Origin of the sequence: Methanogenium cariaci JCM 10550 (assembly GCF_001315945.1) — an archaeon.
GTDB lineage: Archaea > Halobacteriota > Methanomicrobia > Methanomicrobiales > Methanomicrobiaceae > Methanogenium > Methanogenium cariaci.
On record NZ_BBBG01000004.1, the window covers coordinates 53,054 to 110,130 of the forward strand.

69 protein-coding genes and 4 pseudogenes (1 of these 73 cut by a window edge) are annotated in these 57,077 nt (G+C 49.0%); 44 read left to right on the top strand and 29 right to left on the bottom strand.

What is annotated here, in order from left to right; all coding sequences use genetic code 11:
* From JCM10550_RS05035 to JCM10550_RS05070, 11 genes are all read right to left on the bottom strand, one after another.
* On the bottom strand, positions 1–143 hold the 5' portion of the coding sequence (locus tag JCM10550_RS05035) for an ABC transporter permease (protein ID WP_245618756.1). Its footprint begins 454 nt before the window's first position; the window shows 143 of its 597 coding nt (coding positions 1–143); it begins with the start codon at positions 141–143; its stop codon lies beyond the left edge, outside the window.
* Positions 144–385: 242 nt separating this feature from the next.
* On the bottom strand, positions 386–733 hold the full coding sequence (locus JCM10550_RS22020; protein WP_245618757.1) for an ABC transporter permease: 348 nt from the start codon (positions 731–733) through the stop codon (positions 386–388).
* Positions 724–1,074, bottom strand: a complete 351-nt coding sequence (locus tag JCM10550_RS22025) for a hypothetical protein (protein ID WP_245618758.1) — start codon at positions 1,072–1,074, stop codon at positions 724–726. Before JCM10550_RS22025 ends, JCM10550_RS22020 begins: the two co-directional genes overlap by 10 nt.
* 16 nt (positions 1,075–1,090) lie before the next feature.
* Entirely contained in the window at positions 1,091–1,381 is a 291-nt protein-coding gene (locus JCM10550_RS22030; protein WP_245618759.1) for a hypothetical protein, read from the bottom strand.
* Positions 1,378–2,181: a methyltransferase gene (locus tag JCM10550_RS05045; RefSeq protein ID WP_062397434.1), complete on the bottom strand. Its 804-nt coding sequence runs from the start codon at positions 2,179–2,181 to the stop codon at positions 1,378–1,380. The genes JCM10550_RS22030 and JCM10550_RS05045 overlap by 4 nt, the downstream gene beginning before the upstream one ends.
* 60 nt (positions 2,182–2,241) lie before the next feature.
* Entirely contained in the window at positions 2,242–2,421 is a 180-nt protein-coding gene (locus JCM10550_RS05050) for a hypothetical protein (protein ID WP_062397436.1), read from the bottom strand.
* A gap of 1 nt (position 2,422) precedes the next feature.
* Complete coding sequence (locus tag JCM10550_RS20425) at positions 2,423–2,653, bottom strand: hypothetical protein (protein ID WP_218185129.1); 231 nt, start codon at positions 2,651–2,653, stop codon at positions 2,423–2,425.
* 29 nt (positions 2,654–2,682) lie between these two features.
* Positions 2,683–3,192: a P-loop NTPase gene (locus JCM10550_RS05055; RefSeq protein WP_218185130.1), complete on the bottom strand. Its 510-nt coding sequence runs from the start codon at positions 3,190–3,192 to the stop codon at positions 2,683–2,685.
* A gap of 15 nt (positions 3,193–3,207) precedes the next feature.
* Positions 3,208–3,861 (bottom strand): ABC transporter substrate-binding protein, encoded by a 654-nt coding sequence (locus tag JCM10550_RS05060; protein WP_062397438.1) that lies wholly within the window; start codon positions 3,859–3,861, stop codon positions 3,208–3,210.
* A complete protein-coding gene (locus tag JCM10550_RS05065) occupies positions 3,861–4,943 on the bottom strand; it encodes an ABC transporter substrate-binding protein (protein WP_172673772.1) in 1,083 nt (360 codons plus the stop codon). The genes JCM10550_RS05060 and JCM10550_RS05065 overlap by 1 nt, the downstream gene beginning before the upstream one ends.
* 42 nt (positions 4,944–4,985) lie before the next feature.
* Positions 4,986–5,981 (bottom strand): PGF-pre-PGF domain-containing protein, encoded by a 996-nt coding sequence (locus tag JCM10550_RS05070; RefSeq protein WP_062397443.1) that lies wholly within the window; start codon positions 5,979–5,981, stop codon positions 4,986–4,988.
* On the opposite strand from JCM10550_RS05070, the gene JCM10550_RS18190 reads away from it, so the two are divergent.
* Entirely contained in the window at positions 5,980–6,147 is a 168-nt protein-coding gene (locus JCM10550_RS18190; protein WP_157199943.1) for a hypothetical protein, read from the top strand. The genes JCM10550_RS05070 and JCM10550_RS18190 overlap by 2 nt on opposite strands.
* 570 nt (positions 6,148–6,717) lie before the next feature.
* On the opposite strand, the gene JCM10550_RS24410 is transcribed toward JCM10550_RS18190, so the two are convergent.
* From JCM10550_RS24410 to JCM10550_RS05090, 5 genes are all read right to left on the bottom strand, one after another.
* Positions 6,718–7,344: an NCS2 family permease gene (locus JCM10550_RS24410; RefSeq protein ID WP_218185131.1), complete on the bottom strand. Its 627-nt coding sequence runs from the start codon at positions 7,342–7,344 to the stop codon at positions 6,718–6,720.
* Positions 7,284–8,039 (bottom strand): NCS2 family permease, encoded by a 756-nt coding sequence (locus JCM10550_RS24415; protein WP_218185132.1) that lies wholly within the window; start codon positions 8,037–8,039, stop codon positions 7,284–7,286. The genes JCM10550_RS24410 and JCM10550_RS24415 overlap by 61 nt, the downstream gene beginning before the upstream one ends.
* A gap of 335 nt (positions 8,040–8,374) precedes the next feature.
* Positions 8,375–9,190 carry a hypothetical protein gene (locus tag JCM10550_RS05080; RefSeq protein ID WP_062397444.1) on the bottom strand — a complete coding sequence of 272 codons (816 nt, stop codon included), beginning with the start codon at positions 9,188–9,190 and terminating at the stop codon, positions 8,375–8,377.
* A 129-nt stretch (positions 9,191–9,319) separates the two neighbouring features.
* A complete protein-coding gene (locus tag JCM10550_RS05085; protein ID WP_062397446.1) occupies positions 9,320–9,940 on the bottom strand; it encodes a transcriptional regulator in 621 nt (206 codons plus the stop codon).
* Between the two features lie 259 nt (positions 9,941–10,199).
* Positions 10,200–10,589, bottom strand: a complete 390-nt coding sequence (locus JCM10550_RS05090; RefSeq protein WP_245618760.1) for a peptidase — start codon at positions 10,587–10,589, stop codon at positions 10,200–10,202.
* Positions 10,590–11,109: 520 nt separating this feature from the next.
* Here JCM10550_RS05090 and JCM10550_RS18195 point away from each other — a divergent pair.
* The 11 genes and pseudogenes from JCM10550_RS18195 to JCM10550_RS16900 all read left to right on the top strand — a co-directional run bounded on the left by JCM10550_RS18195 (position 11,110) and on the right by JCM10550_RS16900 (position 19,584).
* A complete protein-coding gene (locus tag JCM10550_RS18195) occupies positions 11,110–11,553 on the top strand; it encodes a hypothetical protein (RefSeq protein ID WP_157199944.1) in 444 nt (147 codons plus the stop codon).
* Positions 11,554–11,677: 124 nt separating this feature from the next.
* Positions 11,678–11,863 carry a hypothetical protein gene (locus JCM10550_RS05100; protein ID WP_218185133.1) on the top strand — a complete coding sequence of 62 codons (186 nt, stop codon included), beginning with the start codon at positions 11,678–11,680 and terminating at the stop codon, positions 11,861–11,863.
* 40 nt (positions 11,864–11,903) lie between these two features.
* Positions 11,904–12,074, top strand: coding sequence for a hypothetical protein (locus tag JCM10550_RS05105; RefSeq protein WP_157199945.1), 171 nt, complete (start codon positions 11,904–11,906; stop codon positions 12,072–12,074).
* A 31-nt stretch (positions 12,075–12,105) separates the two neighbouring features.
* Complete coding sequence (locus JCM10550_RS18200; RefSeq protein ID WP_157199946.1) at positions 12,106–12,315, top strand: hypothetical protein; 210 nt, start codon at positions 12,106–12,108, stop codon at positions 12,313–12,315.
* 699 nt (positions 12,316–13,014) lie between these two features.
* Positions 13,015–13,410 (top strand): hypothetical protein, encoded by a 396-nt coding sequence (locus JCM10550_RS05110; protein ID WP_062397454.1) that lies wholly within the window; start codon positions 13,015–13,017, stop codon positions 13,408–13,410.
* 472 nt (positions 13,411–13,882) lie between these two features.
* Positions 13,883–14,650 carry a hypothetical protein gene (locus JCM10550_RS16885; RefSeq protein WP_245618761.1) on the top strand — a complete coding sequence of 256 codons (768 nt, stop codon included), beginning with the start codon at positions 13,883–13,885 and terminating at the stop codon, positions 14,648–14,650.
* Between the two features lie 784 nt (positions 14,651–15,434).
* Positions 15,435–15,839, top strand: a complete 405-nt coding sequence (locus JCM10550_RS22040) for a hypothetical protein (protein WP_245618762.1) — start codon at positions 15,435–15,437, stop codon at positions 15,837–15,839.
* The gene (locus JCM10550_RS22045) at positions 15,836–16,312 is read left to right on the top strand and encodes a hypothetical protein (RefSeq protein ID WP_062397464.1); all 477 of its coding nucleotides are present in this window, start codon (positions 15,836–15,838) and stop codon (positions 16,310–16,312) included. Before JCM10550_RS22040 ends, JCM10550_RS22045 begins: the two co-directional genes overlap by 4 nt.
* 296 nt (positions 16,313–16,608) lie before the next feature.
* Positions 16,609–17,551, top strand: a pseudogene (locus JCM10550_RS05140) (ABC transporter ATP-binding protein).
* Positions 17,552–17,554: 3 nt separating this feature from the next.
* On the top strand, positions 17,555–18,133 hold the full coding sequence (locus tag JCM10550_RS22050) for an ABC transporter permease (RefSeq protein WP_062397467.1): 579 nt from the start codon (positions 17,555–17,557) through the stop codon (positions 18,131–18,133).
* A gap of 550 nt (positions 18,134–18,683) precedes the next feature.
* Positions 18,684–19,584, top strand: a pseudogene (locus tag JCM10550_RS16900) (ABC transporter permease subunit).
* A 234-nt stretch (positions 19,585–19,818) separates the two neighbouring features.
* Here JCM10550_RS16900 and JCM10550_RS05170 read toward each other — a convergent pair.
* Positions 19,819–20,625, bottom strand: coding sequence for a hypothetical protein (locus tag JCM10550_RS05170; protein WP_245618763.1), 807 nt, complete (start codon positions 20,623–20,625; stop codon positions 19,819–19,821).
* Between the two features lie 635 nt (positions 20,626–21,260).
* Between JCM10550_RS05170 and JCM10550_RS05175 the strand changes: the two genes are divergently transcribed.
* The 4 genes from JCM10550_RS05175 (at position 21,261) to JCM10550_RS05190 (ending at position 25,674) form a co-directional block, all read left to right on the top strand.
* Positions 21,261–22,559 (top strand): PKD domain-containing protein, encoded by a 1,299-nt coding sequence (locus JCM10550_RS05175; RefSeq protein ID WP_062397478.1) that lies wholly within the window; start codon positions 21,261–21,263, stop codon positions 22,557–22,559.
* A gap of 145 nt (positions 22,560–22,704) precedes the next feature.
* Positions 22,705–23,385, top strand: coding sequence for an LVIVD repeat-containing protein (locus JCM10550_RS05180; protein WP_218185134.1), 681 nt, complete (start codon positions 22,705–22,707; stop codon positions 23,383–23,385).
* Positions 23,333–24,085: an LVIVD repeat-containing protein gene (locus tag JCM10550_RS05185; RefSeq protein ID WP_062397482.1), complete on the top strand. Its 753-nt coding sequence runs from the start codon at positions 23,333–23,335 to the stop codon at positions 24,083–24,085. The genes JCM10550_RS05180 and JCM10550_RS05185 overlap by 53 nt, the downstream gene beginning before the upstream one ends.
* Positions 23,986–25,674: a PGF-pre-PGF domain-containing protein gene (locus JCM10550_RS05190; protein ID WP_157199947.1), complete on the top strand. Its 1,689-nt coding sequence runs from the start codon at positions 23,986–23,988 to the stop codon at positions 25,672–25,674. The genes JCM10550_RS05185 and JCM10550_RS05190 overlap by 100 nt, the downstream gene beginning before the upstream one ends.
* Positions 25,675–25,852: 178 nt before the next feature.
* On the opposite strand, the gene JCM10550_RS05195 is transcribed toward JCM10550_RS05190, so the two are convergent.
* Positions 25,853–26,455, bottom strand: a complete 603-nt coding sequence (locus JCM10550_RS05195; protein ID WP_245618783.1) for an META domain-containing protein — start codon at positions 26,453–26,455, stop codon at positions 25,853–25,855.
* Positions 26,456–26,475: 20 nt separating this feature from the next.
* Complete coding sequence (locus JCM10550_RS05200) at positions 26,476–27,033, bottom strand: META domain-containing protein (RefSeq protein WP_062397488.1); 558 nt, start codon at positions 27,031–27,033, stop codon at positions 26,476–26,478.
* 810 nt (positions 27,034–27,843) lie between these two features.
* Here JCM10550_RS05200 and JCM10550_RS22055 point away from each other — a divergent pair.
* From JCM10550_RS22055 to JCM10550_RS22080, 11 genes and pseudogenes are all read left to right on the top strand, one after another.
* Positions 27,844–28,071 (top strand): helix-hairpin-helix domain-containing protein, encoded by a 228-nt coding sequence (locus JCM10550_RS22055; RefSeq protein ID WP_245618764.1) that lies wholly within the window; start codon positions 27,844–27,846, stop codon positions 28,069–28,071.
* Entirely contained in the window at positions 28,035–28,538 is a 504-nt protein-coding gene (locus JCM10550_RS22060; RefSeq protein ID WP_245618765.1) for a hypothetical protein, read from the top strand. Before JCM10550_RS22055 ends, JCM10550_RS22060 begins: the two co-directional genes overlap by 37 nt.
* Positions 28,538–28,828, top strand: coding sequence for a hypothetical protein (locus tag JCM10550_RS22065; RefSeq protein WP_245618766.1), 291 nt, complete (start codon positions 28,538–28,540; stop codon positions 28,826–28,828). Before JCM10550_RS22060 ends, JCM10550_RS22065 begins: the two co-directional genes overlap by 1 nt.
* The gene (locus JCM10550_RS22070) at positions 28,746–29,627 is read left to right on the top strand and encodes a PHP domain-containing protein (RefSeq protein WP_245618767.1); all 882 of its coding nucleotides are present in this window, start codon (positions 28,746–28,748) and stop codon (positions 29,625–29,627) included. The genes JCM10550_RS22065 and JCM10550_RS22070 overlap by 83 nt, the downstream gene beginning before the upstream one ends.
* 475 nt (positions 29,628–30,102) lie before the next feature.
* The gene (locus JCM10550_RS20440) at positions 30,103–30,630 is read left to right on the top strand and encodes a hypothetical protein (protein WP_245618768.1); all 528 of its coding nucleotides are present in this window, start codon (positions 30,103–30,105) and stop codon (positions 30,628–30,630) included.
* Complete coding sequence (locus tag JCM10550_RS20445) at positions 30,530–33,019, top strand: acyl-CoA dehydratase activase (protein ID WP_218185136.1); 2,490 nt, start codon at positions 30,530–30,532, stop codon at positions 33,017–33,019. The genes JCM10550_RS20440 and JCM10550_RS20445 overlap by 101 nt, the downstream gene beginning before the upstream one ends.
* A 90-nt stretch (positions 33,020–33,109) precedes the next feature.
* The gene (locus JCM10550_RS20450; RefSeq protein WP_218185137.1) at positions 33,110–34,075 is read left to right on the top strand and encodes a hypothetical protein; all 966 of its coding nucleotides are present in this window, start codon (positions 33,110–33,112) and stop codon (positions 34,073–34,075) included.
* Between the two features lie 280 nt (positions 34,076–34,355).
* Entirely contained in the window at positions 34,356–34,778 is a 423-nt protein-coding gene (locus JCM10550_RS05215; protein WP_245618769.1) for a PadR family transcriptional regulator, read from the top strand.
* Positions 34,779–34,880: 102 nt separating this feature from the next.
* Positions 34,881–35,468, top strand: a complete 588-nt coding sequence (locus JCM10550_RS05220) for an SAM-dependent methyltransferase (RefSeq protein ID WP_062397490.1) — start codon at positions 34,881–34,883, stop codon at positions 35,466–35,468.
* Positions 35,469–35,680: 212 nt separating this feature from the next.
* A pseudogene (locus JCM10550_RS22075) lies at positions 35,681–35,815 on the top strand (FmdE family protein); the annotation flags it as partial.
* Between the two features lie 46 nt (positions 35,816–35,861).
* Positions 35,862–36,275, top strand: a complete 414-nt coding sequence (locus JCM10550_RS22080; protein WP_245618789.1) for a hypothetical protein — start codon at positions 35,862–35,864, stop codon at positions 36,273–36,275.
* 198 nt (positions 36,276–36,473) lie between these two features.
* Here the strand turns inward: JCM10550_RS22080 and JCM10550_RS22085 are convergent, their stop codons facing one another.
* On the bottom strand, positions 36,474–36,731 hold the full coding sequence (locus JCM10550_RS22085; RefSeq protein ID WP_062397492.1) for a hypothetical protein: 258 nt from the start codon (positions 36,729–36,731) through the stop codon (positions 36,474–36,476).
* A 199-nt stretch (positions 36,732–36,930) separates the two neighbouring features.
* Between JCM10550_RS22085 and JCM10550_RS22090 the strand changes: the two genes are divergently transcribed.
* Both JCM10550_RS22090 and JCM10550_RS22095 read left to right on the top strand, forming a co-directional pair.
* Complete coding sequence (locus JCM10550_RS22090) at positions 36,931–37,410, top strand: hypothetical protein (protein ID WP_245618770.1); 480 nt, start codon at positions 36,931–36,933, stop codon at positions 37,408–37,410.
* A gap of 189 nt (positions 37,411–37,599) precedes the next feature.
* Positions 37,600–38,157 (top strand): hypothetical protein, encoded by a 558-nt coding sequence (locus tag JCM10550_RS22095; RefSeq protein ID WP_281175274.1) that lies wholly within the window; start codon positions 37,600–37,602, stop codon positions 38,155–38,157.
* 786 nt (positions 38,158–38,943) lie between these two features.
* On the opposite strand, the gene JCM10550_RS05240 is transcribed toward JCM10550_RS22095, so the two are convergent.
* The 5 genes from JCM10550_RS05240 to JCM10550_RS05255 form a co-directional block, all read right to left on the bottom strand.
* The gene (locus JCM10550_RS05240; RefSeq protein WP_062397494.1) at positions 38,944–39,570 is read right to left on the bottom strand and encodes a hypothetical protein; all 627 of its coding nucleotides are present in this window, start codon (positions 39,568–39,570) and stop codon (positions 38,944–38,946) included.
* 275 nt (positions 39,571–39,845) lie between these two features.
* Positions 39,846–40,778: a HAMP domain-containing sensor histidine kinase gene (locus JCM10550_RS05245; protein WP_062397496.1), complete on the bottom strand. Its 933-nt coding sequence runs from the start codon at positions 40,776–40,778 to the stop codon at positions 39,846–39,848.
* Between the two features lie 163 nt (positions 40,779–40,941).
* Complete coding sequence (locus JCM10550_RS22100; RefSeq protein ID WP_245618784.1) at positions 40,942–41,373, bottom strand: hypothetical protein; 432 nt, start codon at positions 41,371–41,373, stop codon at positions 40,942–40,944.
* Positions 41,374–41,398: 25 nt separating this feature from the next.
* Positions 41,399–41,848, bottom strand: a complete 450-nt coding sequence (locus JCM10550_RS22105; protein WP_245618772.1) for a hypothetical protein — start codon at positions 41,846–41,848, stop codon at positions 41,399–41,401.
* A gap of 76 nt (positions 41,849–41,924) precedes the next feature.
* Positions 41,925–42,326 carry an STAS/SEC14 domain-containing protein gene (locus JCM10550_RS05255; RefSeq protein ID WP_062397498.1) on the bottom strand — a complete coding sequence of 134 codons (402 nt, stop codon included), beginning with the start codon at positions 42,324–42,326 and terminating at the stop codon, positions 41,925–41,927.
* Between the two features lie 384 nt (positions 42,327–42,710).
* Here JCM10550_RS05255 and JCM10550_RS05260 point away from each other — a divergent pair, with 384 nt between their 5' ends.
* Genes JCM10550_RS05260 through JCM10550_RS05270 form a run of 3 tightly spaced genes read left to right on the top strand, consistent with a single transcriptional unit; the run spans position 42,711 to position 45,866 of the window.
* Positions 42,711–43,832, top strand: a complete 1,122-nt coding sequence (locus JCM10550_RS05260; protein ID WP_062397500.1) for a PAS domain-containing protein — start codon at positions 42,711–42,713, stop codon at positions 43,830–43,832.
* On the top strand, positions 43,772–45,472 hold the full coding sequence (locus JCM10550_RS05265; protein ID WP_062397502.1) for a histidine kinase dimerization/phosphoacceptor domain -containing protein: 1,701 nt from the start codon (positions 43,772–43,774) through the stop codon (positions 45,470–45,472). The genes JCM10550_RS05260 and JCM10550_RS05265 overlap by 61 nt, the downstream gene beginning before the upstream one ends.
* Before the next feature lie 4 nt (positions 45,473–45,476).
* A complete protein-coding gene (locus tag JCM10550_RS05270; RefSeq protein ID WP_062397504.1) occupies positions 45,477–45,866 on the top strand; it encodes a response regulator in 390 nt (129 codons plus the stop codon).
* Positions 45,867–46,010: 144 nt separating this feature from the next.
* Here JCM10550_RS05270 and JCM10550_RS05275 read toward each other — a convergent pair whose 3' ends face one another.
* The gene (locus JCM10550_RS05275) at positions 46,011–46,373 is read right to left on the bottom strand and encodes a helix-turn-helix domain-containing protein (protein WP_062397506.1); all 363 of its coding nucleotides are present in this window, start codon (positions 46,371–46,373) and stop codon (positions 46,011–46,013) included.
* An 86-nt stretch (positions 46,374–46,459) separates the two neighbouring features.
* Between JCM10550_RS05275 and JCM10550_RS24420 the strand changes: the two genes are divergently transcribed.
* The 8 genes from JCM10550_RS24420 (at position 46,460) to JCM10550_RS24435 (ending at position 51,757) form a co-directional block, all read left to right on the top strand.
* A complete protein-coding gene (locus JCM10550_RS24420; RefSeq protein ID WP_281175264.1) occupies positions 46,460–47,047 on the top strand; it encodes a hypothetical protein in 588 nt (195 codons plus the stop codon).
* A gap of 2 nt (positions 47,048–47,049) precedes the next feature.
* Positions 47,050–47,970, top strand: a complete 921-nt coding sequence (hcp, locus tag JCM10550_RS24425; RefSeq protein ID WP_281175265.1) for a hydroxylamine reductase — start codon at positions 47,050–47,052, stop codon at positions 47,968–47,970.
* Between the two features lie 47 nt (positions 47,971–48,017).
* Positions 48,018–48,095, top strand: a complete 78-nt coding sequence (locus JCM10550_RS24430; protein ID WP_281175275.1) for a hypothetical protein — start codon at positions 48,018–48,020, stop codon at positions 48,093–48,095.
* A 392-nt stretch (positions 48,096–48,487) separates the two neighbouring features.
* Positions 48,488–48,982 carry a hypothetical protein gene (locus tag JCM10550_RS19525; RefSeq protein ID WP_062397508.1) on the top strand — a complete coding sequence of 165 codons (495 nt, stop codon included), beginning with the start codon at positions 48,488–48,490 and terminating at the stop codon, positions 48,980–48,982.
* A complete protein-coding gene (locus JCM10550_RS05290; RefSeq protein ID WP_172673773.1) occupies positions 48,921–49,553 on the top strand; it encodes a right-handed parallel beta-helix repeat-containing protein in 633 nt (210 codons plus the stop codon). Before JCM10550_RS19525 ends, JCM10550_RS05290 begins: the two co-directional genes overlap by 62 nt.
* 37 nt (positions 49,554–49,590) lie before the next feature.
* Complete coding sequence (locus JCM10550_RS16910) at positions 49,591–49,962, top strand: right-handed parallel beta-helix repeat-containing protein (protein WP_083475313.1); 372 nt, start codon at positions 49,591–49,593, stop codon at positions 49,960–49,962.
* Positions 49,959–51,605 (top strand): NosD domain-containing protein, encoded by a 1,647-nt coding sequence (locus JCM10550_RS20455; protein WP_245618786.1) that lies wholly within the window; start codon positions 49,959–49,961, stop codon positions 51,603–51,605. Before JCM10550_RS16910 ends, JCM10550_RS20455 begins: the two co-directional genes overlap by 4 nt.
* A gap of 26 nt (positions 51,606–51,631) precedes the next feature.
* Positions 51,632–51,757, top strand: coding sequence for a hypothetical protein (locus JCM10550_RS24435; RefSeq protein ID WP_281175266.1), 126 nt, complete (start codon positions 51,632–51,634; stop codon positions 51,755–51,757).
* Positions 51,758–51,954: 197 nt separating this feature from the next.
* Here the strand turns inward: JCM10550_RS24435 and JCM10550_RS05305 are convergent, their stop codons facing one another.
* The gene (locus JCM10550_RS05305; protein ID WP_172673774.1) at positions 51,955–52,710 is read right to left on the bottom strand and encodes a winged helix-turn-helix domain-containing protein; all 756 of its coding nucleotides are present in this window, start codon (positions 52,708–52,710) and stop codon (positions 51,955–51,957) included.
* Positions 52,711–52,829: 119 nt separating this feature from the next.
* Here JCM10550_RS05305 and JCM10550_RS05310 point away from each other — a divergent pair.
* The 4 genes and pseudogenes from JCM10550_RS05310 (at position 52,830) to JCM10550_RS05325 (ending at position 55,219) form a co-directional block, all read left to right on the top strand.
* Positions 52,830–53,241 (top strand): annotated as a pseudogene (locus JCM10550_RS05310) (pyridoxamine 5'-phosphate oxidase family protein).
* Positions 53,242–53,443: 202 nt separating this feature from the next.
* Positions 53,444–54,040: a cache domain-containing protein gene (locus JCM10550_RS05315; protein WP_062397517.1), complete on the top strand. Its 597-nt coding sequence runs from the start codon at positions 53,444–53,446 to the stop codon at positions 54,038–54,040.
* The gene (locus JCM10550_RS05320; RefSeq protein ID WP_062397519.1) at positions 53,979–54,761 is read left to right on the top strand and encodes a cache domain-containing protein; all 783 of its coding nucleotides are present in this window, start codon (positions 53,979–53,981) and stop codon (positions 54,759–54,761) included. The genes JCM10550_RS05315 and JCM10550_RS05320 overlap by 62 nt, the downstream gene beginning before the upstream one ends.
* The gene (locus JCM10550_RS05325; RefSeq protein ID WP_062397521.1) at positions 54,758–55,219 is read left to right on the top strand and encodes a hypothetical protein; all 462 of its coding nucleotides are present in this window, start codon (positions 54,758–54,760) and stop codon (positions 55,217–55,219) included. Before JCM10550_RS05320 ends, JCM10550_RS05325 begins: the two co-directional genes overlap by 4 nt.
* A gap of 13 nt (positions 55,220–55,232) precedes the next feature.
* Here the strand turns inward: JCM10550_RS05325 and JCM10550_RS05330 are convergent, their stop codons facing one another.
* On the bottom strand, positions 55,233–55,700 hold the full coding sequence (locus tag JCM10550_RS05330) for a hypothetical protein (protein ID WP_062397523.1): 468 nt from the start codon (positions 55,698–55,700) through the stop codon (positions 55,233–55,235).
* A gap of 636 nt (positions 55,701–56,336) precedes the next feature.
* Complete coding sequence (locus JCM10550_RS05335) at positions 56,337–56,765, bottom strand: hypothetical protein (protein WP_062397525.1); 429 nt, start codon at positions 56,763–56,765, stop codon at positions 56,337–56,339.
* Between the last annotated feature and the right edge of the window lie 312 nt (positions 56,766–57,077).

Here is a 57,077-nt window from a genome sequence, read left to right on the forward strand (position 1 = left end):
CCCGGCATAATGAGAATGGAGAGAACGAGCAGGAGGGGGGGAAAAGTTGGGATGGTCATGACAATATCCACCAGCCGTGAGATCACCTCATCAGTCTTTCCGCCATAGTAACCGGCGACCATGCCAATTGCCGTCCCGGTCATGACAGCTATCAGGCCCCCCCCAAAAATCCGATAACGAGCGTCGCACGGGTGCCATAGAGCAGTCGTGAGAAGATATCCTGACCCATATCATTGGTGCCGAGCAGGTGATCGGCAGAAGGCTCCATGAAGGGAAGACCACTGAACGCGTCAGGGGGGGCATAGGGGGGGCAATAACCGGTGCAAAAAGCGCAGCCAGTAGTGCCGTGAGAATGATCGCCATTCCTGTGTGAAAATAGATTTTTCTATCCATCTGATCCCACCCGAACACGCGGATCTGCAACACTGTAGAGCAGATCTGCCACAAGATTCGCAACGATCACCACCAAAGTATCCATCAGGAAGATACCTTCCAGAAGGGGAAGATCCCGTGCTGCGAGTGCATCAAAGGTCAAGAGGCCCAGTCCCGGCCAGGAGAAGATCGTCTCAATGAAGATACTTCCGGTGATCATAGCAGCACACTGGAGGCTTACAAGGGTGATCATGGGCAGCATCGCATTTTTCAGGGCATGGTGCTTCAGGATATCCTTCTCCCGCACACCCTTTGCCCGTGCTGTCAGGATGTAGCCCTCCCCCCCGAGGGTCATGAGCATCGAGTTTCGCATGAAATAGTAGGTGCCGGCACCGAGGAGAGGGTTAGGACAATGATGGGCAAAAGGGCATGATGGAGAACATCAACCGGGCTGATTCCCGTAAAGAGGGCATCAAGACTCACAAACCCTCCCAGAGGAAACAGTCCCAGAGAATAACTGAAGATCAGAATCGCCATGATCGCCCACCAGTATGAGGGGATGGCACCGATAAAGACCATCCCGTTGAGGAGAGAGATATCAGTCTTTGAGCCGTTTTTCCAGCCGGAGTATGCACCGATAGCAATACCCACAAGAGCGGAGATGACTGTTGCAGGAAGAAGAATTACCAGTGTCCAGACCAATTTCTCGGCAATGATATCAAAGACCGGGGGTGGAGTACTGGAAGGAATAACCCCCCCAGTTTCCCTGCATAATGTTGGTGATATACAGGACATACTGATCAAAAAGAGACCGGTCAAGACCAAAACTGTGTCTGAACGTCTCAGATAACTCCGGATCGAGATCTGATAGGTAGGGCATGAGAGACTGGATGTAGTCACCCGGCATCAGGTGGATCACCCCCCCAAAGGTGATGGTCGCACTCGCCAGAAAGACGAGAAAACAGTAACCAATTCGCTTAAAAAAGTAAAGGTTGGTGATTTTTTTCATGATTTTACCGGTTTTCGGGCGGTGACGATACGCATCGGCATCGACAGGCCCGGTATGGTAATCACCTGTTCTCCCCCCCTGAGTCCGGCTTCTTCAAAGAGTGTGAAGAGCTCGGCATTTGTCTTCATGTTCATGTGTCCGTCCCCGGTGAGGGACTCCTTCAGATCCCATATCAGAGATGAGAGTGGCTGTGTCCTGTCGTCATCCAGGGTAAAGGTCTGGGTAACAAAGAGACCTCCCTCATTCAAACATCCGAAAACTTTTTTATAAAATTTTATGGCTTCTTCGGGGTTGCCTCCGAATGAACAGGCTTCAAAGGCAATGTCATAGCCGGTTCCCGGATCATCCGTCAGATAGTCGCCGGTGATTGTCGTTACCCGATCCTCTATACCATAGTCCCGGATGAAATCTTCGGTCACTTCGGTGATTCCCGGCTGATCAAAAATCTTCACTTCAAGATCCGGATTTTCCTGCGCCATCCCGATTCCGAAGAGGCCATGTCCGCCGCCGAAATCGATCAGGTGTCTGGCGGCTGGAAACTCCGGCAGTGCACAGACCGTCTGTAGGGTGGACTGGAGTCTGCCAAGCAGACAGCCACGGGCGATCCACTCAATGCTTGCACGGTCGTAGTCATGTTTGTGTGTCCCGGTCTTCTTTCCCGACCCGTTTTTCAGAAGGTTTGGCAGATCCATCCATTGATCTCTTGATTCCCGGGTAAAGGTAAGGTAACGGGCATAATAGGGCTCCCCCTCGACAAGGAAGGGTTTGAGCGTGGGTTTTACGACATACGCATCCCCCATGCTTATCGAGAAGATCCATTGCCGCAAGGACGTCAAGGAGTTTTGCCGTCACCCAGGGAATCATGGAGAGTGCTTCTGCGACCGTATCTGCGGTCTGTTCTTCTGCAAGCTGATTGAAGACCCCCCCATCTCGTGGGCCGTCATAAATATCTGGCTGGTCTCGAATCCAGTGCAGATGTCCCGAAGAAAACTGCTGCAGTCTTCAATAGGGGGTTCGTGTGTTGCCAGTCGTTTTGTCATCTCAGTTTCCCCCCCCGTTGGTCTGTTCAATGAAGTCTGCGATCTCGCTGATCTCCTGTAGATCAGTCTTCATCTCGCTGCCTGCAAGACAGGCGGCGGCGACATCAGTATTCCTGTGGATACGTCCGACAACAGGGGGGGATGAGGCGAATGCATCAGAGAGAATGGTTTCATTCTCGTTGTCTACTTTGTTCAGGATGAAATGGACGGGTTTGTTGATGTTCTCTCCCATCACCAATCTGTGAGCAGAGCAATACTGATTCATATGAAGGCTCGACGACCGCATGATCTGGTCACATCCCTCTTCAATACCGCGACCAAAGTGTTCGATTCCGGCTTCGGTGTCGATAAATATATAATCGGCATCCGTGTCGTGATACGGCTGATGAGGTTTTTCGAGAGCGCTCCCAGCGGGCAGGCGCACCCTTCGCCGAATGTGTGTATCTTGCCGATGGCAATCAGGCCAAGGCCATCCTGTTTTGAAAGATACTGCTCAGGCACATCAGCAAGGCTCCAGTCATCCTCAAAGAGGGAGAGGGGTTCACCTTTCGGCATCTTCTCCATCATCTGCTGGACAAAGGCCTGTTTTCCTCCGATATATTCCATGAAGTCGTCCGGTGCCTCCAGTCCAAGCTGACGGTGGAGTCCCTGGTTTGATTCATCAGTGTCGATCACCAGCACGCTGTGTCCGCGTGCGGTCATTGTCTTTGCAAGGAGAGCGGTGATGGTGCTCTTCCCGCTCCCTCCCTTTCCACAAATTATGGTTTTCATGTTATGTCTCCTGTATTATTCTTCGCTGACCGGCGAGACCGGCTTGATATTTGAAAGCTGTTTGATGTCCACAACGTTCCAGTACATCGGATTCACCGATTCCCATCCGGTAAACCGGTCCGAACGATATGCGACAATCGAGTCGATGCTGCATATCGGGACACATGGGACATCTTCAGCAAGGATCTCCTGCATCCGATAACCTGTATCCCGGCGTTCATCGTCATCTGCGGTAGACCGCAGCTCTGAGATTAACTGGTCGTATTGAGGATTACTATAATCGTACCAATTTGGCTTTCCGAAGAACTCATTTGAACCAAAGTGGGTGAGATCCTCTGGGTCGTCGTGCATCAGATAGGGCATGCCAGAGAAGAACATCGGGTAGTTATGCACCTCTTTTTGCCACTGGTTCGGATCGATCTGTTTGATTTCCAGATTGATACCGAGGTTCTTCCAGTCATTTTTCAGCACCTCGGCGATCTTTGCATTATACCCGGAACTCCAGAGAAGCAGAGTGAGGTGGAGGTCAGTTCCGTCCGGCCCTTCGAGAATGTCATCGTTGTCGATATCATCGAAACCGGCCGCACGCAGCATTGTGGCGGCCTTTTCCATGTCATAATCATAGGGCTGAATATCCGGATTGACATAGCCATGAGCCACACTTGGCATTAGGAACGTGGTCTCTGCGGGTGAGGCGTAGCCCCCCCGAAGACAAGGCTGACGATGGTATCCCGGTCGACGGCATGACGCATTGCCTGTCTGAATCCGGTGATGTTTGCCGGGTAGGTCTGGGTATTGTAACTGAGCTCGATACCTCTGGTATCCGGAATGGAGTAGACGGCAATATTCTCCCGACCGGACAGGGATTCTGCAGTGGCAGCCGTAAGATCGCCGACCACATCAACCTCTCCTGACTTCAGGGCGAGGATCTTTGAATCCATATTCTTGATAACGGTCAGCACCACTTTGTCCACATAGGGGGGGACATTGCCATGATAGTCCTGATTGGCCTCCATGAGGAGTGACTGGTCAGATACCCGGTTCTCGTAGGCGAATGGCCCGCATCCGATTAAATCCGGATCCTGCCAATGGTTGGGGGGGTCGGCCACATTCTGCCAGATATGCTTCGGGATGACACAGACACCCGGACAGTGGGAGATCGCGTCCTTAAACATCAGGTAGGGCTCTTTCAGATGATATTCCACCGTATGCTCGTCAGGACATTCGACATGGTCAACAGACCGGAGCACGGATGATATCCATAACCCATTGGACTTGATGTAGTCATGAGTGAACTGTACATCCTCTGAAGTGACGGGCACACCATCGTGCCAGGTGGCGTCTTCCGGCAGGGTAAATGTCCAGACAGTGGCATCGGCTGAGACATCCCAGTCTTCTGCCAGCCAGTTGTCATACACGCCATCGTAGCTGTTGCGTGTGATCAGACCTTCATACATTAGGGAGGCGGTGGGCGCACCACCCTTGTTGAGGATATTGCCCTGCAACAGGTTGCCCGGCGATGAGACCGGGATGATGACTGTCCCATAGGGAATATGCATGCAGTTATGGGCTGCAAGAGAGAGTTCGCCCAGATCAAGACAGTCACTCTCTGAACCGAGGTATTTCACCTCCATGTAGGGAATGATCGCATCTGTCAGCTCATCATCCGATACAACATCATCCCCATCCAGATCACCGGGAATACCTGCTGCCGAAACAACAGGGGGGGCGAAGATTACACTGACAAGCAATACCCAGGATATAATTGAAATAAACCTATTTTTCATGTTCATTCACTCCTTATTTTTTTCGTCATGGTTTTCCCGCGGGGTATGGCGCAGATATCCTCCGATACCGCAGACGACACCAGCGATGAGAACTACCAGTATTGACCCATTCCCGGATGCCGTTTCATTCGGCATTTCGGTGTTTAAACCCGGTCTTGGCTGATTATCCGGTGTTGCCACGGTAACCGATACTTTTGACTCTGTCTCTCTGGAGATGGTGACTGACGGGGGGGTCGCCTCTTCGACAGGTGCTTTGCCGGTGATCACAAACGTCGAAAAACCGGGAGTATCGGCAGTATACGTGCACACACTCCCGTTCATGCCGCACTGGTCTGTGGGGAGACTGGTCCAGGAGGTGTTGTAGCGCATCAATACAACCGATGAAGGATCTATCCGGTTGTTATCCATCCAGGATGAAGGCACGCCAAAGTTGACTTCAGCTCCGGTAACATTCTCCCTGTCAGCACCAGAGCACGTAATGTCAAGGTATGTGTAAACAATCCCTGCAGGGGGGGTAGGGATGCTGGAAGGTGGATTGGCCTGAACAACACTGATATTAACGTCTGCAAGGGTGCCGTTCCCTGAGAGAGAGATTCCGGTCACGGTTCTGTCGCTCCGGGTAAAAGACCGGCTGTCTGATGCATTGAGTGAAAAGAAAAGACTCGTGCTGGTGGTCGATGCACCAGATTCCTGAGACATCATTGCTAAATCAGTATGATCATCATCTCCGCCGTCATTCGATCCACCGTTATCTGATCCACCAACATACACCAGGGTATCCGGGATGGTTCCCTTGGTGCGGTTAAGAACGTCCTCCCATATTCCGGAAAATGTCCCTCCCTTTTGGCCTGCATTCACACAGTAGACAATCTCGGAGTCTCTCAGCACGGAGAAGGTGATATTCTCCCCCCCGTCGACCAGATATTGGTCGTCAGGGTAATCGGTTCCGGCAAAGCTCCATCCCTGGGGAATGGTTTCAACGATTCCCCCCCCGGCTTCCATGCCTGAAAAAGAGAGGACTACTTCGATCTCATTCCCTGCAATGGCATGGGTTTCCGAAACATCCCGGATAATACTGAAATTATCCGCACTCGCAGGAAATATGATTATTCCTGAAATTAAGACAATTGAAATAGCAAGTATACTTAAAAACCCCCATCATGTGTGAAATGATGTGGATTTTTTATACATTTTAACATACTTTCCTGTTTAAAAGTATGAATGGAAATATATTCCGATTATACCAATATTTGTTGCGCTTCTCTTCATTTAGCTCCATATTGAGATTCCCTCAGTATATCTCATGAAAAACAACCGAAAATGATGAGGCCAGACAAGAAGTCTGTGTGCTACAAAGGTAATTTTTCCAACCAGTCATATTGTGAAAACAGATGGTCGTGGGGGGGGATGTGGGGGGGATGACCCTCTGTTCCGGTGAATCGGGGGGGGCAGAATGGACGTATTTTCTGATCATTTTTATTGTCGGAAAAATGTGGGTTTAATGCCTGTTATTTGCTAAAATAACGATTTATTGCAGATTAATGTGGGGGGGTCGCTATTGGTCGGCATTTTGAAAGGATGTATGGGGGGGTGTCTTCGGTTGAGAAAGGGCCGCTCCGGGCTTCTGTGTGGGTTGGTTTTTTGAGGTGTTGGCCCATTTTTGGGGGGGTTATTTAACTGTTGCCTAATCCGATGATGGGATGTTTCCGGGCCGAAAAAGAGCCGATCCCGGAAAAAATCAGTAGGGATAGAACACAAAAAAGAGCAGGCAGAGAATGAACAGTGCCCAGCCTGCGGGATGCACCGCTTTTGCCTGTCCGGTCACCGCCTTAAAGACAGGGAAGAGCACAAATCCCGCACAGAGACCGACACCCAGATTTCCGGTAAAGATCATCATCACGATGACGGCGAATGCGGGAATGAGTTCGGTGTAGTCCTGATAGTCAATCTTTGCAAGGGGGGGACTTAGCATAAGCATCCCGACGACGATGAGTGCGGGCCCGGTTGCAGCGGTGGGGGGGATGGCGGCAAAGAGCGGAGAGAAGAAGAGGCCGAGTGAGAAGAGCACAGCCACGGTCAGCGCCACCAGACCGGTGCGCCCTCCGGCAGCAGTCCCCGCACCGGATTCCAGGAATACGCCCGCGGTTGTCGTCCCGAAGAGGGCGCCTGCGATGGTGGCAAGCGAATCTGCGGCAAAGGTCTTTTCAATCTCCGGCAGATCGCCGTTACCATCGGTCAGTTTCGCCTGGGTTGCGATGCCAAGGGCCCCGCTCATCGTAAAGAAGAGATCCATCGTAAACATCGTCAACAGCACCGAGACCATGCCCCATGAGAGGGCGCCCGCAATGTCCAGCTGCAGGAGCACCGGTGTGGGATTTGGGGGGGGAGCGAGACGATGGCATCCGGTAGCGGTGCAATCCCGGTGAAAAATGCGGCTGCGGCGGTGGCAAGAATCCCTATCAGGACAGCCCCCCGCACATTGCGTACCATGAGAAGACAGGTCAGAAGGAAACCACAGAGAGCGAGAAGAACGACCGGGGGGGACGTGAGGTTTCCTGCCTGCAGGAGGCTGCCTCCCTCCCCCCCGGCAACGACAATACCCGATGTGGTAAGCCCGATGAAACAGATGAACAGCCCGACGCCCACCACAAAACTGTATTTCAGGTTCTTTGGCACGGCATGGGCAAGGATGGTGCGGCCCCCGGTGATGGTCAGAAGAAAGAGGAGGACACCGGAAAGAAAGACCGCGCCCAGTGCGGTCTGCCAGGAGTAGCCGAGCACTCCCACTACGGTATAGGCGACGAAGGTGTTTGTTCCCATATAGGGTGCCACTGCAAACGGGCGGTTGGCATAGAGGCCCATGAGTGCAGACCCGAACACCGCTGAAAGAATGGTCGCGACCATCGCAGGGCCATAGGGCATGCCCGCGGCCTGGAGGATTGCAGGGTTGACGACGATGATGTATGCCATCGTCATAAACGTCGCGGCCCCCCCGGCCAGCACTTCGGTGCGGAAATTGGTGCCGTAGTGATCAAATCGGAAATATTCTGCTATGCCCATGTCAGTCTCCTGTTTCCTGAGTGTCTGTCTGAATCAGGGGGATAACTATTCCGATCTTGTTGACTAAACGCAATTTTTCTTGATCTTTTCGCAAGCGAAACCATTCCTGTCATCAGGCAAAATAATACGCATTCGGGAGATTTTTCTTGGTCAAAAAAGGAAACCATCGGCCCAGAGTGGGAATCCATCTCCTCAGGCTGCAGGCCCGCAGTCCGGTGGGGGAGGTATCCGTGGGGGTGAGGAGGGATCTGTACGCGGAAAAACAGAACGGCTCCGGGGGGGATCAGTAGACACCGTCACCGGTTGTCAGAACACCTTTCACCCAGTATGTTCCTTCAGCCTCCCCCCCGTGAATGCATGGGACACTCTTTCCCGGTATGCATTTGACTGCCAGCCCCCCCTATCCACCACTGGTTTATTCCCTCAAATTCTGAAGAGATGGCAAGGACGTTGTCATCATCGGCAGTGTATGAGAGAATGAACGGCACCTCAATGAAAGATCCGAAAGCGCCTTCGCTCAGATAGTAGCCATCAGTCATCCCCCCGTCTGAACGGCTGAAATTTTCCCGAATCCGGTAGGGCATGAAGAGCGGTTCCTTTCCGAACGGCATCCGGGTGTTAATCTCATGCCCGACATCATTTTCCTGCATATGCATCCCCCCCATTGCAATCAGCACAGGCGTCTCTTCGGAATAGCTGTCGGAATAGATGCGGGTTGGCCGGGGGGGAAGTTCGGACTCGTTTTGCCCCCCCGGCATAATCGCAATCGGTTCAATACGGTTCTTGTATCGGGGAGTGATCCGGTCGGCCGATATATTCAGCATGGGGGGGATGCCGTTTACCTGCTCTATTTTCGCAGAGAGATTCCGGGCCTGGTCAGCGTTTTTGAAACTGACACGGGACATATCGATCACGGTCTTGTTTTGTTTGGAATCGGGATCATAATACGAAGGAACGGGAATCAGGAGGGTTACGTTCTCAATCGATTCTGATGTGGAAAGACTCAGGCTATAGATATACATCGATTGTGCACTTTCCGATGCGGTGAAACGAAAAAATCCGATGATGATTGCAGAGAACATGACCAGCACGATAATCAGAACAACGAGTGCAAGATTTATTTTTCCCGCATCATCCGGAAGTATTCTCATAATTTGTTTCCTTGGCAGAGTGCTGTGATATTCATTTGGATCTGGTATTTTTATTGCAGGGATCTTCGGAGCAGCTGCACCGTATGCTCCGACAGATTCTCATTAAAAATCTGATCCGGTCAATACCCGTTAGAATGAGGCAATTTTTTCATTCTCTATTTCTCTGTTTTGCTCCTGAGAAATATCTTTGCTGAAATAATACTGAATTGCATCAACGTATTCCTTTGATATTTCATAAAATGTGTACCAACCATCTTTTTTCGCATTCAGAATCCCGATGCCTTTTAAATAATTCAGTTTTTCACTGACGGATGACTTTGATAAGTCTAAACGATCAGCAATTTCTTTATTGGTGACAATGGACTTTGTGCAGGTTTCAAAAAGAATATGTTTCAGGGATTCATTATCCATGACAGAATGAATTGTTATTTCTTCCGAGGAATATGTGGAATTGTTTGCGAAATAATGGACCTTGCCTTTATTCTTTATTGAATTCACCCGCCCTTCCTGCTCCAGATTTTTCATGTGATATTCAAATGTCCCCCCCTTTAACAAACCCGATTTCCTCTGAATTTCCCTGAAATACATCCCGGGATTTGTTTCAATCAGATGGTATATTGCCTCTTTTTTTGCATTGTTACGGGATCTTGATTGTTTTATTTTTACATACCCAATGTATACTGATGATTTAAATATGATAATTGATTCAAGATTTAAAACCGCCATCTGCGGAAATATTGTCAGAAGCATTGCAAACCATATCGGAATCGGTTGTGCTTCATGGCCGATTTTACCATCAATTGCTGTACCGGGAGGTTTGTTCAGATTTTTGATGGTGTTATGGTATATTCAGTCGCATCCGCTATTGCGACAAAAAAAAGCAAAAAAATAATGATAATTACCGGCAGTTTCAAGATCAGATCCCTCTAATATTTTTCAACAGTAAATTGGTATGACCTGGATGAGGCAACCTGCTCTCCGTAAACATCAAAAGACCATGCGCCGGATTCTACATACCTCCACCGGGGGGGGTGATATCGATATGAATCTTGCCATCGGTCTGTCCATCACTGTTGTCGTAGAGAGTTCCGATATTCGTCCCTGAAGGAGTATATATGGTTAGTGACAATGAATCCGATGCTGAATCCCAGTTAAGATAAACTTCAAGTGTTTCGATGCCACTTCCAACATATACTGAATGCCGGTTTGTTTCACCCTGACTGATGGTGTCCATCAGTTTTGTTGCGATGTTCGGCTCTTTGTAGATGGATGGGCTGATGGAATAAGCGGCATCCTCTTTGTATGCGACATTCTCTTTTGCTGAAACGGTTGGAACGAAGATAACTGCGATCAGCAAAATCGCAGTGATGGTTAATAATCCTACTCCTGATTTTGTCATCAATCTAAACTGGATAGCCATCCGGTATAACAGTTATGGGACAAACTCCGAACTGATCCGGATCAGGTCTGGAAAAATACTCAAATTTCTGTGAAAGGTAGATATAATTTCTTATTATCTGATCCCCCCCGGAATTAATCGCAATCTTTGATGGAATTACCTTATTTTCGGGAATTCTCCAATATTTTCGAGGAGATGCATTGCATCAGAATTATGCCAGTGTACCAGGAGCGCACACCCTTTTTATGAATTTTGATGATGACGTTCCCCCCCAAATAATCCGGACCGGAAATGACTGTTTTTTTAAAATAACGCTGTATCTACATATTTATTCTTGCCGAAAATATTCCGGGATTTTTAAGTACATATAGTCTATGGGACAAACACCGAACCAGTTCGGTGTTTGTCTTAGAAACCATAAATATGATTTATTTAAAGCAGTATACGTGGGGGGGACAGTTGAGGGCATTCCTTTTCTCACTGTCCGAAAGAAAAATTCATTTGCGGGGGGGGCATTTCATTGGGGGGGGAAGTTCGCTTGCAGGTTATTTTTCTTTCGGCCTGTTTTAGGCCCCATATTGAAAGGGCCTCTATGCACCATTCCCGCATGAAAATATTTTCAGAACGAATCCGTGCTGTCTCCGGAGACACTCCTCCGGATTCAGATCGCCCTTTTGAAAAAACAAAACAACTCAGGAGAGGTAACGAAAAAATGAAAAAAATCAATGGTAAAAAGATTGGCATTTTGCTTGCGTTCATGCTTGTGGCAGGAGCAGTTCTTGCCATGCCGGTTAGTGCGGCAGAAGCACAAACGGCTATCACCGAAACACAACAGTCGGTTTCCCTGTCGGTGGATGAATCCACACCCTGGGACTCAAAGGAAGCGGCAACAATTGAGAATAAAATCAGTCGTATATTGGCGCAGCCCCCTGAATCTGCGATTATCCTATCCTACGACCTATAATCTTCAATACATCAGAACCGACACACTTCAGACACCCGGTGATGAATATTCATCGGCATCCGGTTCATACAAATTGTATAAAGTCAGTCTGACTGATCCAAATTACGACTATTACATTCTCTGGATGAAAGCAACCGGACTGAATAATAACGACGGTCTTATTCCCTCCTATCTTCGGGAAGTAAAACCCGGCATTACCCTTAAAAGGTACAGTGACAGAATTACTGACTGGGAACCCTTCTCGGATACGACGACGAGTTCACCGGTGACCATTACCATCAACCTTGAAGTCAGTCATGGGGGGAGGTAGTGCGGGAGTTTCTGAGCAGTTTGATTTACAGCAGGGTCATGTGGGACCTGATGAATTGAATACCAATGCCTATGGTTACTTCAAACCCCCCCACTGGAATGGAAACTATCAGGGATCACAGGGTCTTATCGGAGGAGCGGAGTTCAGAGTGCCGAAAGGATCAGGCTACAGCTATGATCTCAGCTTACGTGTTACCGGAGCGGGTTATTAACCCGGTCTACCATTTTTTGGAATGATTAAGTATGAAGGATGAAACAACGGATGAAATTCTGAGAGCGGTATCGATACCGGTAATAGCGATTGCTTTTTTACCCCCCCTGTGGCTGGTTATTTCCTCAGTTAAAATCTGGATTGAACCTGACCCAAGGCTTTTAATCGGAGCAGTGTATGCCTCGGTTGTGACACTGTCATTTGTTTATTTTGGTCTGAAATTGCGCAAAATCAACGGGTAATTATGTGCTTGTCACACTAAAACCATAACCGGACAAACCGGTTTTTCCATCACCATCGGAATGGTATTTTATCAACGGGCCCGGGGCATTCACAATCAAAAGAGTCAGAAAACCATCCGGGATTTCGTATTGTTTTGGCACAGATTGTTCTGTTGCAACATACCCGGATTTATCCGTAATTTATGTGTCCATCACAGGATGAGTGCGAAAAAGTATTGCTACATATTTCCCGACACCAGCGCACACAATGATCATTCATTTTTCAATCAGTGTTTGAATGGATATACGCAGCTTTTTTTAAAGAATATCAACAGAATGAGGTATTTGATATTGCCAACCGGATATCTCAGTTCTGTCCACCTTTTTAGAAGGATATAGTTTATGGGACAAAGACCGAACGGATTGAAATCAGTTCGGCGTTTGTCTTAGAAGGCATAAATAGAACCTTTTTTATGTTTATCTGGGGGGCAGTGGAGAGGTTACTCTTACCCACTGTCTGGGGGAACATCCGCCTGTCTTCATCACAGGTAGAGGATTGAATTTCTCCCGGCCTTCGGGCCCCCCCATTGAAGGGGGTTTCTCTTTAGCATCCCTGCATGAATCTGTGCAGCCCGCATACACACCAATCCGGATCTTACCCTCCTCTTCAAAAACCAAACAAAAAACCAAACAAAAAACCGAACACAAAGGTGAAGAAAAATGAAGACTTTCGATTTAAAGAAAACAGGCATTCTGCTTGTCATCATGCTCGTTGCAGGTGTTGTCCTTGTCGGACCTGTTAGTGCGGCTGATGAACTGAGCCCGGTATATACCACATACTTTAAGCTAACCGCTGGTGGAAATAATTCTGATCACAGTTTCTTTGGATATGCAAAAACATTAGATGGTCAACCAGCAGATAACATCCAACTCGCTGCTGTAGCGTATGATAATTATGGTCATTTCATGAATATGGTAAGCGAAAATACACAAGATCTAAAGTATGCACTTGCATCCGGTTATGCCAGTGGGGCTATTGACCATGTGAAATCATCGTTTGATTCAGTCAGTCCAAACGATCAATTTTATTATGCAGTTTACTATCCGTATCCGTAAACGCGGGTTTGAGATGAAATGATTGCAGATCCCTTCACAGGATCATTTTTTTATGAATTTTGAATGAATTAATTTCTAATGACTATCATGTGAGGAATACTATGTCAGGGAAAAAAAGAATTCTAACGGGAACTGTTTTGTCATGTATCATATGTGTCATCCTGATTTCAGGTTGCACTACACTTAATGCCGGGAATATTGGGAACGCTCCTGTCGCAACACCAACCGTAGCAGCCGAAACTCCGGGGGCAACACCCCCCCAAACAACGCAATCAGAGAATGCCCAATCTGTGTTCTCATGGTCCGATATCTATCCGGCATATGATGAACAGACCAAACAGAGACTGATTGAAGAGGCAAAGGATGAAATCGTACGAATATATCCCGATGTAGACCGGTCAACACTTGACGGATACTGGATGGATCATGATCCGGTAGCGTATGGCCCCCCCCGCGGATCATATTTGCAAATGTGGATGATACTTCTGAAAAGTATATGGAGTTACAGAAATTACGGTCGAGAGGGATTGCAGCGAATATACGTCATAATTACGTAATGATTAAAGTCGATCCGGTATCAGGAAACATTGTACGTTATGGCAGCAGGGGGGGTCACTCCGGGCCTTTAGAGGATGAGACCAGAATCGTTTCATTTGAAGAATGCGAAGATAAATGTCTGGAATTTGTACGAACAGTAAAAGGAAATGATTTCGTTGAAGGAAAGGAAAATGATTTTTCAATTTATAAAATATACTCTGATAAAAATATGAAAGATGGCCTTGTGTATATAATTCCGTTCAACACCTATAATGGTGTCCAGTACATGTATGACCAAATATACATGCACTATGATCTGGTTCTTGACCGGGTCATCAGATATCGGGATGATTTAAAAGACCCCGAACTGATGAAAAAACTCACCACCCTCTCACCTGAACCAACGATTTCAAAAAGAAAAGCGAAACAGATTCTGGAAGCAAAACTGAAAGAAAGCTACCCTGATGAAGATCTAAATATACAGTATCGTGTATTAAACGATTTTGAGAACAATGTTCTTTGGTATGATCCAGTGGAATTGGTTTATTCTCAGCAACCCGAGCCAATCAGACTCATCTGGTACATAACGTTCAATGACGAAGAGATGCGCAATAAAGATTCCCGAAATAGAGCAACTGCTATTATTGATGCCCATACCAGGGAAATTATTAATCTTAGGTACAGGGATATCGACATTTCCTGAAGAGAAACGGTAACCCTAACCAATCTTTTTTCGTGCATGTCATTTTATTCGAATTGTAATCAGCCTGAACATCCTAAGGTTATTACTTTTGGGGGGGCTATAACTCACAGGGTGAGCCGTTCTGATTGACAATAAAAATCTAAATCAGTTCGGCATTTGTCTTAGAAGACATAAGTATGACGTTTCCCAATTCTTTATCGGAGAGACAGCGGGGAACATGCATCCCTCACTGTCGGAAAGCAAAATTCATTTGCAGGAGAAGACCCTTTTCACCTTCAGTGTATTTTCCTTTCCCGCCTGTTCAGGCTCCGTGCTGAAGGGGTTTTTATGCACCATTCCTGCATGAAAACACACACCAAATCATGTGCAACCTGCATACACCAATCCTGATAAAACCCCCCCTTCAAAACGACTGAACAAACAACGGTGACGAACACATGAAGAAATTCTGTTCGTGACCGATTGAAAATGTATGTAATTTTATCCGGTGAGGAATACCATGTCAGGGAAAAAAAGAATTCTAACGGGAACTGTTTTGTCATGTATCATATGTGTCATCCTGATTTCAGGTTGCACTACGCTTAATGTCGGGAATATTGGGAATGCTCCTGTTCCAACAGCAACCGTAGTAGCTGAAACTCCGGGGGCAACACCGCAACCAACCCAATCAGAGAATACCGATCCGGTGTTCTCATGGTCCGATATCTATCCGGCATATGATGAACAGACCAAACAGAGACTGATTGAAGAGGCAAAGGATGAAATCGTACGAATATATCCCGATGTGGACCGGGCAACACTTGACGAATATTGGGTGGATCATGATTCTGGTCGCGGGATGAATATTGTTCCAACAGCGTATGGGCCCCCCCCGCGGATCATATTTGCAAATGTGGATGATACCTCTGAAAAGTATATGGAGCTACAGAAATTACGGTCGAGAGGGATTGCAGCGAATATACGCCATAATTACGTAATGATTAAAGTTGATCCGGTATCCGGAAATATCGTATCCTATGGTAGCAGGGGGGGTCACTCCGGGCCTCTAGAGGATGAGACCAGAATCGTTTCATTTGAAGAATGCGAAGATAAATGTCTGGAATTTGTACGAACGGTAAAAGGAAATGATTTCGTTGAAGAAAAAAAGGCGATTTTTATATTTATAACTTATACTCTGATAAAAATATGAAAAATGGCCTTGCGTATACAACCCTGTTCAACACCTACAATGGTGTCCAGTACTTAAACGACTATATATACATGCACTATGACTTGGTACTTGACAGGGTCGTCAGATATCGGAACGAGTTAAAAGACCCTGAACTGATGAAAAAACTCACCACCCTCTCACCTGAACCAACGATTTCAAAAAGAAAAGCAAAACAGATTCTGGAAGAAAATCTGAGCGAAAGTTACCCTGATGAAGATCTACAGATACAGTATCGTATTTTAAACGGCCATGAAAATGATCTTAACTGGTATGATCCGGTGGAATTGGTTTATTCTCAGCAACCCGAGCCGATCAGACTCATCTGGTACATATCATTCAATGACGAAGAGATGCGCAATAAAGATTCCCGATTAACAACTACTGCGATTATTGATGCCCATACCGGGGGGGAAATTATAAATCTTAGGTACAGGGATATCGACATTTCCTAAGGGAAACGGTAACCCCCCCAACCAATCTTTTTTCGTGCCGATGCTGAAGAAATACGGAAACACGTTCATATTTTTTGATGGTCTGTCTGCCATTTTATTCGAATAGCATTGAGCCTGAACATCCTGAGGAAGTGATCTTTTGCGGTTATGATCCACAAAAAGAACTGATCCAATTGACACAGAATCAAAATCAGTTCGGTGTTTGTCCCATAAACCCCCCCATATGAATGGAGGAACAATAAAAAATACGGGATTTTTGCAGATAAACTTTGCAGAATCAATACGCGGGGGGACACATGATAATTACAGACCACCTCACCAAACAATACAACGGAAAAAATGCTGTTGACAACCTCAATTTAGAAGTGGGAGACGGGGGGGAGGTATTCGGTTTTTTAGGTCCAAACGGAGCCGGTAAAAGTACAACCATTCTCATGCTCACCGGAATGATCGAACCAACATCGGGGGGGAGCTGCACCATCAACGGGGGGGTGAATGTGGCATTAGACCCTCTGAAAGGCAAGGAGATTCTTGCTACCTGCCTGAAGATGTCGGATTTTACAAAAATCTCACCGGGTGGGAAAATCTTGACTACCTCGGAAAATTCTATCCCCTGAGCAGCAGCGAGAGGGAAGAAAGAATTGAAACCCTCCTGAAAAGCGTCAGGCTCCAGGATGTCCCCCCCCAGAAAGTCGGCGAGTATTCACGGGGGGGATGAACCAGCGACTCGGCCTTGCTCTCGCTCTTTTAAACGACCCGGAAGTAATCATCCTTGACGAACCCACCGCAAATCTTGATCCCGAAGGTGTCCTCAGGTACCGGGAAATTATAAACCAGCTGGCAAAAGAAGAAAAAACTGTCCTCATCTGTTCTCATATTCTGTCAGAAGTAAAGGCGGTCTGCACAACACTCGGAATTATTTCACAGGGGGGGAGACTCGTTGCACGGGGGGGATCTGTCGGAGAGGTAGAGGATGAACTGATTTTGCAGAGCAACACCCCGCAAAAGATAGTCATCCGATCGATAAACCCGGATGTGTATGATTTTATTGAATCCATATCAAACCCCGATATCCTGGAAGTAAACCGGCTCAGAAACGGCGTTGAGATTCAGGTAAAAAGAGACATCAGAGAAGAACTTGCAGAAAAACTCAAAGGAAACTGCTCCGGCATCACAGAGATGTACCTTGATCGGCCAAGTCTTGAAGATCTCTTCCTGAAGGTCTACCGGAGGGAATAGAAATTGAACCTGAACCGCCTGATAACAATATCTAAAAAGGAGTTCTCGGATCATATCACCAGCAGACGATTTCTCCTGATCCTTTTCATAATCTGTCTGGTGCTTGGGGGGGTTGCAGCCGCAAACGGTGTAACGAACTATTATGACGCACTTGATAAATATAAAAACGGAAATGAGGGGGGGTATTTATTTACCCCCTCTATCCTTTTGGCATTCAGTCAGATAACCAACTCAATTGGCCTTTACGGGCTGGGTGCGGTGATAGGAATCGCACTCGGATTCGATCTGGTTTCAGGGGGGGAACGGGAAGGACGTTCGTTAAAGACCATACTCTCGCAGCCAGTATATCGCGATGAAGTAATAAACGGCAAGGCGATCGGCGGCATCATCAGCCTTACCCTGATCACTCTCACAGGATTTCTGACCGTAGTTGCTGTATTCCTAATTATCGGGATCGTTCCTTCCGTTGATGAGTTTTTCCTGATAGGTGTTATCTGGCTGATTACCCTGTTATTTATAATATCAGCCTTCTCTCTGGCGCTGATGTCTTCTGTTCTTGCAAAAACAAGCAGCGGCGCCTGATTCTGTCTCTTATTATTCTGTTCACGCTGGTCTACATCATCCCTGTCGGCGGAGGGGGGGAATTCGGTACATCCGTCCTGCTCGGGCCGGAACCGTCGGAGAATGAGTATGGTTCCGGGTCGCAATCTCAGATGGAATCATTTGAGAATCTTCAGTATGAATACCATCTGAAAGAATCTGCAATACGGGATCTTTTCAGTATGGTTTCAATACAACGGGTATATAATGAAATTACCAACCCGATAACGATGCCCTCCAAGTATGTCATAAACCGGATTGGATTCGAAGAATTTACCACCAATCCGGACATTGCAGAAAATGTGGAAAAACCGTCGTTATGGGAAATTCTGGGGGGACAAATGGATAAAAATTATCGTCTTCATCATGTGGCCGGTTCTGTTTTTCGGGATTGCATATGTGCAGTTTATGCGGGCGGATTTACGATGATTTTGGGGGGTGCGGTATGAATGTGAAACGGATCACTCAAATTGGGTATAAGGAATTTCAGGACCATCTGACAAACCGGCGTTTTTTAGCCCTTCTGTTCCTGATGCTGACAATCACCGGAGTATATGTCTTTAAAGATATTGGCTCCTATTTTGAGGGCCTGGAAAGATACAGCGACCCTCTTGGATATTCAATATTCGGCATTCCAAAGGCGATGAATATCTTCGGCGGTATTGTCTCAGGGATTGCAGGCGGTTCCGTGTTCGGATCAATCATTGCGATTGCACTGGGTTTTGATCTGATCACAAAAGAGCGGGAGACCGGTTCAATCAAAGCGCTGCTCTCGGTTCCGCTGTACCGGGACGAGGTCATCAATGGCAAGGCACTGGGGGGGAATCATTGCAATTGTATTTGCCGTAACCGTTGTTTTCGTAGCCACGCTCGGCATTATGCTGGTATACAGCATCGTTCCCGGACTGGATGAACTGGGGTTCATATTTGTATTCTGGCTGGTGACTATTCTGTATCTCTCAGGAATCTTTGTGATGTCCGTTATGGTTTCATCCTTTGCAAAGACCAGCGGGATGTCATTCATATATTCATTGCTGCTGTTTCTGCTTCTGACCGGTGTCATTTATTCAACCGGTAATTTTGCTGTTGATGTGGTTATGGGCCCCAAACCATCGATGAATTCTGATACTATGGAGGTCGATGAATATTACGAGCAGTCCAGTGCCTACTATCAAAAACAGATGGAACTTACCCATCTGGTGTATTATGTCTCTATGGACACCAATTATCGAAAAGTTGGCATCGCCCTCACCGAACCCGAACGTCACCTCATCGATCAGTCAGGTAACCAGAACAATCCGGACTGTCCCGAACCGAAACTCTTTGATCTGCTGGGCGGATTATGGGGGGGATACATTCTTTTCCTGATAGTATACCCGGTGATCTTCTTCGGCATTGCCTATGTCAGGTTTATGAGGATGGATTTGCGGTGAAGAGATACGGAAATGCGTTCCCGGTCAGGATTACGATGACCATCGGATGCGCAGTGAAGTGTTTTGAATAAACGGCCCGTGAATAAATCACGGTGTCCGGGCCGGATGCACGGATTGCCCAAGGCATATAAAAGAGGAGGGACGCAATGGCCCGGCAAAATCCCGTTTTTATGAGAGGGAGATCAGTAGACACCCTCACCCGTTACCAAAACACCTTTCACCCAGTATGTCCCGTCAGCCTCCCCCCCGGTGAATACATGGGACACTCTCTCCCGGTATACATTCCACTGCCAGCCAAGTACCCACCACTGGTTTGACCCCCTCAAATTCAGAGGAGATAGTAAGGACATTGTCATCACCGGCAGTGTATGAGAGAATGAACGGCACCTCAATGAAAGAACCGGAAGCGCCTTCGCTCAGATAGTAGCCATCAGTTATCCCCCCCTCAGAACTACTAAAATTTTCCAGAATCCGGTAGGGCATGAAGAGCGGCTCTTTTCCAACGGGTGCTTTGGTATCTATCTCATGCCCGACATCAGATTCATACATATGAAGTTCCATTGCCACAAGGACAGGCGTATCTTCTGAATACCGGTTGGAATAGACGTGGGTCGGGTGGGGTAGTTCGGACTCGTTTTGGCCCGGCATAATCGCAATCGGTTCAATATAATTTTTGTATATGGGCTCGATTCGGTCAGCCGATATATTCAGCATGGGAACACCGTTTACCTGCTCTGTTTTCACAGAGATGTTTCCATCCCGGTCAAAATTATTGAAACTGACCTGGGACATATTGATGACCGTCTCATTCTGTCCGGTATTCGCATTGTAATACGAAGGAACAGGAATCAGAAGAGTGACATTATCAATCGGCCCGGATGTGGAAAGAGCCAGGCTGTAGTCATAAACCGTTTGTTTGTCTTCAGCAGCGGAGATACCCATATATCCTATGATGGCTGCAAAGAAGAGGATAACAATTACAATCAGAACAAATACCGCAATGATTATTTTCCCCCCCGCTATATTCAGAAGATCCACCATAATCAGTAATCTTACCTGAGGGGAGGATAATTATTTTCATATCTTATTTCAGACCAGGAATTTTTCGAACCTGTTGCACAGCATGTCCCGATGCTTCAGAATTGCGGAAACTACGAAAAAACACGCCTGCTGTCCGTATTTTGTTAAATGTGTTCTCCATACGCTTGTTCGTTGATAATGTGCGTACTGATTTTCATGCTTTGTTTCGTCACGTACACACGATGGAGCGATTTCAGGATCACTCCTTTCAGAATTTGTCACACGCGAGGATTTTTCATAGTCAATTTTCAGGCACTTTACGGAAATGATTGGTTTCCTGAAACATAAGTTGGTAACAGTAAATAAATACAAGATTCGATTTAATTCGGATAAAAGGACAGGAAAACGCCCCCTACTCCAATAAAAAATTATATCTCACCGTATTTTCAAATTGTTACAGATTCTGGAAAAAATATCCTGAAAGGTATGGGATTTAATATGTCAAAGACGGAAATTATTGTTTTATTGCTCATATCGGTGATATTCGGGGGGGTTTAATACTCCCGGTAGCCGGATATGAGACTCACCCTGATGCAGGGAGTAATACTGAAGAATTCATTGAATCCAACATTACCGGGGGGGATGGCACAGCAGATATGTCACCAGTGAATGAGCCGGAAGTCCCCCCCGATGCTGGTGCAGTGGAGAATGCAACGCTTCCGGTTCATGCAAATACGACCATTTCTTCAATTATTGATCTGGCCGAACCTGAGGCAACCTTCAATATAACAGGCAGAATCGTAGATGCAACGACCGGAAACGCATTGGAAGGTGCGTTCATTTCTGTCGGAGGAAAAAGTGCCAATTCCGACATCAACGGTGAATTCGCTATCACCGACGTCCCCGTCGGAGGGTTGTCGGTGGAATTCAGTGCATCACCGTTACGTGGGGGGGATACGCCACTGAATGTCAGTTTTTACGATCTGTCTTCTGCCAGTTCACAGGAACTCTTCGTGACCCTGGATGGATACATTGATCTCGCCTACGAGATTGAGTGCTCAGAAGGAAGCACCGTCAATGTGCATCCGGTCCTTATGCCCGCAGGAGAAGACTATGAATTTACGGCCGTTTTAACATGGGGGGGAGAAAATCCGGATGACCTTGACAGCTGGCTGTTGACACCTGAAATTGAGGGTTTGACATACAAGGTGTACTACGGAAACAAGGGTTCCCTTACCGAAGTTCCCTATGCGCAGCTTGATGTTGATGACACATCATCGTTCGGCCCGGAAACGATGACGATCAGCCAGAGCTATCCGGGTACGTACCGGTATACGATCCACTGGTTCAGTGGTTCTGGAACGTGGACAACTGCCGGCGCAACTGTCACTGTCTACCAGCGTTCAGACTGGACAGGGGGGGATATGGTTTGCGCAGGCACCTATTATGCACCTCAGTCTTATCTCGGCGATGAATCATACTGGGAAGTGCTCGAATATGACGGAACATCAAAGGTGGTAACGCCGATCAACAGGATTACATCCGTTAGGCCGACAGTCAGCAGTTCTGCAAATGCCATGGCTATATCAGATGCCGTGAATACGGTCAAGGCAGACTCTGTCGGTGATGCCGGAACCACTGAATGTGCGATTGAAGGTATTACAATTGATGGTATTCAAACAGATTCAAGTGCGATAACATCATGGGAATGGGATTTCGGTGACAATACACCAGTATCATACGAGCAAAATCCCGTCCATACATATTCAGAAGTGGGGGGGATATACGACGTCACATTATCCATATCAGACGGTGAATCAGTCTCCGCCTTAACTCAATTCGCATATATCGCCGTCACAGCATCCCCCCCGGTTATCACCTCAGTCACCCCCCCGTCATCCGGGGGGGAGAACACCGGGGACGGTTGCAACCGAAATCGTTGGCAGCTATTTTGATCCCTGGGCAACTGTCACGCTGGTACGCGGCGACGGCACAGAGATACCCGGAACAGATGTCGTTGTCGATGATTTTGTTGATGATTATGGAACTCACATCAGCTGTACTTTCGATCTCACGGACGCCCGTGGAGGCGACATGACCGTGGTCGTTACAAACCCGGACGGAAAAACGGGTTGGAGTGTGGACGGATTTACCATTATCGACATAATCCCACCTGAATTGTTATCCATCACCTCCATCTCACCGGATGGTGAGTATGGTATCGGCTCAACCATTGATATCCGTGCCACATATTCCGAAGAACTCAAATCCGGAAGCAGCGTGACACTTTCCCTGAACACCGATGCAGAAGTTACTCTTGACACACTCTCATTTTCTGAGATAAACCCAGTTTCTGTCGCTCGTATTTCCGGTGATACTCTCAGGAGTCCGGCGGGCGTCTTTGTCAGTGGAGATTATGCGTATGTTGCATCCTATAATGGAAATTCCCTGACAATCATTGACATTTCCCGCCCGGAAAACCCGGTGGTAGCAGGTTCCCTTTCAAACGAGAGACTATATGGCGCTTTTGGTGTATATGTCAGCGGGAACTATGCATATGTAACCAGTTCAAATGGCAATTATCTTGAGATAATCGATGTCTCCAGTCCCGCCAGTCCCGCTGAAGTCGGTTCTTTCTCAAATGATCATTTAAGGGGTGCAGCGGGAATTTTTGTCAGTGGCGATTATGCGTATGTGACATCCATGAATGGGAATACCCTCGAGATAATTGACATATCAGACCCGGCAAACCCCCGCGGAAGCAGGGTTTATTTCAAATAACAATTTACAGACAGCATATGACATCTTTGTCGATGGCGATTATGCATATGTCCCCTCCTACAATTCCGGTCTGCTTGAGATCATAGATATATCCCTCCCGGAAAATCCGGTGGGAGCAGGGAATTATTCAAATGACAATTTAAGAGGTGCATCGGGCGTATTCGCCAGGGGGGGTGATTATGCGTATGTGACATCCATGGAAACCGGCACGCTTGCGATCATCAATATCTCAGATCCTGTAAATCCGGTAGAGACAGGTTCCCTTTCAAACGAGAATATGGGTGGTGCATTTGGCGTTTCCGTAACCGGTGATTATGCCTGTGTTGCCTGTATGAATTCCAATACCCTTGCCGTCATTGACATATCCGACCCGGAGAATCCGGTGGAAGCGGCTTCTATTTTCGGTGAACAGATTAATGGACCCATTGGAGTGTCCGTTTCCGGCAAATACGCATATGTCACCGGTATGGGCAGCAATAATCTCGAGATCATCGAGTTGGGAGTTTACGAAGAATTGTCCGGCTCCTATGTTGTTGAACCCGGTCTTAGTACTCCGCTGCTCAATGCCGGGGCCATAGTGTCTCAGCATGCAGAAGACCTTTGGGGGAACATCAACTCCCTCACAACCCTTCCCCCCCTATCAATATTGCCGATGGCAGTGAGATTGCCGTTGACGGAGGGTTTGCACACCCTGTGTTAATTCCCCCCCCTCAGCTTACCCCCCCGGCAAATCAGGACATCATGTTCATCGCCGGATGGGAGGGACACCCCGATTTCCTCTCACTTGACTTCGGCGACGGCACCGCTCCCTATACCTCTTCAACATTTGGAGACGTCACTTCCGTGAATATTAACCACACCTACGTTACGCCCGATACCGAATATACCGCCGTGCTTACGTTATCACGGGATGATGTGGGAGAACAGAGCGTATCAACAATAATATCCGTCATCCAGCAGGTGCCGGAAAAAATTGCTGATGAAACAGCAACACTGGAAATACCCGGCACGGTTATCACTGAGAACGGAGGCAGTCAGCAGATTCTCGTGAATGAGTCCCGTGTGAGAGATGCCGGTGGTGATGCCGGCACGCCGGACAATGTTCTTACCGTTATAAAATCCGACCGGACAATCCTGAGAATCAACACCGAAAGCGCCCCCCCGGTATACCAAAACGGGAATTATACGGGCAATGTAACAGGTGTCACCATGATCCCGCCTGCGGTCAATGCGACCATTGGCGGCGATATCGGTAGAGCAGCAGTTGATTTTTCCGTCACCATGGGTGACTACCAGAGTGAGGCCAGAATCGAGACCAGCATCGGTAAAGAAGTGGCTGATGACGCCCGCAATGCCTTCACCCTTGCATGCCCTGAAATAGAAGAAATTGCCTACACCGTATACTTTACCAAATCCGGATTTACGAATTATTCATCCATTCAGGAAGCCACAATCAATTTCTCAGCGAAGACGTCGTGGGTGAATTCAATCGGCGGTAATGACTGTGTACGAATCGTACGCTGGCTGGATGACGGCACAAGCGTTTCGTATACGCCGAAATTTGTAGGTTTTTCTGGTGAAAATTCAGTATTCCAGGTAACCACCGATGGATTTTCCGTGTATGGTGTGGTTTCCGTGCCACCGGCAGCATCTCCGTCCGGATCTTCCGGGAGCGGCGGCAGTAAAGCCAATGCCGGCGTTGGCCTGATACTCGATCTGAACGCAGGAGAGAAAGCATCCGTCAGTCTGGACAATACCGCCATCACCGATGTGACCGTCTGGCCGGTAAAAGGAATTTCTGAATGTATGGTGACCGTTGAGAAGAAATTGAGTATTCCACAGGATATGGAGCCCAATGCGTCTGTCTATGAATATGACTTCTCAAAATTCTACAAGGCGGAAGTTACTGCTCTCTCAAAGATTGTTTACACATTCAGCATGCCAAAACAATGGCTTACCGCGAACCATACTCTGCCCGGAATGCTGTTTTATGATGAGGAGTCCGGAGAGTGGAACATACTGGCAGTAAATGTGACCGGCGAAACGGATGAATACGTTGTTGCAGAGGCAGAAGCACCGGGATTCGGTTTGCTTGCGATTGTCGGATCAGACACTTCCGGCACAACGGATATCCCCCCCTCGGTAACGGAAGAGATCACACCAATCGTAACCCCCCCGGCACCGGAAGAACCAGGAAGTGAGCCTACACCACAGCCGACACCGGCACCATTCCTGATCGTCATTCCGGCGGTATGCATGGGACTTGCTCTTTATCTGAAGAGACTGTGATTCCGGCAGAAAATCTCTGTTCCTTCTTTTTTTGCATCGTATCGCAAATTCCGGCAGATCCGGTCTTTCGGAATGCCATACAAAAAGAGATCTGCGCATTGCAGATGATCCGGTTGTCACAGGATCACGTTTCTGTCTAAAAAAGTATGTGAGGTGAAAAGAGGTGTGTGTCTGTTTCTTACTCTGCTGCGGTGAATGTCAATATGATCTTCTCTGACGAGTCCTGCACAGTTAAGGTGTCCCCCTCAATCTGGTAACCTGCTGCCGTGTTCAGGAGCTTCAGGTAAGTGCTTTCCTGTGCCATGGTTCCTTCGGGTTCATCGCAGAACATCTTTGTTGCACCAATCATGCCGAAGATGAGTGCATTGCCATCGGTTTCGTAGGAGGCGAAGTAATTGTTACACCCGGCAGATCCTGCGATACCGCCTTCTTCATCGAATGTCAGGGTGATTTCTGTTCCTGCGATGACGGAGACAATTGCTTCATTGCCGTTGTTGTATGAGGTGAGCTCCCATGTGGTTCCGGTCAGGGGCTCGGGTGCCGGGGGCACGGCCATTTTAAAGACCAGCAGAACCGTTCCGTCTGCATCAAAGAGTTTCAGATCATCTCCAACACCACTAAACGTTGCAGTCTCATTGAGCAGTTTCAGATAGATTCCCTCCTGTATCATTGCCTCTTCGGGCCCTGCCATCATGGTGCTTCCGGCCACGCCGAATGTGAGTGCATCGCCATCGGCTTCGTAGGATGCGAAGTATCGGTTAACACCGGCAGAACCTGCGATACGACCTTCTTCATCGAATGTCAGGGTGATTTGGTTCCTGCGATGACGGAGACAATTGCTTCATTGCCGTTGTTGTATGAGGTAAGCACCCATTCGCTGCCCTTCAGGGATTCCGCGGTGACCGGCGGAATCTTTTCAAAGACAAGCAGGACTTTCCCGTCTGAATCGTAGAGTTTCAGTTCATCTCCAACACCACTAAATGTTGCAGTTTCGTTGAGCAGTTTCAGGTATGTGCCCTCCTGTGTCATCAGGTCTTCAGGCCCTGCCATCATGGTGCTTCCGGCTACGCCGAATGTGAGTGCATCGCCATTGGCTTCGTAGGATGCGAAGTATCGGTTTATCCCGGCAGTGCCTGCGATACGGCCTTCATCATCGAATATCAGGGTAATCTTTGAACCTTCGATGACAGAGACCATTCCGTCAGTACCGTTGTCATAGGATGTCAGCTGCCAGTTCGTTCCGTTTAGGATCGGTGCCCGGTCTGTTTTGTTATCTGTTCCATTAATGGCGTCCCCCCCATCCGTGTCGGGGGGATGCGGAAAGGCACCCGGCAGAGAATAGGCAGATTCCCAGCACAAGGGCTGTTCCCATCAGGAATGACCTGCCTGTTTTTCGGTTGTTCTTCTTTACCATACACTATCATTGTCAAACAGAATAGATAAACAAACCTTTGACTTCGAATAAATTGGTAGTCATAAATTGGTTATTTTTTAAAAATATATCCATATTGGCCTTTTTTAATTTGTCCCGAACGCTGCCGGGGCCATTGGACCCCCCCTTCCTGTCGTAACAGAGGATAAGAGGGAAAACATCAAAGTTCACATGAACGATCCCGTATAGCAAAGAGCAGAAGTTCTGTGTGAGCTGAGTGCATAAAACCGTCTGGACATCCCCCCCGTATAAGAATAGACACGATGCATATAGTAATTTATGACGGAAAGGTACCCTGCAAAATGGCAAATAAATACTGATACGCATAGCTTTGTGCAGCTATTCCACAGAATAAATACCACCATGATCCATGAAAGAACAGTGCAGGGATTCATAAATCCAGAACATGATCCATACACTCCGACATCAGTCATAATCCACCTGAATACCTGATCTTCAATAACTGCTGTTGTCTCCTATATTGACACCGCAGGAATGGGTATGTCATGGAGAAGATCTCTTTTTTGTGCCTGAATTCTCTCCTCCCCCCCTTCACATGGTTCTTCACCTGACGATAGTGGTATCACAGCCCACCGTGAATCATCGACATAGCGACATGATTCTGCGATGCTCCCGTTTCTTTAATATATTCAAACGCACTAATGGTGCTGTCCCTCCCTTCCGGCATCACGGAGAATGCTTCAGATGCCGGGCACCCGGAGAGAAAAGAGAGTAAAATGATAACCCGACAGAAGGTGACAAACGCAGACATTGCTGCCATCCTGTATGAGATCTCTGATATATTCAAACTGAAGGGAACGTCGTTTAGATCACAAGCCTATTACCGGGCGGCCCGGAACATCGAGACACTTGATGAGGACATCACTGATATCCATGGCCGGGGGGCGAACTCGAGAGAATTCCCGGCGTGGGAATTTCCATCGCAGAAAAGATACGGACCATAATCGAACAGGGCACACTTCCCTATCTGGACACATTACGCAGAGAACTTCCCAAGGGATTCTACGAGCTGAGAGAGATCGAGGGGGGGATTGGCCCGAAAAAAGCTCTCGTCCTCAACAAAGAACTGGGCATTACCGGAATCGTTGACCTTGAGGCCGCCATAAAGGTAAAAAAGGTACGTAATCTGAAGGGATTCGGGGGGGAACAATCAGAGAAGAATATTCTGGAAAACCTACAGATACAAAAGGAGTGGCATTCACGCTTTCTCCTGGGATTCATTCTCCATGAAGCGGAGGAAATCGAGCAGAAGCTCAGGGCCCACCCGGCAGTTTTGAAGGCCTGTCTGGCGGGCTCCGTCCGGCGGCGAAAAGAGACGATCGGGGGGGATCTGGATATCCTTGTTTCAACCAACAACCCAAAGACAGTATCTGAATATTTCTGCTCCCTCCTGAAGTACAACGGGTGTTGATGAAGGGGGGGCCAAAACGGTCTACGATTGTGATCCAAAAGAACCTTCATGTGGATTTGCGGGTGATACCGCAGGACCAGTTCGGCGCTGCCCTCCAGTATTTCACCGGTTCAAAAGCCCACAACATCCACCTGCGCCAGCGTGCTATAAAACAGGGTTGTAAGCTGAATGAATATGGTCTCTTTGCACGGGATGGGGGGGAGATCATTGCCCGGAAGCGGGAGGAAGATATCTACGGGGGCCCTTGGCCTCGCCTTTATCCCTCCCGAACTCAGGGAAAACAGCGGTGAAATTGAGGCCGCGGAAAAAGGCCGCCTCCCTCATCTTATTGGCTACGGTGATCTGAAAGGCGACCTGCATGTGCACACCCGCTGGAGCGACGGCGCCCACACCATCCGCGAGATGGCAGAGGCGGCACGGGAGCAGAAATACGAATACATCGCCATCTGTGACCATTCCGCAGGACTCGCCATTGCCCATGGCATGACAGACGATAAAATACACAAACAGGCAAAAGAGGTTGCCGAACTGAACCTGGAGATGGATGGCATCACCATACTGCACGGCATTGAGGCGAATATTGACCGGGACGGCAATCTGGATGTCAGAAAGGATGTCCTTGCGGGTCTTGACTTTGTCGTAGCAGGTGTTCACTCCGGATTCCGGCAGCCGGAAAAAAAGATGACCGAACGGTTGCTCACGGCTATCCACCACGATCATCTGGATATGGTCAGCCACCCCCCCACCGGCCGTCTCCTCCAAAGACGGGAGCCATACCAGTTCAATATGGACAGTATCTTTGAAGCAGCGGCCGCGGCACACGTGCTGATGGAAATAAACGCGTTCCCCCCCACCCGGCTTGACCTCTCCGACATACACTCCCGCCGGGCACGGACATATGGTGTTGTGATGGGTATTGGGACTGATGCCCCCCCCACAAAACCGAACATCTCCAATATCTTGATCTGGGCGTCGCGGTGGCCCGCCGGGGATGGCTGGAGACGGGAGATGTGCTCAATACCCGGACGCTTGCGGGGGGGGTTAGGGCGTGGCTGGAACGGTGAGAGCAGTCTGAAAAGTGTGGGATAAGCGGGAGTATTCTGTTTGGACAGTACTTGCAGATAGAACACCCACTCACCAACCGCAAAATCGAAAATGCGTATAAACCTCATCAAATCTGATGCAGTGTCCAAAATAATCCATATCATTCAACCGGACAGCAGAATATGGACTGTTTTTGGCTTTTTTGAGAAAACCAAAATTTATTCGGGTGAAGTATTTGCAAACCGACAAACATAGGTTTTCCAATGGTATAGATTCAAACCGTTGAAATCATACCGTCCATTCAGCCAACCCTCCCTCATGGACAGATGGCTGAAAAATTGGTGAAACAATGGAAGATATAAAACCCATAACAGAATCGGACAAACCGATACAGAATACCCCTTCGTCTAAAATACTACGCGAATCTTTCCGAAAACGATCTACATACAGTCTGGGGGGGATAGATCTCGGATATTCATCGGTTAACGTCTCTTTGATCAATGAAACCGGTCGGATTGCGTTGAGCAAATATGTCCTGCATAAAGGAAATATCCAGGAAACACTGGCAAAGATTCTTGCAGATATATCCATTGCATACAACACGGATACCATCACCACTGGTGCTGTTACCGGCAGTGAACACCGACTAATAACCTCGCACGGATGTATTGAACAGGTAAACGATGTCCCTGCACTGGTCGAGGGAGGCCAGGCAATACAGACGGATCTCTCTTCAATCATTGAAATAGGCGGAGAGTCAGCCAAATACATTACCGGGTTTACCAATACCGACCGTTCGGGAATCAGGATATCAATGAATTCCAACTGCTCAGCAGGAACGGGGTCATTTCTGGAAGAACAGGTATCCCGGCTCAACCTGACTATTGAAGACTATGCCTCCTATGCCGCACGGGCAACATCGATTCCACGAATTGCCGGAAGATGCAGTGTTTGCAAAAACGGACATCATTCACCACCAGCAGGACGGCGTGCCTGTCGAAGACATTCTGCAGGGACTGGCATACGCTTTGATACGCAATTACCGTAGTGCAGTGATAAAAAAACTCCCGCTTGAACGACCCATCCTCCTTGCCGGAGGTGTCGGGAAAAACACGGAGATCGCACGAATCATTGAAGACGTTCTTGAACTCGGGCCGGGCGAACTGGTTGTCCCGGAATACTGCGGTAACGTCAGCGCCACCGGTGCGGCACTCATAGCACAACGCGACAATATGCAGATCAGCTTTGATACGGTCCGAATTAATTCAGGAAAGCCAGCCGTCCCGTACGGCACTGAAAACGGAGATGTGCCGCTTGCCGCTCTCATGCCCTTTGGGAGCGGGGACAGTGAAGGAAAACATTCCTGCAGTCCTTTCCGCCCCCCCACAAGTACAGCCACGGAATGTTATCTTGGTGTTGATATCGGTTCAACCAGTACAAACCTCGTCCTGATGAACAAAGAATCCGAAATCATCTCCTATCGCTACTTAAAGACACTGGGTGATCCCGTCGCAGCAGTGCAAAAAGGGCTAAAGGATCTTCAGGCCGAGGTTGGAGACATGGTGACCATCATCGGGGGGGCAGGGACAACCGGTTCCGGCAGATACCTGATAGGCAAAATGATTGGGGGGGCCGATGTTATCAAAGACGAAATTACTGCACAGGCAACGGCTGCAGCGGCCATTGACAATACCGTGGATACTATATTTGAAATCGGAGGTCAGGACTCAAAATATATCAGCATGCACAACGGTGTCGTAACCGACTTTCAGATGAACAAAATCTGTGCGGCGGGTACAGGTTCCTTCATTGAAGAACAATTAAAAAAGTTCAATATCCCCCCCATCACTGAATTTGGTGACATCGCAATTGCCAGCCAGAATCCGGTCAATCTTGGAGAGAGATGTACGGTCTTCATCGAGACAAGCATCGCCACGCACCTTGCCCGGGGAACGCAGATTGATGATATTGCATCAGGGCTCTGCTACTCTATTGTCAAAAACTATCTGAACAGGGTCGTCGCTCAAAAGCCAATCGGAGAGAAGATCTTTCTTCAGGGAGGAATTGCACATAATCAGGGAGTGGTCAATGCGTTCCGTTCTCTCACCGGAAAAGAAGTGACCGTCCCTCCGTTTTTCAGTGTCACCGGTGCATATGGGGGGGCAGCGATTCTGGCCAGTGAGGAGATGGGAGAGAATAAAACACAGTTCCGGGGGGGATTTGAACCCGGCCTCTCGATTCTTTCTGTTCAGGATACGGAAGACGAGAGTGCAAAAACAACGCAGGAATCACCATTCAATACCAGTGTCAATGAGATCATATTTGAAGGATATGACGGTTCGGTTGATGCATCTAAAAAGACCGTTGGCATCCCCCCCCGGGCACTCTTCACCTATGGTATGTACCCGATGTTCAATGCTTTTTTCAGGGATCTCGGGTTCAATGTGATAATGTCCAAACCTTCCAGTGAGGAGACCATCCGCCTTGGACAGGAATATTCACTTGATGAAACCTGCTATCCGGTGAAACTGATTAACGGTCACGTGGCGGAACTTGTCGAAAAAAAGGTGGACTACATATTCTTCCCCCCCGACCTCTACACGGTTCCCCCCCATCCCGGTTCCCATACCCGACAGGACTATGGATGTCCGTATATGCAGCTTGCCTTTAAGATGGTTAACCGGGCAATGGAGCTTGACAAAAAAGGGATCGTGCTGCTCGCACCCACAATAGGATTCAGCCTTGGAGAAGAGTTTACGATGAACAGCTTCATGGAACTGGGCAGGAAGCTGGGAAAGGGTGCTGAAGAGACGAAGCAGGCGCTTCAGAAAGGGATGGGCGCATATATCGCGTTTGAAGAGCGAATTCAGGCATCCGGAAAGGAGATTATGCAGAATATTTCCCCAGATGAGAAGGTCTTTGTCCTCATTTCAAAGACATATGGTGTTGCAGATCCCGTGCTGAACCTGGGCATTCCTGATCGACTCGCTGATATTGGCTATAAGACAATCCCCTTCTATAATCTGCCGGAATCGGATATCTCACAGGAGCACCCGAATATATACTGGCCGTTCGGCCAGCATATTCTTGAAGCGGCCCAGATAGTCAAAGAACACCCGAACCTCTATGCCATATTTCTGACACATCATGGATGCGGGCCCGATACCGTTTTTTCACATTATTTCAGGGAGATCATGGACAAAAAACCCTACCTGAATATTGAGGTCGATGAACACTCATCCGGTGTCGGTGTGCTTACCCGGCTCGAGGCATTTGTGAACAGTCTCAGGGCAGTCCCCACGGTAGAAGCGGAGAATATGGCAAACTATCCACAACAGGTGGTCCATACGCCTGTAAAGATCTCCACCACCCTGAACGGACTTCCTGAGGGCACAACACTCTATCTGCCAAACATCTCCCCCCCTATGCAGACATAATGAGTACATATCTGAAACAGGCAGGAATCGATGCAAAACCACTTCCCCCAGAGCAATTCCGCCTCGGTGGATGCAGGAAGGAGATATACAGTGACAAACGAGTATTTCTCCATGACCACACTGGCAGGGGGGGATGTTGCTCGCCTTACCAGGTCTCCCGAGATTCAGAAGAACAAAGCAGCACTCTTTATTCCCCCCCAGTATGAAGGGGGGGCAGAAGTAGACGGGCAGTACAGCCGGTTTATCCGAACGATTCTCGATGAAGAGAATAACAGAGAAATTGCCATGGTATCGCCCTACCTGGAGGACATCCTTGCCGGTGACGGTGAATTATGTGAAAATATCTTTTACACTATGCTTGCAGGAGATATTGTTCGGGCTGCACCACCCAATACCAGAATAATGTACCAGGATCTGATCAACGAATGGATTCGCACATCCGACCCTGATATCAAATATCTTGAAGATCTTGCAGATACAGTCAGGTTGGCACAAACCACACGGACCTATGAGAAGACCATATGTGCAATCGGCGAACCGCAGATCCTCTTCAATGACTATACAACAAACCATACCTTCCGGCGGATTGAAGAACGTGGGCACCGCGTAGTCTACGCCCCCCTCTCTGAATACATGTGGATGCTCTGGAGAGACTGCACTGAGCAGATAAATGGGGGGGAAGATGCATGCATCGCAAAGCAAAGACTGCGGCGGCTGGAAGATCACATCTCCAAAATACACACAAAGTTAGGGGGGGAATTCAGTCCGTTTGAACGAAATCTGAACACTCTGGTGGAGAATGCTGATGCGACGATGGGCTACTATGCAGGTGCATTTGGCAGATACCGGGGGGGAGCGAAACTTCTGGGAGACGGGCCGAATGTCGATGGAGCGATAACTGTTGCATCTATGTATGAAAATACCGGGATTGCCCTTGGGATCCTGCACCCGGCCTTTGCAGATGCCAGTACACCTCCGGTGCTGAACCTGACTTTTGACGGCACCCTGAATGAAAATGATGAGACAAAGGTTGAATCCTTCCTCCTTTATTTGTGAACCGTTGATGATGAAGATTCTTCGTGGTGCCGCACCTGTCAGTGTGTGCACCATTCGTTTCATGCACAGGTGTCAGAGACTCTCCTAAAGGTGATATACTGGAAAGTATCCCTGGATAAGAGAATGTCAGTAATAATAATTTGTAATTTGTTATAATCGGATCATAACACTTATCTGATTGGTATGATACAATGTCTATTATCAAACGGTTAGATGTAGACTATTGTGTCGACTACGATCCATTTGTACACCACACAAAGCAACCCAACGAGCAGATAATATGAATAACTTATGGAAATTCAGCCTGGAACCAGGCAAAGACAGAGGATTGCTTACCATCATCATCCTTCACTCAATGGAAAAAGAACCAAAATCAGGATATGACCTTCTCAAAGAGATCGCGGAAAAAACAAACGGGACATGGGTTCCGAATAAGGGGGGGACATTATACCCAATACTCAAATCACTTGAGAAAGAGGGACTCATCCAGGTAAAAGAGGTTGGAAAACGCTCAAAAACGATATATGAACTGACTGAATCCGGAGAAAAAACCATCACCGACTTCAGGAACAAAAAAGAGCAGTCTGAAGATAAACTAAATTTTTTCAAAAAAATGCATCTGGAGATCTTTGGGGGAGGAAAATATCTCTCTCATCTATCTTCTGATGGATATCAGATTCTATGCAGAACACCTCCCGGATGAGAAGAAACAGAAGGCAATCGAGCTTCTGAATGGTGTTTTTGAAGAGATCAAGGAGCTTTAGACCAATCCGACTGAAGAACGGATACGGAGGTACGAATTACAATGGACAGATCATATACATCCTCAGCAGAATCGGGGGCCACGATCCACATTCTGCCGGTGGGGGGGATTATCAAAAACGACGTAAAAAACCCGGCACTTATTGCCAACGAAGACGGACTCAGACTGAATAGCGGTGATGCTTCCTCGCTCCTTAATTTTCAAAATCCATTGGAGAGGCTGTCGGAGATCATCGTCGATGAGGATTTTTCCGATCTCCTCGATGGCATCGATGAATACTCACATATTGTAGTACTCTATTGGGGGGGTCACGAAGTGCCGGAAGAGGGCCGATCCCTGAAACGAGTACATCCCGCTGGCCTCGGTCATTATCCAATGAAGGGAATCTATGCCACATACAGTCCCGCCCGCCCCCCCAATCCTATCCTCATGACCATTGTCCGCCTACGGGAGAGACTGCAAAACCGACTGATAGTATCGGGTCTGGATGCCATTGACAAAAGTCCGGTCATCGACATCAAACCGTATGTAGGAGACCTATTCCCGCAGGATGATGTCAGTGTACCCGACTGGATGCAGAGGATCATGGGGAATTCGAAGAAGAGAGAAATACGCAGAGGATTACAATGAATCAATCAAAACCGAAAGAAAGCGGAACAGCGTTCTGCTCAGGTGTCCTGAATGATCGGACAGTTAAAGAGCTCAGAGAAAACCCGCGAAGGCAATTCACAGAAGCTATTCGAAAGGCAGATACGGCAACCTGTCTGGTAAAAACCGCAGAAATACACGGTCACTATTGTCCGGGGGGGAGTGCACTCGGAGTGATGGCCACATTGTACGGGATGGAACAGCTCCAGGGGGGGAACTGCCTCCATTCCGACGGTATCATGGAGGAACTCCTCGCAATTGTTGAAGTAAATGCCTGTTTCGCGGATGGCATACAGGCTGTTTCCGGGTGCACATTGGGCAATAACTCCCTCATATATCGTGACCTTGGAAAACACGCCGTCACGTTTGCCATTCGTGGAAGAAAGACAGGGGGTACGAGTACAGGTAAGACCGGAATTTCATCTCTATGTCGAAGAGGCTGCGCCGGAATTTTATCCACTGATGGAAAAAGTGATCGTCAACCGTACGGGCACCGCAGAGGAGGAGATACGCTTCAGAGAGGTTGCACGTGAGGCAGCGTTTGCACTGATACAGCTCCCCTTTGAAAAACTGCTCGAGGCAGAGGCCGTCATTCCGGATATTCCGGATTATGCACCGATAACAGGCAGTGTCGTATGTCCCGACTGCGGCGAAGTTCTGATGGCGACAAAAGTCAGGCAACGTGGCCTTCAACGAGGGAAATGCTATATGTGTACCCAAAAGTACATTGAGGTCAATGGCCAGGGAATCGTTGAGCGGGATCTACGGGGATCCAGAAATAAGTCCTGATACCAGGATGGTTCATACTACCGAGTTTGCCTATGGACAACAGACAAATCCAGAAAAACGTGTGCCACACCGGCAGCAGGCACACGCATAAAAAGGGACCGAGCAGTTACTGGATGCATAATCCCGTACGAATTTACCAGGAACTGGACCTCAAAGAGGGGGGGATATCTTCCTGGACATCGGGTGTGGCTCCGGAGATTATTCGGTTGCCGCCGCACGCGAAGTGGGTATGGAGGGGGGGCATGTATATGCAACGGACATCCAACCACATCTCCTCGAAGGTCTGCGCACAAGAGCGGCATCCCTCGATCTTGAGAATCTCACGGCAATTTCCTCTGACATTCGAAAACCCCCCTGCCCTTTGATGATAAAAGCATTGATCTCTGCTTCATTTCCACCGTACTTCACGCAGTCGATCTTGCCGCCATCAGGGAGATGCTGTTTTCGGAGATACACCGTATCCTGAAAACAGGCGGTCGCCTTGTAATCATTGAATGCAAAAAAGAAGAGGCACCGTTCGGTCCGCCTTTATCGATGCGAATCTCTCCCGAAGAAATTGAGGCATCAGTACAGAAATATGGGTTTACACCGGCCGGGCTGATTGATTTCGGGTACAACTATATGATATCATTCGATCTGCAGGGGGGGCAAAACGATGAGGTTTCACACCCTTGCAGTGGTATGCATCCTGATTGCAGCGATATCTGCATCGGGATGCCTCCAGTCGACGGAAAAAACCACGGATGAAATACTCCCCAAGGATCATTTCCGGTCAGTGACCGACAGCCGTGGGGGGGTTGAAGTGATAGTCCCGGCCGACATTGAACGGGTCGCAACGGTATCCGACGGTCTCGTGGAAGAGGTCATGTTCATCCTCGGTGTTGATGACACCCTCATCGGGCTTGGTTCCAACGGACTTCTGTCCGAGTCAGCGTATCAGTATCCTCTTGATGACGGTGGTGAGGCCACAGTAACCGGAGGAAAAAATGTCGCCCTTGTGCTCTCACCGCATCTCAAGGATCTGCCCTTGTTTATTGACTATGGTGTTGCGATGAATGTGGAAACACTCGCTTCCCTGGAACCTGATGTCGTCATCATGCGCTTGCAGTTCCGCACTTCTCGGTGGCAGGGATGAAACGGCACAAAAGAGCATTGATATAATTGAATCCCTCGGCATCCCGGTTGTCGTACTCTACAGCCCGAACTGCTATGAAGATTCGGATCCGACAGCGATATCAGAGGAGATTCGAATCATCGGCCAGGTCTTTGGAGAGGATGAATCGGCAGAAAAGATCATTTCTGGCTTGATTCGCATTCAACGCAGATACGGGAGAGAACACAGGACGTATCCAAAGGGGAAAAACCAACTGTGCTGATCTTCGGTCTCTCTCCCATGCACCGGACAGAGACCGCAGCGGGAATTGCCTGGGGATTAAAGACAACCGAATCATACCTGATCGAAGAGATCATCAATGCAAAGAATGCCTATCGATCCAATACGGGCTCTTTCCAGGTGGTGAGTACTGAACAGGTGCTCTCGATGAATCCGGATGTCATTATTCTTGGGACTGCGGCGGGGGGGTATCATCCCCCCCCGGAGGAGCTATACTGCGCCACATACTACACACATCTGCGTGAACTGAGTGCGGTACAAAACCATCGTGTCACCGCACTCCCCTTTGCGCCCCGAAACGCCGCACAGCGCCTTGAATATCCACTGGACCTGATGGTCATGGCAAAAACCGTGTATCCGGACAGATTTGAGGATGTGAAGATGGATGAATGGATGCTTGCATTCTACAGGGAAGTCTATGGCGTTGATGAAAATATAGCAAAAGAGATCTGTGCGGCCCAGCTGATGAACTGGTGTATAGAGGAGTAGGTCCGGATGACCGGACCAGCATGGTTCGTAGATTTTCTGACCACATGTGGTTTTGAGGATATCGGCGGATTTTCCGAATCCTAATGCCAGACCCCCTCCTTACCGGGGGGGTATCGGGGGGGCAATCACCCGGATGTGCTGTTTGGTGACCCCTGCAAGATGTGGTATACAATTCACATTCATCCGGGCAAAAATCTCATTATCTAATTAAGAAACGTTTAAATAACCCCAAAACATGCTCGCGTCCGGAAATATTGTGTCCACACAGAAGCCCTGAGAGAGCAGATCTCAGTTGAGACGATACATATGTCCTCCAAAAAATATCTGACAACAGCGACCCCTTAATAGTCCCCGGGAAATCGTAATTTTCGTAAATAAAAGGCATTGCAGCGATATTTTCTGTGCACGAATAATGAGCAAAAAATACACCCGTTTTACCCTTGGATTTCCAAACGCAGGGAGTCAGAGAGGGGGGGTGAAGAACATGGATGATGCAGTAATAATCTGGTTTTTGATATTCATCGGATGATCTGCTCATGTGCAGAGGTAATCTTTCGCTTAGTAGCATTTCTACAGAGCCAATCGGTAATGCTGCACATCCCTGTGGGTCTGTTTCACCTCTGATCAGGTTATATATCCCCCCCATCCTCCGGGTGATGTGAATCGCCCCCCCGGGCGCAGCGTAACCGCCCCCCCCGTTGCTAAATGTTTTAATCCCATACAATGCCAGTTCCTCCTCGCTCAGCCCTTCCGGGTCAGGGAGGGCATCAATGGCTATCTTCCATGTCAGGGAGACCTCCTCCCCCCCTTGTTCGTCTCTATCACGTCGATAACAGTAGCATTGCAAAAGGAGTCAGGCGGGATCAGGAAATCCCATCTTGTATAATGGGAGGCATGGGTTGTGGCGGCAAAGGGATTCGTGAATGTCCATTCCCAGTGTACTCGCTGGCAGGTGTTGTCGAGCATCTGCCTGATCACCATTCCGTAATCCGGTTCGGAGTGCCCACCGAAATAATCCGGGTGTTTGGGATAGGGGGGGTTGACGAGAAGGCGGGTGTTGGGGGGGGTATCAATCCTGACCTCTGCGTGTTGTCCGGTGATGGCCCGACAATCACCCTCTTCAGAGTGGGCAGAGACATTTCCTAAAATTCTGCAGGAATGACTCCACCTGTCAACACTCCATGTTGAACCACAGGCAAGGGTGCTGTTCAGGATGACAGTAACATCCGGCTTACCCTCCGCCGTCCACTCAGCCTGCCGGGATGTCACCTCCCCCCCGCCCGTCCATTCCGGTGGTTCACCACATTCAACCGGCTCACCCGCGGTGATACTGATCAAAAATAAGAGAATAGCAACAGCGACGAGTACCGTGATGAATACAAGAATCTTTACCGGTTTTGTGTTCCTGTCCATATTATCGTATTTTCAGTTGGGATGCTTTCGATCTGTTCCGGTGACTGTTTTGGAAATAGATTCAATTCCTTACAAATGATCCGTGTGTTATCCACCACCATAAATATAATTGGCACAGTATGAGTCCTGTGCGAGCGAACCGTATATACAGGATGCTGTCTGGGGGGGGATTTCGATCAGGCCCCATGAAGAATAGACCCTGCGATACGGAAATCGCCATCCATTCTTTGCGAAGGAGCGTCGTCAAAAAAGAATCCGGCGGGATGATTCTGATATCAGTTTCTCCAGCCGTCTGCGGGTACGGTAATGAGAAAGTCTGCTCCCTCTCCTTCGATACCGACTTCCGATATACCGATCTCCGTTATCGAAAGAATTTCCCGTATTAAAAAGAGGCCCACCCCCCCGGTGTTTTTGCCAAAGCCTTCCTTAAATATGGATGATTTAATCTCATCCGGAATGCCGGCGCCATTGTCTTTGCAGTGGATGTGAAGGGATTCTTCCGATCCTCTTTCACAGAATATACTAACACGGGTGGTATGTTCCCCATGACGAACGGCGTTTTCGATGAGATTATAGATCGCTTTGGGAAAAAGAGGATCCGCATAGATTTCAACGTCGCAGGCAGCATCCGTAACAAGTTCAACCGGTGACGTCTCTGCTAATGCACGCATCTCTTTAAAGATCCCCGCAACAGTATACCACTGAGGTTCGTTACTGCCCAACCCTTCATACACTCCGGTAAAGTCAATCATGTTCTCAATCGATTCGAGTTCATTGAGTATGATGGAGACGTATTCCTTTGTCTTATGATCATCTGAATATGAAAGGACTTCAGATGTGAGATAGATGGCCTGAATCTTGTTTTTGATGTCATGTCGCGTGATACGGGTCAGCAGCAATAATTTTTTGTTGGCTACGGTTAACCTTCTCTCGGCATCCATTCTCAGTCTTACTTCATTTTTATATTCAATCCAGCGCCGTACGGAAAATATCATCAGCGCGAATAACAGGATAAATGATGCCACGATGATTTCGTCAAGTTCATACGATTCATACGCGATACACCATATGTAGATCAGTTCAAAGGCATCAACCGAAGCGGCAAGATAAAAGGAGATACTACTGAGGATAAATAATAACAGGACTTCAAGTATTATTTTGTCAGGAAGTGTGTCAAAGAGTCCTTTAATGCCTTTCTCTCTTCCCATATCATATGATTATGAAGTATGGATATAGAGAGGTTATTGTTTAATGCGCAAGAGACGATTCTTTTGAGAATCGCAGATATTCAGCCCAATATTTCATTACGTATGATCTTCATTATCAAATGTCAGTGTGGACAATACTATTTTCCCTTGGAAATGGTTTGGGTCACCCCCCCCTCTGGGTGAGGCGCCTGTCTCCCTCCAGCGCCGCGAGGGCCAGAAGAGCACTCTGTTCCTTGTCCTTTATCTCAAGCATGATGTCAACATCAAACGGACAAACCTCTCCGGTAAACCTGAGAAAATCAGAAATATCAATTGTCGCGGCATGTTTTCCCGGACGACCATCCGGATCCTGACTACTGTAGTCAACCATCGGTATGCCGTCACGCGAATTCCACGTTGCGGCAATGTGTGGATATATCTTTTCCACCGGTTCATCTGAAGAAGAGTTCACCCGGTGATGCAGGGTGTCGAAGATGACCGGGACGCCGGTCTCTGTGTGAACCCGGAGACAGTCTCTGGCTGTATAGCGGCGGTCATCGTTCTCGATGACGAGACGGCGCAGAATCGCCTCTTCGAGGCAGAGATACCTCTCGATGAACCGGGCGATGCTCGCGTCCCGGTCACCGTAGACCCCCCCCGATATGGAGCTGAATCTTTGCGGTCATATCCAGATTGAGCAGATCGAGGACTTCAGCATGGTAGGCAAGTTCATGGACGCTGCGGCCGAAAACCTCCGGGTCTTTTGCATTGAGGAGGATGAACTGGTCGGGGTGCATCGATATCCGCATCTCCCTTTCCCGGATGAATGTCCCGAGGGCGGCAAAGTCCTCCCGGAAGGCGTCCTGCCAGTCGGCGGTGCAGACCGGATGGGAGGCGAAGGGGACGAGATCCGAGGTGATACGAAAAAAGAGGATCCCGTGATCCGCATTATAGCGAAGAATATCTTCAAGGCAGCGGAGGTTTTCTGTTACGGTCAAAAGCAGCCGCTCATCAGTGTAGGACCGGAGGCGGAATGTCCGGCTGCTCCGGCAGGAGAGCGACTGGTTGATGCACGGGTATCCGATTTTCATGTCTTACCTGGGGGGGTGAGCGTGAAAGTGATCCGGCTCTTTCTCTCACATATCATTACTCCGTTCGCCGACGGATTCAGTGAAACGCCATCCGCATCTTGGGTTTCTGCTGCATACCTTCGCTGACCCAGTTCCATGCCTCGTCCCGACGAGCGACGGGAAAGAACCGGACATCAGTGTTCGGGAAGAGGAAGAAATGATCAACATAGTTCAGCCGTTTCTCCCAGTCCGCATCACCAATGATCGCCTCCCGTTCGATGTAGAGCACCCGCGAGTCCTCCCTCACATCGTCATCCATCGCTCCGATATCCTCACTCTGAATATCAGATATGTCAATAAAAAGGCGTATCAAACCATAATTCTTAATCGTCCGGCGCAGCACTGGCATAAAGTCTTCCCGATAATCCTCATCTGTGATCTCGCCGATGAACTGGAATCCGAGCACAGCACCGTGGCTTTCTGGCAGTAATTCGATCATTTTTTCTTTCCCTCCCTTCCCTGGGGGTCACCGGCATGCTGCAGAGATTTCCGGAAGATATCACCGAAGCATCACCACCCGCTTCACTTCTCTGTGCGGATGTGATCCATTCCCCCCCGCATGCCTCTCCCTCTTCCCTATCTTCGCGTCGCCTACCGGTTTTGAGAATGGGTAGAGTGTAATCGGAAGAATAAATATGTTGTTGCTGTGAGGGGGGGAAGACAGGGTTTTGTTCCGGGTCAAAGGACGTGCACATCCGGACTGAAAATATTCTGGCAGATTCCAACCGGAATTAATTACCGGCCGGATCGCAACAGGAGACATCAGGCATAAACGTAATTATAACTGTATCATAATATTATCACCTTTTGTGGGAGGGATGAAATGGCATTAAAAGAGGACCCTGTGAATGAAAGCAGAGATCGCCGCATCATTGATCATTTAAAAAATCCCGTCTGCATCTTTAACAAGAATACCCGGGAGATTACCGAGAGGAATAAACCCTGTTCCGCTCTTTTTCCTGACCCGCAAACAACGGTTGACGCACTGTTCCGGCATAGCAGAACCGAATACGACTCGTTCATCCGTCAGTTGCAGAGGGACCATACCGTCACCGATCTTGAGACATCTCTGGAATACAGAGACAAAACACCCAACTACCTCCGTATTTCTGCATCACTCCTCACCGACGATGAAATTCTTCTGAATATTTCAGACATCACCGAATGGAAAAATCATGAAAAACAAATGCAGATCGAGCGCGATCTCGGACTTGCCCTAGCCTCCTGTTCTTCCGTTCACGAAGCATTAAAAATCTGTTTTGATGTGTTAGTTGCCGTTACCGGGATGGATTGCGGTGGCATATACTTGGTTGAAAAGGAGACCGGTGACTTCGTTCCCGTCTACAAAAGCAACCTCTCGGAGTATTTTGTCAGAACCGTATCCCACTCATTACAAGGCGCCAAAAATACATCACTGGTTCTGGCAGGTTATCCTGTATATTCCGGTTATGATGAGATACAGTCGTCTTCAGACGATGCCGCACGCAAAGAAGGGCTGCATGTCACCGGAATAATACCTGTCTGCCACAACGGTCGGACTATTGGTGCATTTTACCTTGCGTCGCGAAGTCAGGACATGATCCCCCCCGGTCCGGCCCGGAATGAACTTGAACGAATCGCGTCGCAGGTTGGAGGCGTTCTTGTCCGCATTCAGGCGGAGGAAAAGAATGCAGAAAACAAGGCAGATATGCAGGCATTCTTTGACACAATCCCGGAGTTCATATTTGTGCTGGATGCAGAAGGGCGGATACTGCACGCAAATCAGGCGGCGGGGGGGTTTCGTCTTGGTTATCCCGTTGAAGACCTGCTGAAGATGAATGTTCTCGATCTGCACCCCCCGACGGAGAGGAGGGGGGGGAGACACTCACCTATATCGCCGAGATTATGGCAGGAAAAAGGGATTTTTGTCCGATACCCCTGTTTTCACGAGACGGATCTCTGGTAGCGGTTGAAACAAAGGTCACTCCCGGTCGTTGGGGGGGAGGAAATGACGTCCTGTTTTGCATCAGCAGGGACATCACCGAGAGAGAGAAAGCAAAGGAGATCGTCAAAATACATGACTCCATATTAAATGCGGTGAGTTTTGCGGCTCATGGATTTTTACAAAATGACCGGTGGGACGACCGGATTGACGAGGTCCTGAAAGAATTCGGATCTGCGACAGGGGGGGTGGACAGGGTCTACCTCTTCCAGAACCATACCGATATGGATGGCACACTTCTCTGTAGCCAGCGGTTCGAATGGTGTGCCCCCCCGGGTACCGAATCTCAGATCGAAAATCCCGAACTTCTGAATGCTGATTTTAACGCAGCAGGTTTTTCGCGCTGGATACAGCTACTGGAAAAGGGCTGTGTGCTCTCCGGTGACGTGGATACCTTTCCCGAAGGAGAACGAGAACTCCTCCGTTCACAGGGGATCCTTTCACTGGCCGTTGTCCCGGTCATTTCAGACTCTCAGTGGTGGGGGGGATTTATCGGATTTGACGAGTGCAAACGAAGGCGTGAATGGTCTCCGGCAGAGATTGACGCACTATGTGTGGCAGCAGACATCCTTGGTTCTGCCATCCACCAGACGACGATGAAAGAGATGTTCAAACAACCCGTTGAACAGTCACTGGTTGGCACCTATCTCCTCTGTGACGGAATATTTGAATATATCAATCCCCGTTTTGCAGAGATATTCGGATATGATATCGACGAACTGATCCACATCGAAAATATGGAAACCCTGACGTATCCTGAAGACCTGCTGCTTTTTAAGGAACAGATGAGGAGAAGACTCTCCGGGGGGGAGGTCCGGTCTGTACATTATGAATTACGGGGGGGGCTTTCAAAGACGAACGAACTCATCTATCTTGATGCATACGGTTCAGTCATTGAATTCAAGGGAAAAACGGCCATTGTAGGCAATCTGATGGATATTACGGAACGGAAACTCTATGAAAAGGGACTCCGGGAATCACTGGATGAAAAAGTCGTTCTCCTCAATGAAATCCATCACCGGGTCAAAAACAATCTGCAGATCATCTCGGCTTTTATCGAACTGCAGATGATATATCTGGATGACGGGGCAGGTCTTGAAAGCCTTATTGAATGCGACAACCGGATCCTGACCATGGCTCTGATCCATGAGAGTCTCTATAAATCGGATAATTTTTCCTCCATTCCGATGAAGGACCATGTTGATCAGTTAATAAAAACGATTGGGTCTCCTGGCAGCAGGTCCTCTCACCGTTCATATGATCCGGACATCGAAGAGATCATCCTTCCGCTTGACACTGCCATGCCGTGCAGTCTGGTTATCACGGAATTTATCAATATCACTCAAAAATGCATGCCCGATGGAACGGATGAACAACGCATCGGTATCGGCATGCACCGGGAGTCGGATTCCCGGATATCACTGACGCTCCGTGACGACAGTATCTGTCTGCCAGCGGATGTGGGTCCCGGTTCGTCAGATCTGCTCGAACTTGGACTGATTCATCGACTTGTCACAGACCAGTTGAAAGGAACAATCGGAATCTGGACAGAACAGGGGGGGTTAAAAATCACCGTTCAGTTCCCCCCCGATTTGCGGAGATGATGATATGACCGATACAAAGATTATGATTGTCGAAGATGAGGCGGTTATCGCCATGCTTCTGGAAAAGCTTCTCGAAGTTTCGGGATATGCCGTGGCAGGCCCGGTGGCAAACGGGGGGGAAGATGCCATACGACTGGCAGGTTCTGAGAGTCCGGATCTGATTCTTATGGATATCCGCATTGAAGGGAGTATGGACGGGATTGATACGACGATAAAGATTCACGAACAGTATGACATTCCGGTAGTTTTTCTGACCGCCCACTCTGATAGCGATACCTATGAGCGGGCAATGAAGACCGAACCGTATGGATTTCTGCTCAAACCCTTACGGAGAGACGAGTTGAAGTCAGCCATTGATACGGCCATACAAAAACATGAGGGGGGGTCACTCTAAATTCAATGAGGGGAAATTATTTTATTTAAAAATATTCGCTCGACGATGAAAATGGGTTTGCTCCATCCTCCAACCGGGAATAATATCCGGCGCAAAAGACATTTCTGTTATTTGATTTTTGTTTTGAATTCAATAACCAGCAAATCACAATATGCAGTCTTTGCAGTTCTGATTCCCACAATCAATATTGTCAATCTTATAGGTCAGGGCCCACTGTTTGAGATGTTTGATGACGTCTATCAAACCCAGTCCCGCCTCTGTCAGGAAATATTCACTCTTCACCGGAAAGTGCTCTGCATCAACTCGTCTCCCGACAAGACCCTCCTCTTCGAGTTCTTTGAGCCTCTGGGAGAGCACTTTAGAAGTAATTCCGGCAAGCGACTCTTTTAATTCAGAAAATCTTCGCGTATAGTCGTCCCCCCCTTTATAGAGTTCAAAGAGTACCAACAGCGCCCATTTTTTCGTCAGATATTGTGTCGTTTGGTAGACTGTGCAACCCTCGTGCATGGTATATTATGAGAAACTCCCGACTATTTATGTCTTAGTATCCAATGGATATCTTGTATCTAAAATATACTTTGGAGATGAAGAAGATGTTCTGCTATCAATGCGAGGAAGCCGCAAAGGGATGTGGTTGCACGGTACAGGGAGTCTGCGGCAAGGAAGAGTCAACCGCAGCGCTCCAGGACTGCCTGATTTATACTATCAAGGGACTGTCTTTGAGAAATATTGAGGCACGAAAGACAGGAAAAGACAACCCGGTAGTAGGGCCCCCCCTCATTGCTGAGTCGCTCTTTGCCGCACTCACCAACGTGAACTTTGATAACGTTCGCCTCTATGGACTCATCATGGACACCATCGCCATCCGGGACTCCCTCCCGCGAGGTGACTGCACCCATGATGCCTGCACCTGGACACCGGCCACCATCGAAGATGCCATTCAGAAAGGTACCGAAACCGGTGTTCTTGCAACAGAAAACGAGGATGTCCGTTCCCTTCGCGAACTGCTGGTGTACGGTCTGAAAGGCATCGGTGCCTACTACTATCACGTCGTCGCCCTCGGCTACCAGAATGACGGTGTCACTCGGTTTATGGAAGAGGCTCTTGCATCCACACTCTGTGATCTCGAAACGGATGAGATGATTGGACTTGTCCTAAAATGCGGAGAGTGGGGGGGGTAAAAGTGCTCGAAAACCTTGACCGCGCAAACACTTCAACCTATGGAAATCCGGAGATCACCACGGTTGCAACCGCTCCCAACACCAATCCCGGCATCCTTGTCACCGGTCACGACCTGAAAGACCTCGAAGACCTCCTCATCCAGACCGAAGGTACCGGGGGGGTGGATGTCTACACCCACGGGGGGGAGATGCTCCCGGCACATGCCTATCCGGTGCTGAAGAAATACCCGCACCTCATTGGCAACTACGGCGGTTCATGGCCACACCAGAAGAAGGAGTTCGAGAGTTTCAACGGCCCCCCCGTCCTTGTGACAACCAACTGCCTCGTACCGCCCGCAGAGTCATACAAAGACCTGGTGTACACCACCGGGCCCACCGGATTTGCTGGTGTCACACACATCCCGGACGTAGCAGAAGATGAAGGACTTCTCAGCCGTGATTGCCCATGCAAAGACCTGTACCCCCCTCCGACAGATATCAGCGAAAAGAGGGATGGGTATATTGATGAACTTACCACCGGATGTGCCCATCATGCGGTGCTCTCCATTGCAGACGTCGTCGTTGATGCGGTCAAACAGGGTCAGATCCGGAAATTTGTGGTCATGGCCGGCTGTGACGGAAGGCAGAAGGAACGGGAATACTACACCGAGTTTGCACAGGCACTCCCCAAGGATGTCGTCATCCTTACGGCCGGATGTGCAAAGTACCGCTACAACAATCTCGACCTCGGCGATATCGGCGGCATTCCTCGTGTGATTGACGCAGGACAGTGCAATGACTGCTACTCTTTGGTGCTGATTGCAAAGGCTCTTGCCGATGTCTTCGAAACCGATCTGAACGGACTTCCCATCTCGTATAATATTGCCTGGTATGAACAGAAAGCCGTCCTCGTGCTCCTTTCGCTCCTGCATCTGGGGGGGTAAAGGACATCACCCTCGGGCCAAAGCTGCCGGCATTCATCTCGCCCGGCGTGTTGGATGTGCTCGTTGAAAACTTCGGCATCCGGGCAAACACCACGGTGGAAGAAGACCTGAAGCTGATGGCCTGAATAAGATATCAATTCATCACCGGAAAAGAGGACAAAAAGAAATATCCGGAGATTTCAGGAATTTTCATACATATATCCATACCTTTTTTTGCATCCCATTCTGGGAATGAGGGGCGCCAACGGGCATATGCGGTGTGCTATGCCTGATTATCAGAGAATGTATTTTTTCCGGCCGCAAGTGGTGTGCCGGTTTTATTCCGTCCATTCAGTTTATCCCATCCCCCCCCTTTGATTTCCCCCCGGGAAGAAGATCACAACAATCTTCCATTTTTCTTTTTTGAAGAACATAATCCGATGGTATAAATTGTGATGAATATATCTTCTGATTTTTACGAAATATTAATCCACTTATGCGATCTGGTTTTAATTATACTTCCAATCTGGTGAAATCAATGAAATTACAACTGAATCCCGTGATTGCAATTCTCCTCTGTGCATTCGTTGTCCTGTTTCCCGTACAGGCAGCGGGGGCCACAGAGATCAGTGCCGCCCCCCCGCTCAACCCGGATTTAAACAAATCTTTCGACGAAGAGCATACAATGGCTACAGAAACATCGTGGACATGCATCGAATCTCAAAACGATGACAGAAATGAATGGAACAACCTCACGAATACATCACTGGAGACCGATGACCTCATCAGGGCATTCACCACCAACACCCTCCGGGTACCGACGGATAATTATTCTACCATACAGTCAGCGGTTGATGCCGCCGCTGCCGGTGACACAGTCATTGTTGAGAGCGGCACGTATACCGAGAACGTTGCCATCACCACACCCCCCCTTACCCTGCGGGGGGACGGACACCGGCAACGGCCTTCCGGTGATCGATGCATGCGGGAATGGCACCACTCTCTTCATCACTGCAGACGGTGTGACTGTTGAAGGCTTTGAAATGACCGGTGGAGGCGAAAAGTATACGGATGCCGGTCTATGTGTTGAGGCGGACAACGCCAGTCTCATCAACCTCAGTGTCCGGCAAAACGCATATTCGGGAATGGTGGTCAGTGATTCTGCAAACCTCACCATAACCGGATGCAGTGCTGATGATAATGGCGAGTGTGGCACAATTATAGATAATTGTCGCGGCAGCACACTCAACAATTGCAGTGCCAATGAGAATGGCGTGTGTGGCATAGTTATATACAATAGTCTTGACGGCACACTCAACAATTGCAGTGCCGATGAGAATGGCCAGGTTGGTATCCTACTGTCCCGATCTCCGGGTAGTATGCTCAACAATTGCAGCGCCGATGATAATGAAATGGATGGCATCATGATCGAAGAATGCATCAATGTCTTTGAAGCCAGCACCGGTACAATGGGCCTCCCATACGATTCTGACGACATTCTGTCCCTCATTGGGCTGATGGCACAGGTATGGATGACGAAAACCTCTTCAGAGCATCCTCCCGGATTCCCTCATACGATCCCTGGGAGGATGAGCAGGAAATAATTTTCTCAGGAGAAGGAGATACTGATACCCGTGCCATATCCGGGTATACCGGCGTCAGCTTTCCGGATGCCGGGCAGATGGAAATGATCATTTTGGGTTCCTCATTATTGATACCCCCTCTGTTCTGCTTAACAGTTGCAATGTCGCCGAAAACGGACATGGCATCTTCCTCTCCGGTGCGGAGAAATGCACCCTCATGAATAATTCCATGGAGGGAAATCGCTATAACTTCGGCATCTACGGTGGTGACGAACGAGAATTTATTCATTCCATCGACACAAGCAACACGGTTGACGGAAAACCGGTGTATTATCTCCTTAATGCCACCGGCAACCCTGAGGGGGGGATTTCGCCGATGCCGGAACAATATATGCATCCAACTGTGTCGGACTCAACATCCATGACCTGACCCTCTCAGGCAATCATTGTGGCATCTACTTCCGGAACACCACCTCATCCATCATCACAGGTGTGACGACACCGGAGAACAGAATTGGCATTCAGTTGGATAGGTCGTCGCATAACAGTATTGTCAATTGCCGGGCAACAGAGAACGGGTGTACAGGTATAGAACTTCGGAGTTCTGAGGAGTGCCTACTGACTGGAAATGCCATGGACGGCAACAGATACAATTTTGTTGTTTATGCCCAGGAAGATGCGGATTATGTCCATTCCATCGATACGAGTAACACCGTCGATGGAAAAGCAATTTATTATCTTTTCAACGCCACCGCAAACCCTGAAGGAGACTTCGTCGATGCCGGGACAATATATGCATTCAACTGCACCGGGCTCGACATCCATGACCTAATCCTCTCAAATGAATATGCCGGTGTCTATATCCGGGACTGCTCCGGACTTGATATCCATGATCTGACCCTCTCGGACAATAATTATGGCATTGCTCTCGGAACCAGCACAGATATCACCCTCGACACGATCGCAGCTACGGAAAATAATCACGGCATATATCTGAAAGACTGCTCTGAAAGCACAATCCGGGGGGGTGTTACCGCACAGAATAATGGTGATGGAATAATGAGTTATGATTCCGAGAACAATCACATATCGGACTGCATAATAGAGGAGAGTAAATGGCGTAGTATAGTTTTAGTTGGGAACAGGAACTGCATAGTTTCATACTGCACAGTTTCGAACAGTAACGCATACAACAATTACTGGTACAGGAATATTCATCTCATTGGATCAAATAACTGTATCCTCTTTCTCAACTCGTTCGTCAAAAACACCACATATGAGGAGTACTATTCTCAGGACATACTCTGGAACTCACCCTCTGCTCTCACCTACCTCTACGGTGAGAAAATGTACACACATACCTCTCCCGTGGGCAACTACTGGGGGGGACAGCATACAGTGGCACAGATCAAAACGGTGACGGTATCGGGGGATTCGCCGTTTATCGGCAACGGCTTCACCGACAACTATCCACTTATGGAACCGGTGGATGCCTATACCTTTGTGAAGAACACAGGGGGGGCTGACGATATTGATACTACCGGCAACAACCATGTCGGTGCCGCTGGCAACCTGAATGCCGGGGATGCGGTGACGATGCCGTTCGAGGGAGCGGCTGTTACCGGCGTTACCATCACAGCAGCAAAGAATATCAATCTCATGACAGTCACGGTTGGTCCCGTGCAGACAGGGCCAAAAGGACTGAACGGCCCGGTCTACCAGTATCTTGAGGCAGACCTCATCCATACCACTGACGATGCAATCGCTGAGGCGGACTTCAACTTCTCTGTCCCGAAGGCGTGGCTGACCGTACAGGGACTCACTCCGGAAGATGTGGTTCTCTGGCGCTACCACGACGGCGCATGGGTGCCTCTCCCAACCGAAGTTCTCCGTGATGAGGGCGACCACATCGTCTGTCGTGCTGTTTCACCCGGATTTTCATACTTTGCCATCGGTGAAGGGGGGGACGCAGTGACGACCCAGCCGGTGGAGACCACACCAACAGCTGATGCAGAGGCAGAATCGGGAGACGGGACAATACCTGTCAGCACCCCCCCTCCTCCGCTCCGGTAAAGGGGGGGAGCACACCAGAACCCACGGTGCCCCCTGAGGAAAAAGGTGGGGCGGCAGCAACAGCCACTCCCCCCCCGCAGCAGAGCCCGGCAGGTCTGTGTAGCATGCTGGCTGCAGTAACTACAGCAGCTCTGCTCTTCAGGCGACACTAAAAATCTATTTTTTTGAAAGACGGGGTGATGGGTCTGTCCCCCCCCATTCTTCCATTCATTTCAATCTGACCAGGGAACGACCCTCACAAGATGATTCGGTTGGAACATTTCACCCGTGGGCCATGATTATTGCATCCGGCGGAACAATCCGGCCGTCTCAGAACGAACAGGGAACCAGAAGATACCACAGACATCCATCAATCCAGCTTCTGCACCAACTCCGCAACCGTATTCAGCAATTCATACCCGCGATAGCTGATCCGGTATTCGCCACGCTCCGCCCGCTGGAGGATCATCCCACATTTCTGGAGTTTTTCAAGATGAAAGAGGAGGTTACCCCCCCCGCGGATACCGGTCAGTTTCGAGAGATCCGTGAATGTCTTTCCGTCATGGTAAAGGGCTTTTAAGACCTGTATCCGGACCGGACTTCCCAGGGCGTCGCTGAAGAGGGCGGCGGCCTCTTTCTCCGGCAGAGAACCGACAGCAACATCGGTGTCCGGCTCTTTCCGACATACCCCCCCAATCGCCTCCAGCATCCCGAGCTGCTGGTTCAACTGATTCTCCGCCTCTGAAAAACAGGATGCACAGCGTTCGTTTACTGCCTGAGATTTCATTGCAGTCATTTTTCCACGAATGGCTTCAATATCATCCGGGGAGAGTTCCCCCCCTGACTGGATGTTGGCAAGAGTCTCTCCGAAGAGCGCTCCAAAAACCGGACGGCAGTTCTTCCACATAGAGCAGTCCCCCCCTGCTTCCTTCCCGATGGCATCACACCCGTTTTCGCGGTAGCCGCTCACAATGGCATCGGCGCAGTTGTTTCGGAAGTCTGACAGAAGTGAGATCGCCTGCTGATGATGGACCTGTTCGGTGTAGCGGTTCAGGTCAGACCGGAGGGCAGCGATCTCGGTCCGGATTTCATGGAGTTCATCGGTTGGTACTTGATCTGTCTGCATATTTTTCTCACCGGGCCAGTGCATCCGGGTCAGAAATCTGTACCGGACAAGCCACTAGTACATTTTTGTAACAATTTAGTATATAATCATATGTGAGTATAGAATATATGGTGAGAACCATGACGGCACTTACAGAAGAAATGAAAACCGCCTTTGCAACAATAAAGGCATTCCCGGTCGCCACCGCCTCAAAGGACGGCTGGCCAAACGTTGTCCCCCCATCGGATTTGTGGAACTTGTCGATGACGAGACCATCTGGATTGCAGACAACTTCATGAAAAAGACCCTTGCAAATATCCGGGAGAACCCGAAACTCTCTATCTATGTCTGGGGGGGCCGGAGACGAAGGGATGTTTCCAGATTAAAGGTGATGTCGAACTGAAGACAGAAGGGCCGGATTTTGCAAAGATGCAGGAGACGGTCCGGGCGAAGATGGCACAGGCTCCCGCAAAGGGCCTGATGATCGTAAAAATCCGTGAGGTATTCCAGTGCAGTCCCGGGCCGGGTGCCGGGGGGGACAAACTTCTCTAAACTTTTTTTGAATCGTGTTAGGGAGCTGGGATACGTTCACCATTTCAATTTTAGCCATTTTCTCCGATGTTCCCGGATGCGTGAATTGCAGCGTCCGGATGTCCCTGAAAAATGACGTCCATCCTAATTCCGTGAAACGGGACTGATTTTTAAAACGGTCAGATTCAAAACAGTCAAACCACATCAAACCAATTTTTACTGCATGAAACCGTCCTCAATTATCTTCATCACCATCACGGCCATCATCGTGCTCTGTTGCGCAGGATGTACAACCGTTGAGGAGCCTCCGTCCACAGAAATTACCGGGGGGGACCAGCTCGAAGAATACATGCATAACGCGGCAGTTTATGCCAGAAGCGTTGATAAAGACGAGGCACTTGCGGCATTTTCCGATCCAAACGGGCCATATGTGAAAGATAATCTCTACATCTATGCCTATGACTTCAATGGCACGCTCATCGCCCACCCATACCAGCCGGAGAAAGTGGGAACTGATCGGACGAACTGGACCACGGCAAACGGCCTCCACTTTGTAAAGGCGGCAAGCGATGCCGCACGGAACAAAAGCGGCTACATCGTCTACATGTACCCGACACCGGGAGAAGAGCAGAAAATCGATGAAGAGATGCATAATCTCTACGAGGTCAAACTGGGATATGTCGAGCAGGTGGATGACACCTGGTGGATAGGTTCCGGCATATATCTCTCGGACTATATTGACGCAGCGACCGGGGGAAATGCCCGCAGAGATTGCAAAGATGACCGCCCTCACCGAATCGGCAGTTGCCTATGCCCATGAAAACGGCACCCCCCCTGCCGCTCTCGCAGAGATTGATAATCAGGACGGTCTCTTTACCGAAGGCAACCTCTACATCTATGCCTACGATTACAACGGCACCCTTGTTGCCCACCCCCCCTACCTTGCACCGGGCATGAAGGGGACGGACCTCTCCGGGTATGAAGGGCCCTATGGAGTACCGGTCATCAACGTCTGTGCACAGACCGCCAAAAACGGCGGCGGGTTTGTGGTCTTCGGCTGGGAGAACCCGGAAAAAGGCGGAGCGACCGAACTGAAACTCGGCTACGTCCTGCCGGTGGACGATGAGTGGTGGGTCGGATCCGGGCTCTACCTCAGCGACATCTTTGGTGAGGAAGAGACCGCCACTGCATCCAAAGGAAGAACCGTTGCCGATGTGGTGGACTTTGTAACCAAAGCCTGCGACCACGCAGATTCCGTCGGAAAGGAGCAGGCCCTTCAGGATTTCGGTGACCGGGACGGCGAATTTGTGGACGGCAACCTCTACCTCTACGTCGAGGACTTCAACGGCACGACCCTCGCCCACCCTATCCACCCCCCCCAGAAGGTCGGGGTCTCGCGGCTGAATGCCACCGACCCGAATGGTCTTCTTCTCGTAAAGGGACTCTGTGAAACAGCAGCCGAAGGCGACGGATTCTTCATGTTCATGTACCAGGACCCGGCCGACAACTTCACGCTCACCCCCCAAAACTCGGGTATGTGAAGAAGGCAGGAGATGACTGGTGGATTGGATCCGGTGTCTACCTCGCCAATCTGGTGGATCCAAAAACTGGCAAACCTCTTCCCGTCATCTCCGACCTGACCGGATTTGTCAAAGAAGCACAGGCATATGCACAGAGCATGGCGAAGGATGTAGCACTCTCTGACTTCCGTGACCCGGCCAGCGAATTCGCCGATACCACTCACCCCCCCATCTATGCCTTCTCACAGGACGGCGTGTTGCTGGCAGACACCACCCACCCTGATGCGGAAGGCACCGATCTCTCTGACAGCGTCGGGGACTATGGTGTTTCATACGTCACTGAAGGAGCAAAGATGGCCGGGAACGGCGGCGGCTTTTTGATCTCCACCCCCCCACAGGGTGAAGGCCAGCGTCTGGACTATGTCCTGCCGGTGGACGATGAGTGGTGGATTGGGGGGCCGGTGTACCGGTCTCCGTGATTGTGGATGAAAGTTATCCCGTGTCTGTCTGAAAGAAAACCAACTCATTTTTTATTGCACGCCGGTCAGGGAACACCAGGAAGAACATATATCCGCCCCCCCGACTGTCCATTAGTTCCCGATGAACTTCTCCCATCCCGTCTCTACATGCCCCCCCGTTGATCTCGCCCGCACCATCGCGGCCCTTGCTAACAGCGGCGGGGGAGAGTGCCGCATTGAGGGAGAGCACGGGCCGGGAAGAGAGTTGCTCGGAGCCGCCCTCAGGGAAATTGTGCCACCTCCCACAATCATTGACGCCACGGGGTTCACCCCCCCCACAAGAGAGATCGGTGCTGAAGACCGGCATCGTTTGTCCGCCACAGGTGACGGTGAGTGAAGATGAAAGGGGAATAATCGTCACGGTTGCACCGGGCGAATCGCTCTGCACCGTCGGGGGGACGGTGGTGGTGATCGAGGACGGGGCAATCCAGACGCTCGGCATCAGAGACGTTATCCGGAGGGCGGGGTCAGGCGGATAGAATCGTTTCTGTCGGTTCCGGATAAGTGAAGAAACAAAAAAATTATCCTCCCGGTCAATTCAATTCTGCCTTAGTAATGGTATCGGGAGTCCCTTTGATCATGGTCTCCCTGGTCTGATATTGATATTTCTGTGCCTTCAGATCTTCTCCGAATCTTCATTTAATGACAGGAAATACTGTTTTTATGGCTCTATCGAAGTCCTGTCGTTGAACGTTTAGACCCAAAGGGAAATAACCCAAAAAAGTGGCCCGTGCCGGGGGGGGAAAATATGCCCACACAGAAGCCCGGAGAGGGCCGATCTCAACCGGAGATACCCCCCCATACATCCTCCCCCCCAAAATAAGGGTCAGTGGTGACCCCCTTAATAGCCTGCAATAAATGGCCATTTTAGCAAATAAACGGCATAATGGAGGTATATTTCTGCGGGAAATAATGTGCAAAAAATACGGCCATTTTACCCTCCGATCTCCGTACGGGGGGGTCGGAAGTGGATGACATAAGGGTGACATAAAACCGATAGACAGGAGTCTCTGTTTCCGTCATGCATCCGGTCTGCGCATACAGGCAGATCTACAGAACCACAACCGGACACGTAATATCAGCCATTATTCTGCTGTTCGGTATACTTCCTGCATTGTCTGAAATACTTTCGTATCTTGTTTTTTACGTCTTTATCCGATCGTTCCAGTTCCTTGTATGCCAAAAAGATCCGGCCAGCATCCCCTATCGCGTTGTGGGCTTTCAGCTTGCCTTTCTTGTTTGCAGGCAGTTCGTACTGGAAATGTTCCGATGCGATTTCATCGGATTTCAACTGCACATTCAACGCAAAACAGGTTCTGTCCAGAGACAGGCGTTTGTCCATCTTCATCATCCGTTTGATCGTATCCTGAACATCAATGATGATACTTTTATCTCCCTGATATCCGGATCTCCGGATGCACAGAAGATCGGTCTTCCCCCCGTAGACAAAACAATGCCGGATATCGTATTTTGATGCAACGCTTTGGAGAAAGACCCCCCAGTTCATCGTATACGGAACCTGCCAGATTCAGCAGACCGGGTATCTCCTCCATCTCCACCATGCGGTTTTTATTATATTCAATATTGTAGTGTTTTCGGTGTAGATTCGCCACTTCTACCAACGACGGCTGAACCGTCATCATCATTTCATTCGTATTATTCCTCCATTTTTCGACTTCAATATCCTTCGAAAATGTTTCGAGATGGTCTCAACGATGGTATCGTCATCAGGATCGTACACAACGATTCCCAGTTCAATTGGAAAATAAATTAATTTCTTCGTTCCATGGATGTGGCCGAATTCCATATCCAGAAATGC

Coding starts and splice junctions, on each gene's coding strand:
- JCM10550_RS22020 (WP_245618757.1), bottom strand. CDS start 733: ATGCTCATGACCCTCGGGGGGGAGGGCTACATCCTGACAGCACGGGCA.
- JCM10550_RS22030 (WP_245618759.1), bottom strand. CDS start 1,381: ATGAAAAAAATCACCAACCTTTACTTTTTTAAGCGAATTGGTTACTGT.
- JCM10550_RS05045 (WP_062397434.1), bottom strand. CDS start 2,181: ATGGGGGATGCGTATGTCGTAAAACCCACGCTCAAACCCTTCCTTGTC.
- JCM10550_RS05050 (WP_062397436.1), bottom strand. CDS start 2,421: ATGACAAAACGACTGGCAACACACGAACCCCCTATTGAAGACTGCAGC.
- JCM10550_RS20425 (WP_218185129.1), bottom strand. CDS start 2,653: ATGGGAGAGAACATCAACAAACCCGTCCATTTCATCCTGAACAAAGTA.
- JCM10550_RS05055 (WP_218185130.1), bottom strand. CDS start 3,192: ATGAAAACCATAATTTGTGGAAAGGGAGGGAGCGGGAAGAGCACCATC.
- JCM10550_RS05060 (WP_062397438.1), bottom strand. CDS start 3,861: ATGCCAAGTGTGGCTCATGGCTATGTCAATCCGGATATTCAGCCCTAT.
- JCM10550_RS18190 (WP_157199943.1), top strand. CDS start 5,980: ATGCCTGAAAAAGAGAGGACTACTTCGATCTCATTCCCTGCAATGGCA.
- JCM10550_RS05070 (WP_062397443.1), bottom strand. CDS start 5,981: ATGGAAGCCGGGGGGGGAATCGTTGAAACCATTCCCCAGGGATGGAGC.
- JCM10550_RS24415 (WP_218185132.1), bottom strand. CDS start 8,039: ATGGGCATAGCAGAATATTTCCGATTTGATCACTACGGCACCAATTTC.
- JCM10550_RS05080 (WP_062397444.1), bottom strand. CDS start 9,190: ATGAGAATACTTCCGGATGATGCGGGAAAAATAAATCTTGCACTCGTT.
- JCM10550_RS05085 (WP_062397446.1), bottom strand. CDS start 9,940: ATGCTTCTGACAATATTTCCGCAGATGGCGGTTTTAAATCTTGAATCA.
- JCM10550_RS05090 (WP_245618760.1), bottom strand. CDS start 10,589: ATGACAAAATCAGGAGTAGGATTATTAACCATCACTGCGATTTTGCTG.
- JCM10550_RS05100 (WP_218185133.1), top strand. CDS start 11,678: ATGAAAGCAACCGGACTGAATAATAACGACGGTCTTATTCCCTCCTAT.
- JCM10550_RS18200 (WP_157199946.1), top strand. CDS start 12,106: ATGAAGGATGAAACAACGGATGAAATTCTGAGAGCGGTATCGATACCG.
- JCM10550_RS05110 (WP_062397454.1), top strand. CDS start 13,015: ATGAAGACTTTCGATTTAAAGAAAACAGGCATTCTGCTTGTCATCATG.
- JCM10550_RS22045 (WP_062397464.1), top strand. CDS start 15,836: ATGAAAAATGGCCTTGCGTATACAACCCTGTTCAACACCTACAATGGT.
- JCM10550_RS05170 (WP_245618763.1), bottom strand. CDS start 20,625: ATGGTGGATCTTCTGAATATAGCGGGGGGGAAAATAATCATTGCGGTA.
- JCM10550_RS05175 (WP_062397478.1), top strand. CDS start 21,261: ATGTCACCAGTGAATGAGCCGGAAGTCCCCCCCGATGCTGGTGCAGTG.
- JCM10550_RS22055 (WP_245618764.1), top strand. CDS start 27,844: ATGATAACCCGACAGAAGGTGACAAACGCAGACATTGCTGCCATCCTG.
- JCM10550_RS22065 (WP_245618766.1), top strand. CDS start 28,538: ATGAAGGGGGGGCCAAAACGGTCTACGATTGTGATCCAAAAGAACCTT.
- JCM10550_RS05215 (WP_245618769.1), top strand. CDS start 34,356: ATGAATAACTTATGGAAATTCAGCCTGGAACCAGGCAAAGACAGAGGA.
- JCM10550_RS05220 (WP_062397490.1), top strand. CDS start 34,881: ATGGACAGATCATATACATCCTCAGCAGAATCGGGGGCCACGATCCAC.
- JCM10550_RS22090 (WP_245618770.1), top strand. CDS start 36,931: ATGAGGTTTCACACCCTTGCAGTGGTATGCATCCTGATTGCAGCGATA.
- JCM10550_RS05240 (WP_062397494.1), bottom strand. CDS start 39,570: ATGGACAGGAACACAAAACCGGTAAAGATTCTTGTATTCATCACGGTA.
- JCM10550_RS05245 (WP_062397496.1), bottom strand. CDS start 40,778: ATGGGAAGAGAGAAAGGCATTAAAGGACTCTTTGACACACTTCCTGAC.
- JCM10550_RS22105 (WP_245618772.1), bottom strand. CDS start 41,848: ATGAAAATCGGATACCCGTGCATCAACCAGTCGCTCTCCTGCCGGAGC.
- JCM10550_RS05255 (WP_062397498.1), bottom strand. CDS start 42,326: ATGATCGAATTACTGCCAGAAAGCCACGGTGCTGTGCTCGGATTCCAG.
- JCM10550_RS05260 (WP_062397500.1), top strand. CDS start 42,711: ATGGCATTAAAAGAGGACCCTGTGAATGAAAGCAGAGATCGCCGCATC.
- JCM10550_RS05265 (WP_062397502.1), top strand. CDS start 43,772: ATGGCAGGAAAAAGGGATTTTTGTCCGATACCCCTGTTTTCACGAGAC.
- JCM10550_RS05270 (WP_062397504.1), top strand. CDS start 45,477: ATGACCGATACAAAGATTATGATTGTCGAAGATGAGGCGGTTATCGCC.
- JCM10550_RS05275 (WP_062397506.1), bottom strand. CDS start 46,373: ATGCACGAGGGTTGCACAGTCTACCAAACGACACAATATCTGACGAAA.
- JCM10550_RS24420 (WP_281175264.1), top strand. CDS start 46,460: ATGTTCTGCTATCAATGCGAGGAAGCCGCAAAGGGATGTGGTTGCACG.
- JCM10550_RS19525 (WP_062397508.1), top strand. CDS start 48,488: ATGAAATTACAACTGAATCCCGTGATTGCAATTCTCCTCTGTGCATTC.
- JCM10550_RS05305 (WP_172673774.1), bottom strand. CDS start 52,710: ATGCAGACAGATCAAGTACCAACCGATGAACTCCATGAAATCCGGACC.
- JCM10550_RS05315 (WP_062397517.1), top strand. CDS start 53,444: ATGAAACCGTCCTCAATTATCTTCATCACCATCACGGCCATCATCGTG.
- JCM10550_RS05320 (WP_062397519.1), top strand. CDS start 53,979: ATGCCCGCAGAGATTGCAAAGATGACCGCCCTCACCGAATCGGCAGTT.
- JCM10550_RS05330 (WP_062397523.1), bottom strand. CDS start 55,700: ATGCCGAGCGTCTGGATTGCCCCGTCCTCGATCACCACCACCGTCCCC.
- JCM10550_RS05335 (WP_062397525.1), bottom strand. CDS start 56,765: ATGAACTGGGGGGTCTTTCTCCAAAGCGTTGCATCAAAATACGATATC.